Here is a 54,891-nt window from a genome sequence, read left to right on the forward strand (position 1 = left end):
CCGAGAGCACTCTGGCTTACCTAATCGCCTATCTTGCGATAGAACAAAGAACAAACGTTCGAAACGTAACCGCACACCAGATTTAAAAGATCATTAGCGATTACTCTGTCCTGTCGCCCCCTGTTTTAACCTTAGAAGCGGTTCTTGACATTTAGTGTCGCTTCGTAATCCTCTAAAAAGTTCGACATTTGTAAAGTTCCCCCTACACATCTTGAAGTCAAAACATACAAAAGCCTGCAAATTAAACGTTTGCAGGCTTTTTGTTTTTTACGGCATCCTGATTCATTCAATTATTCGCATAAAAACAGTGAGTAATTCAGTGAGTCAATCCCTGACCTACCGCTACTCACTGAAAGCACATTAAGTTGTTGAATGACAACCTGTTCAACAACTAAACATCTTGACTACCATAGGCTGCAAGGCTAATTTGCATCGGTAAAAAATTGCTTTTTAACGGCGATGCAGAGCTCGTCCCGAAAGTCGGGACTCGGTTTTGTTTCACCATAAATGATGTATTATCATGAGTACAAATTATTCCTTGCTCTTCTACTTGAAGAAACCAAAAAACTATGTGGGTGGTATGAAACCCATCTACATGCGTATCACCGTGGCCGGTGACCCCAAGGAAGTGTCCACCGGCCGTGAGTGTGACCCCGTACGGTGGAACGCCAAGGCCAACCGTGCCAAGGGCACCAAGGAGGACATCCGTGGCCTGAATGCCTACCTCGACACGCTGGAGCGAAAGGTGGCCGATGCCCACCTGCAACTCGTAAAGGACGGCACGGAAATCACCGCCGAATCGCTGAAACTGAAATACCTCGGCAAGGACGTGCAACGGCAGTATTTGATGGAAACGTTTACCGAACACAACCGGAAGATGGAAGCGTTGCTTGGGAAAGGTTTCAAACCCAACACGCTGAAAGGCTACAACACTTCTGTTGCACACCTGACCTCCTATCTGGAAAAATGCCATGGTGAAACGGACATCGAGATCCGGCACATCGACCATGCGTTCATCACAGGTTATGAGTTTTTCCTCCGCTCTGACATGGAATGCAGTGCGGTGTCGGCGGCCAAGTACATGAAACACCTGCGTAAAATCATAAACCAGTGTCTTGCACACCGATGGATTACGGAAAACCCCTTTGTGTTCTACAAAACGAAGGCCAAGCCAAGGGAAAAGGAATTTCTCACGCCCGATGAACTGGACAGGATAGCCCAAAAGGAATTTTCCATAACAAGGCTCTCTCATGTGCGCGACATCTTCGTGTTCTGCTGCTATACGGGGCTGTCATACGCCGATGTGCGGAAACTGCAAAAGACGGGCATCGCCAAGGGTATTGACGGCAGATTGTGGGTGTTGACCAGCCGGGAGAAAACGGAAACTTCCTCCAACATCCCGCTGCTTCCGCAAGCCTTGGAAATCATCGGACGCTATGCGGACTATCCCCCATGCGTAGCAAAGGGGATGGTACTTCCGGTATTGAGCAACCAAAAGATGAACAGCTACCTGAAAGAGATTGCCGACCTGTGCTGTATTACTAAAAAGCTGACATTCCACATGGCGCGGCACACATTCGCCACCACGGTGACACTGGCCAACAACGTGCCGATAGAAACGGTATCAAAAATGCTGGGGCATACCAACATCAAGACCACCCAGCACTATGCCAAGCTGCTGGACACGCGGATTAGCAGCGATATGGAAAAACTAAAAGAAAAGTTAGGATTCCGTACAAACATTTCATTATCGGCTCATTAACGGTTCTTATTAGCTCATATCGGCTCACTATTAAGTTCTTTTTTATAAATTTGTGTCATGAGCAAAGTAAGTGTACATACTGAATTTCTTGATATCAACTGGAAACTGATAGGCCTTATCAGTGAAATTGATAGGTTCGATGCCTCTTGGAAAGCCATTGAACGGAGAGAGGGGCAAAGCCTTAAAGAGCTTAAATCAATCGCTACGGTTAGAAGTGTCGGGGCTTCAACCCGTATTGAGGGCTCCAAACTAACGGATGAAGAAGTCGATATTCTTCTTAAGAACATGGACATCTCAAAACTTCAAGAGCGGGATGAGCAAGAAGTCGTCGGATATTATGAGGCCTTGGACGTCATCGATGAAAATTTTGAAGAAATTCCTGTGACTGAAAACGGTTTAAAAAACCTGCATAATTTGCTTTTGAAATATAGTGAAAAAGATAGATGGCATAGGGGAGACTATAAGCAGCACTCCAATGCTGTTGAAGCGAATATGCCTGACGGAACAACACAGATAATATTTCAAACCACCGCGCCGGGATTTCCCACAGAAGACGCGATGCGTGAACTAATAACGTGGCATGATGCCGACAAGGATACACATCCTTTGGTTAAGTGTGCGCTTTTTTGCTATGATTTCGTATCTATCCATCCCTTTCAGGATGGAAACGGGAGGTTAAGCCGCTTGCTTGCTACGCTGCTTTTACGCAAATATGGGTATAAATGGATACGATATGTAAGTTTTGAACACGAAATCGAGAGTCAAAAAAATGAGTATTACAGGGTTTTAAGGACTTGCCAATCCCAAAGGCCGGGAGAGGATATCACGCCGTGGGTTATGTTTTTTCTGACGAGTTTGAAGAATGTTCAGGAGTCGTTGATGCTGAAACTCGAAACCCATGGAGTACAACAGGCCATTTCACAAAGGGAAAGACATTTGTTGACCATAATTGAGGCAAATCCGGGTATAAAAACCAGCGACATGGCGAAAAAACTTGGTGTTTCAAGTGCAACAGTGAAAAGGATGTTGGACAGCCTTTTGTCGGCAAAACTTATAGAAAGACACGGAATCGGCCCGGGGTCTTATTATACACTGTTATAGTCATCGGCTCACTATTGGTTCTTATCGGCTCGTATCGGTTCATTTCAGTAGCCTTGTTTTTAAATCTGCACACACCAGGGCATTTTCACCGCTTAGGCCACCGAACGCAAGGCGGGGGAATCGGGTCAAGGGCGCCGGAGGGCAAAGGCCTGCGGGCAGCGGCGTTTATATACCCTTGACCTTTCCCACGCCGAGGGTAATTTTGGCCGGGCGGTGCAAAGGCCGGATGCCCTGAACCACCCGTAAAATTCACCGCCTGATACCCCGTGACTGCGCTTTCTTTTTCCGTTTGCGCCGCTTCTCCTCCTCCTCGATGGGGCTTTGCTGCTCACCCGCTCCCTCCACCGGAGCCATCAGTAATCCCAATAGGTCGGCAGCCATACTGCCCGTGGTGGTCAGCATATCGCCCACGCTTTCGAACATGCCTTGGGCAAAATCGTGTGCCAGCTCCATTGCCAACGGCTGACCCTGCGGATGCCGCTCCGTCAATTCCATGAGCGTGTGCATCTGCGCTTTCTGCTGTGCCGTGCCGTTCCTCATCGTATTGGCATATTGCAGGCTGTCTTTCAGGTTGCGCTCGAAGTCGAACAGTTCATCGAACAGCGTTTCACCCGATTGCTTGAACGCCGTGCGGTCGAACTGCCCCAGCTTCTGCGAGTGCGCCTTATTTTTGCCACGTGAGGTGTTCTGTGGGCTTAGCTTGATTTTATTGGTGATGTCCTTGCGGCTCACGATGATTTGGACGTGCATCTGCCGCCCCTCCTTGCGTTCGCCTTTCCGCTTTTGCCCGCTCTTTACCTCCCTGTCGTTGTGGCTGTAATAGCGGTAATTTTCCAGCTTGCCGAACCAAAGCAAATCCCGGTGGCTGTCTATGCCGGGGCGTTTGAAGTTACGGGCGTATTCGTCCATTACACTCATGGCAAATTCCTTTAGTTTTTCCCTTGCCCCGTCCTCGCCGTATTGCGATACGAGATGCGTCAGTTCCTTTTGGCTGGGGCTGATGTTGATGAGGAAAAACTTACTGTCTTCCCTGCCCAGCTTGGCCACGTTGCGGTCGATGCCCATCCGCACCTCGTGGGGTTTAATGTCGCTGGCCGTTCCGTTGAACCAACGCTCCGGTTTGTTTTCCATCCCTTTTTCCGGCTGCGTCCGGTTTTCCTTTTCGAGGTAATGCACCAGCGCACCGCTGCTGCCCTTGTTGTCGCCCGTTTCCGATTTGGTGATGTTGATATACATAATCCTATGTTATAGATTATCCAGTGATTGCCGTGCGTGCTTGGCCAGTTCCTCCTTTTTGGCCGCCGACACAGGCCAACCGAGGGCTTCCCTTTGGGTAATGTAGTAATCCAGCACCTGCCGGAACCTGGACTTCAATGTTTCCCTTTCCCGCATGTTGCCAAGTATCTTTTTCAGCGTGCCGTCCACCAGTTTCAGGTAGCCGATGGTTTCCCTGCCCATGATGGTTGCCTCCGACTGCCCTTTGCCGATGCTTTTCAAAAGCGGGCTTTGCGTTTTGGCAATGGCCATCAGTTCCTCCATAGCCGAATACATCGGTACCAGCAGGTCGCCCTCCTGTTTGCGGATGAACGAAAGGATGCGGCTGATGCCGTTCGACAATTCCTTTTTCAGCACCTCATCGTTCAGGTCGGCGGGGTCTTTCTTGCTTTTGTAGAAATAATCGACCATCTGCATGAACAGTTCCCGCTTGGTGCGGCCAAGCTTCCGCGCAAGCAACGTGAGCCGATCGTCCACCGCTTCGGGGAAACGGACGGATTTCTTGTTCTCGTCCTGCCTAACCATTGGTACCTCCCTTACCACCACCAATAAACCTGAACCTGCTGCCCTTGGCCGGATGCCACGAAGGGCGGTACTCCACATAACCGTAGGCCACCAATTCCGACAAGCACTTGTGGTAGGTGGCGATGGAGCGTATCCGCGAGAAGCGCATGAGCTTCCTGCGGCTGGCGTGGAAATGGTTGTTCGGGTTGCCGCAATCGTGGTGGTAGAACAATGCAGCTACCAACCCGATGTGCGTGGGCAGCAACCGACCGTCATCGCCTATCCGTTCAAAGAATTCGCTGAATGCGTGCTTGGGTATTTCCATCCGTTCACCCATTGTCATTGCCCCCTTCCATCATTTTCCTGATGTCCTCCCTGTGGTAGTACATGCTGCCGCCCACCTTGCGGTACGGCAACGTGCCGCCCGCACGGAGGTTCTGCAACGTTCCGGGCGATACGCCCAGCAGCTTGCGTACTTCAGCGCTTTTCAGCCATTCCCTGCCAAGATTGTCTTTTTCCCTGTTTCCGATGATTTGTTTGAACTCATCCAGCATTTCCCGTTTGAACTGCCGGAGGTCTTCCCTTGTGACGATGTCTATTTCCATATCCCTATCATTATATTTCCACATCCGTATATCCCGATAGCGGGATATTGGTTTACGCGCTTTACAGGGCGCCCGGTATACGGCCAAGTATACCAAAACCTTATGCTGGGGCTGTGCCAGCGTATTGGGGTATCCCCGGAGGATACCCGAAACCCCCATGGCGATAGCGTGGGGGCAAGCAAGTAGGGCTATGCCCAACTTCCGCTTGCTCCATTCCCATCGGGGAATGGCAATTTGGCGGAACGTGCGAACAGCACGGTTAGGCTCTGCTACCAAACAGGGCGGTATCCGGTGTTTCCATCGGGCGGCACCCGTTCTGTTGGGGCAAAGTTGGGGGATAAAACAGGGATATGGATGACCAACCGGAGCGGCATGGTCATGTTCGGGGATTGAACGGGTCGGGGTCAGGCTTGGTCTGCGGGAACGATGTGGAACAGCTTTCTGTCATCGGGAACCTGCGAACCCTTTATCGGGGCTTCGCCTTTGCCTACGAAATAGTTGCGCGCCGTATCCAATGGGATTTCCTTGCCACCGTGGTTGAAGTATTTCGCTATCAGCTTGTAATACGGGCTGTGGTGGTCGCTTTTGAGCAACTTCCTCCCATTGGGCAGTTCCGCTTCGCGCAGTTGCTGGATGAGGTCGATGAGCGTGGGCAGGTAACCGTCCTCCACGTACACTTTCTGTGAAACCCCGTATTTGGAAAGTTCCTGCACCCGTTCTTCCAAATCCTGTATACGGGCTTGGAGTTCAGCTATCTTTCCGTCTTTTTCTTTCACCAGCACATCGTTAGGCCGGACATTCCATTTATCTCGGGTGCCGAGGTATCGCTGGAATTCGGTAAGTTTCCCGATGTTTGACTGATGTCGGGGGTGCTCGGATGAGAACGGGTCTTTCCGCTCGAAATGTTCAATCCGTTTCTGCACGATGTACCACACATAGGAAAGGAACTCCTTTTCGGCTCCCTGCCCCTTGGACAGGAAATAATTCAGGTGGTAGGTGTAATATTCCTCAAACTCGGCTTTGTCCAACCCATATATTTTGAGCAAAAAATGGTTGTTACCATACCCTCTTTTCAAACCAAGTATGTTGCCAACATCAAACGGATGTGGGCAAAAATCGAAGCGCTTTCTGCTTTTGAAGTAATTTAGTCCCATTGTGATAATCCTTAAATCTGTAGTCACAAAATCCTGTCCAACGGACTTTTGATTGCATTCAGTTGCGCATTGCCGACTTTTGCATAAAGCATCGTGGTCTTAATGTCATTGTGACCAAGTAGCTGCTGTATGAATAACATGTCCGTGCCGTATTCCAGTAAATGTGTGGCGTAACTATGCCGCAAACCGTGTATCCCTATCGGCTTGTTTACCTTTGCGGCCTTCATCGCATTCTTGAACACCGCTTGGACACTGCGGACGGAATACCGCCCTCCGTACTGACCTTCAAAAAGGTAAGTTTTAGGGCGATACGCTTTATAATACTCCCGTAGCAAATCCAGCACTGCGGTCGGTAGCGGTACATACCGGTCTTTCTTTCCTTTGCCCGCTTCGATGAGTACCTGCATCCGTCCACTGTCGATGTCGCTCAATTTCAGATTGACAACCTCACTTACTCGCAGCCCCATTCCGTAGCACAGTTGCAGCATCAGCAAATGTTTTCGGTTTCGTACCGCGTCGAATATCCGTTTTACTTCCTTTTGGCTCAACACCTTTGGCAAAGTGGATGGCTTCTTCGGCCGTGGGATTTCGGCAAAGAAGCCCGGTTTATGGAGCACCTGTTCAAAATAGAATTTGATGGCGTTGAGCCTGCTGTGCAACTGGCTTTCCGAAATCTTCAATGTATTGATGCAATAAAGAATGTAAGCACGGAGACGGTCGTAGCCCAGCGAATCAACGGGCACATCTTTCAAAATATACAGTAGCTGTGCAAATTCGATCATGTATGTCTTTATGGTGGATGGACTATAGGCTTTCATCTGCAATACCTCTTTCATGCGTTGCAACTCCCGAGCATTCAAAGGTGATAATTTGGACAATACCCCTTTGCCAACCGGTGGTATTTCCATCCCAAACAGTGTGCGGAAATGGGTATTGTCCGGCACATACCAGCACTTCTTAGACCTGCTCCACCTGCCTTTCAGCGATTTGACCAAATCAATCTTTGCCCGGTCGTATTTGAAATCCACCCAAATGACCGCCGAATCATTATGCCTACCTTCCCGGAAAGCAAAACCGGAAAAATCAATAGCTTTCATACTGCGCATTTTGTATTACCTAATAAAGCAAATCTAAGAAAGTTATACAAAATGCGCAGTGGATAAAATCGCACAACCATAAAGTGAAGCCCCTTACAAACAAATATTTATGGCAAAACAGAGAATTATTGGTTTTTTTGTGTAAAGAAGATTATTGCGTATATTTGAGAGTTAGCTGTAAGCATAAAGAACGACAACCATGAGCATAGAAATAATCCCAATTAACGGTAAAAGTGATTTTTTTGACTATCAGATTTTTGAAGAAAGTCTAAAAAATACGATTGGTAAAAATTGCTCTGAAGCCAAAATATTTTTATTCAATAATTTTCCCGTTTCAGTTTCAGTTGAAACCAACATTGACCTAATTCTTATTATAGCAATTGCACCAAAAGACAAAAATTACTATAAGCCAAAAAGGACTAAGGACAGAGCAATCTATTTCCATAATCAGATTATACCGATAAAATTTGTAACTAAATTTCAAGACGACACTATTTCAATTGATGACAATAATCAGGTTGTAGCCAATGAAGAATATATTGATTATTCATCGGAAATAAATTCAATGAGATTTAGTCTTATTAGCTATTTATCAAACAAATGCGGCTATAAAAAGGATGACTTATATGTACAACCACTAATCTTTATTCAAGGTAAAGGTGATTTTGTTCTCAATTCGTATTTAGTTTCTGAAACATTCGACTTCAATTCAATTCACAAATACTTTTCTCAAAATAGTTCTGACATTTTCATCGCATATAAAGATTGGAAGAACGAGTTTGGCTATCAAAATCTGCCCTTTGATATTGAAAGAATAACAAATCAAGCATCAAAAGACAGTGAAATTGGTTATCTGACAAAAAAGAAAGTAGAACGAATAGGAAAACAACTATCTAGTTCAAAAGTGATTTTTGAAGAGCTAAACAAAAATCTTGTCATAATCAATGGAAAAGCAGGAACGGGAAAGTCAAGTGAATTGCTTTTGCTTACAATGAAATGTATTAGTAATGGTCAAAACACTTTGTATTTGACTTACAATAAACTTTTGATTTTTGATATTGCCAAAACTGTTAAATCATATGTAAACGCAAAACTTAACAATAATAGTGATGTCAAGCCAGGAGAAGGTTCTGTATTGACACTTCATGCTTTCTTTTACAGGCTTAGTAAATCCTTAGGTGTCCTTCATGTGCTTAACGCTGATAGAATAGAAAAGCTTTTAGAAGTTCTCAAAACAAGAATGCATGAAATTTATTATAACATTGTTAGTCCCGAATTCAGCAAACAGAAAATTGATTTAAACTCAATAAAATCAATTATTCAAAACCATAAAACATTTGACGTTGGAACAAAAGAAGTAGGAATTGACTTTATCAACTTTCTCCAAAAGCGAAACATTTCCAACTCTGCGGAGCTTAAAAAAGCTACAATAGACTTCTTTAATCATAAGAAGCAAATATTAGGAAATATAGAAGCAAATGAAGTTTTCTTAGCTGATTATTACGGTGTACTTGAAAACACTTTATTACAAATTGAAAACCCTCAACAGTTTTATGAAAAGTATAACATTGAAGACAAACATGAACTTCTTGACGTTGCAATAGGGTTAAGTAAAAAATATGAAGGTGAGAAAGATGGCAAAAAAACTATAACCGAAAAAGGTTTTATTGAATTCAAAAATAGGCGGGTTGGTGGACACAGAAGAAAGAGAACCTTATTTATTGATGAAGCACAAGATTGCCACAGGCTAGAAAAGGAAATATTAATATCCATATATGGAAGTAACAATATCGTTGTTGCCAACGGTGGCAAAGAACAACTTATTCGACATGTAGAATTATGTAATTGGGAAGTTTCGAAAGCGAAAAAACTTAGTATTAAAAAACACGCAACAAGGAATAAATCTTATCGAGTTAAGAAAACGGTAGTAGATTTTTGCAACTATGTTGCAAGTAAATTTCAAATTGACTTAAATCTTGAACCCATAGAGTCGGAAGACGAAGGAGAGCTTTTATTCGATTTTAGACAAAACCATAGTGAACAAGAAATAAATGAAATTTTTAATCATCTAAATCTTAAAGGTGAAATCAATGGTTGCACGCCATATGAAAGACTTCTAGTTTTATTAGAATCAAATTCACAAAGAGAAAATTTATCAGGTCAAAATGAACCTCAAATTGAAACGGCAATAATAAATGAATATGGAAATATAGAAGATGCTCCTCGCTTGAAGCGTGGTACATGGAAACACATAGAATCATTAGAAAAAAATGATTTTATGTTTTGGGACGGAACCGTTGAAGATAAATCTCAGCTAATAGTACCAAGTCCTAATGAATCCCGAGTTATCTATTATGAATCATGTCGTGGGTTGGAAGCATGGTCTGTTGCTTGTTTCGCTTTGGACAAATTTTTTAGTCAAAAACGAGAAGACCCTGATGCAGAAAAGTATTTGATTGAAGATTTATTTTTAAACCAAAACAATGAACAACGCAAAAGTATGTACGCAGCTACATGGGCATTAATGGCTTTGACAAGAGTAATTGACACAATGTACATTCAAATCAACGACAGAAATTCAGAATTTGGAAAAATCGTAGTGGAGTATTTAAACCAAAAAAACAAGAATGTTAGAGAGATTGGAAAAAATGCCAGCAGCTAACAGGCGTTTGGCTCAATGGCGGGTGACGTGGTTAATTGAACATTCTACCCCGCATCAACTTTTGTGGTGTATTGACAGTTTTGTGCTTCGAAATCCGCCACTGCGCCAAGCGCCAAAACGTTAGCTGATATTTTAAACCGACATACATATGACATTTGACCCTGAAAGCTCTAAAGAAATTGTGAATGAAGCGAAAGCTTTAACTCCAGAAATTTATAAAGATGTTGCAAAACCAGCACTTCAAGAAGTTGGTAGTGTTACTGGACGGACTGTAAAAGCACTTCTATCCCCTTTAAGAGGTTTGTTATGGGGTTGGGAAAGAATAGAAGAATATGTTGAAAGTGAAGTAAAGAAACGACTTGACAAAATTCCTGAGGATAAAAGAAAATCACCTGACCCTGAAATTGCTGTTCCACTATTGCAAGCGTTAACATACACCGCACAAAATGAAACATTGAGAGAAATGTATGTTAATTTACTCGCTAACTCTATGAATACAGACAAAAACAACGTTGTTCATCCATCATTTGTAGAAATTATTAAACAAATGAATTCATTAGATGCAAAAGTGTTTGATGAACTCTCAAAGACAAATGCATATCAAAAAATAATGAACCCAAAAATTATGTTGAAAGGACAAGGAAAATTCTTTTCAAATGCAACGCCAGAATGGTATGCGGGATGGACAATTGAAGGCTATTCCGAATTTGATGTTTCAGCAAGTATGGTGCGTTTAAGCAAATTTGGATTGATAGAGCTAATGTTTGACAGAACAGCAGGGAAAGATGGATATGATAATATTAAACAAACACGGTTTTTGGAGTCTATTCTAAACACATATAAATTGGCAAATCCAACTCAAGAATTAGAAATTGGAGGAACTGAAAGTATTTTATATGTGAACGAGTATGGATTACAGTTTAAAAATGCTTGTAAATAAAAAACATCAGCTAACAAGGTATTGCCAAAAGCGGGGTTTAATAGTTTCTATTGGACATTTGTGCAAGGTTCAACAGCAGTAATTATATTAAACTTTTGTGCTAAAAATCCCCGCCTTCGGCAATACCCAAAACGTTAATATTTCATTCCTACATCACAGAAATTTTGTATCTTAGCATTATAGCAATTGCAGCTAAAACGTATGTCAAACCAGTGAGTGATTCGGTGAGTTGGAAAAAGGGAAGTTTGTAAAATACTGATAAATAGATTGATAGAAAGTAGGTTCGATTCCCCAACGGGCTACAACAAAAGCCGCTTCTGATAAATAGGGGCGGTTTTCTTATTTTATGTTGTCGGTTTTGTTGTCGGTTTGATGAGGTTTGCCCTATTTTCCGGGATAATTCCGTACCTTTGGAGTATAGCCGTGAGGCTGTAATTTTTAACCGAAAAAGGAGCCCCGTCATTAGGTTGATGGGGTTTTATTATTCTTTTAGTCCTGACGGAATAAACCAAGGTACTGATCAAACACAAAAAACCTATTTCTGCTTTGGCCTGTCATCTCTCTCAATATATCTGAGCGCTCAAAATCAGCAACTAAGTTATTGGCAGCTTTGTAACTTAATCCGGTAACCCGCTTTGCATCTTCTACAAAAATTACGGGTTGTTTCAGCAAATATTGGAGCAATGTCATTGCCGAATTGCTTTTACGACCGAACCGCTCATTGATCATGTTTTCGGTTTCAGATTTAAGCTGCAGTATTTGCGATAGCGTCCTAGCGGCATTTGAAGCAGTTTCAGCGATTCCCACAAGAAAATATTTTAGCCATTGCGTCATATCATTCTTGGTTCTGACAAAAGTCAGGTTGTCGTAATACAGCCCCTTATTTCGCTCAAAATAACTTGAAAGGTAAAGCAGGGGTTTATCCAAAACCTTCCCGTCGACCAGGAACAACGGAATCAATAACCTGCCTATCCTTCCGTTTCCGTCCAGGAATGGATGGATGGTCTCAAATTGATAGTGCGCTATCCCTATGCGAATCAACTTAGGGACGATAACGTCATCGTTATGCAGGAAGTTTTCCAAATCTCCCATCAATGCTTCCACATATTGATGGTGCGGCGGTACGAATACCGCATCAGCAGGGCTTGTGCCGCCAATCCAGTTTTGGCTTGTTCGGAATTCTCCCGGTTGCTTATGTTCCCCCCTCACGCTGTCGAGTAATATAGCATGTGTTTTCCTAATGAGTCTTGACGAAATAGGAAGATTTTCCAGTTGCTCTATTGCGTAATTCAGTGCTCCGACATAATTATTTACTTCTTTCCAATCATTCCTTCTTTCGGGCAGGATTTCAGATTCGTCAAGCAATGCTTCATCCATGTTAGTTTGAGTCCCTTCTATTCTGCTTGACTTAACAGCTTCTTTTGTTACATGCAAATGGATGAATAGGTCTATATTAGGCACGAGCTTTGCAAATGAGTTCAGCTCTCCTAATTTAATAGCAGCCTCTTCCAGCAATCCATTGATGAGGGGATTATCCCACTTCCATTCGTCATTTATAATGGATGGCACGAAATAACTGTATCCCCCGACACCCTTTTCAATGTGTCCTGCTTTGTATTCCTCAAGTTTTATCATGGACTCGTTCTTATCGCCACAAAGTAAAACAAAAAAAATCTTATTTTACTTTTAGGCCCGAAAGTAAAATAACGAATTTCTTATTTTACTTAAGCGTCCATCGATCAATAGCCTTCCGTTTTTGAGAAGAAAGTATTAGGAAGTCCCGTCTTAGGTTGACGGGTTTTGTTGTCTTGCTTACCTCGGTGTGGTAAAAAGCTAACAAACCTATTTGTATTTCGCTACCATCCAAAGTACGTTTTTGCATTGTAATAGGAGATATCCTGTATAATTTTCCCGGTCCAGCCGATGTCGTTGGGCAGTAGTCCTTTTTCGATATCTTCGGCAAACAGGCTGCACAGCAGTCGCCTGAAATACTCGTGACGTGAATAGGAAAGGAAACTGCGCGAGTCGGTCAGCATACCCACAAAGCAACTGATAAGGCCGATAGTTGACAAGGTATTCATCTGCTGCGTCATGCCATCCAACTGGTCCAAAAACCACCAGCCCGAGCCGAACTGCATCTTACCTTTTATCCCCTCGTCCTGAAAATTTCCCATCATGGCCGCAAAGACGGCATTGTCTGCAGGGTTGAGATTATATACCACGGTCTTGGCAAGGCGGTTTTCCATATCCAGGGCGTTAAAAAACCGCTGCATGGCTTCGGCCTGCTGGAAGTCACCAATGGAATCGTATCCCGTATCTGGCCCCAACTGGCTCAGCTTACGGGTATTGGTGTTGCGCAGCGGGCCTAAATGGAATTGCTGTACCCAATCTTTATCGTGGTACAGTTTGCACAGTTCGGTAAGGACTACATAGGTAAATGCCTCTTCGTATTCCGTGGCAAGGCGGTCGTCGCCGCTGAGTACTTGCTTGAATACTTCATCCAATGAGACTGCTGAAGAAGTTGCCCGGGGCAAATGACTGAGCCCGTGATCGGCAATGCGGCATCCGTGGCGGTGGAAATAATAGAAGCGATTGGAGAGCGCATCCAATAGCGTATCCAGATCCACAATGGCTGTTCCGCTGCTAGCCTCCAACTGCCGGATATATTGTCGGTATGGATCACCTTTGCTTAGCTGAAAAGCTTTGTCTGGCCGGAAAGATGGAAGTACCTTCGTATCAACACCCGACTCCGCAATTGCATGGTGATGGTCAAGGCTATCGGTCGGATCATCCGTTGTACCTACCATTTCCACATTGAAATGGCGAAGCAAGCCTTGGGGAGAAAACGCCGGATCCTGTAATTGTTCCGTGGTTTGGTCAAAAAGGATATCTGCATTTTCCGGCCCCAGCAATTCTTCGATACCGAACGGGTTTTTCAACTCCATATGCGTCCAGTGATACAACGGATTACGAAGAGTATATGGCACCGCCTCTGCCCATTTCCGAAACTTTTCACGATCGTCAGCATTGCCTGTAATGTATTTTTCAGGAATACCCAGTACGCGCTGCGCACGCCATTTGTAATGATCGCCGGCTAACCAAATGTGGGTAATATTCCGGAAGTTCGCATTGCTGGCTACGGCATCGGGCGGGAGATGCGAATGGTAGTCGATAATGGGTAGGTCTTTCGCATAATCGTGGTATAGCACCTGGGCCGTGCCTGACGGCAATAGAAAGTTGTCATGAAGAAAGTAGGCCATGTCTGATTCGATTATTGTCCGAGAATTCCCAATTCCAATCCCCTTAGCTCTGCCAATCCCCGCAGGCGGCCGATGGCTGAATAGCCGGGAGCTGTCGTTTTATCAAGATCATCCAGCATCTGGTGGCCGTGGTCGGGCCGGAAGGGTATGGGGTCCGTCCGACGCTGGTTTTCGGCGATCAGTGCTTTCATGACCGCATACATATTTACGTCACCATCCAGGTGATCGGCCTCGAAAAAGTTACCCTGCTCGTCCTTCCTGACGTTGCGCAGGTGTACAAAGTAAACGCGTTCCTTCACCGCCTCGAAAATAGCCGGAATATCATTCGAAACCCCCGCACCCAATGAGCCCGTGCAAAAGCAGATGCCGTTGAAAGGCTTATCCAATTCGCGGATGATATACGATAGGTCTTCCTGGTTGCTGGCGATGCGCGGTAGTCCCAAAATTGGATAGGGAGGGTCATCCGGATGGATCGTCATCCGGATCCCGTTTTCTTCGCAGACGTCTGCAATGGATGACAGGAACCAAATCAGGTTTTGTCGCAGTCCGTCGAAGCCGATAGCGGCGTATTCGCGTATACTTTCCCGAAGCTCTTCCAGTTCGATGCTTCGCTCGCCGGGAATGCCCATCAACACGTTGGTGCTTAACAGTTCAATCTGCTCAGGCGTATACGCTTCAAATCTTTCTTTGGCTTCTGCTTGTATGGTCTCGGGGTAATCAGCCGCGGCTCCTTCCCGTTGTAGGACAAATAGATCGAAAGCAGCCAGGTCATTCCAATTAAAATACAGCGCCTTTGAACCGTCTTGCATCGTTAAATCAAGCTGCGTGCGCGTCCAGTCCAGCACAGGCATGAAATTGTAGCAAACGGTTTTAATTCCCGCTGCCGCCAGATTACGTAGGCTCTGCCGGTAATTGTCAAGATAAGGTTGTGCATCTGACCTACGGGTTTTGATGGCTTCATGCACCGGTACGCTTTCCACGACGCTCCAGGTGAGTCCCGCCGCTTCAATTAACGACTTGCGCTCCTGGATGTCTTCCAGCGGCCATACCGCTCCGTGTGGAATGTGGTGAAGAGCCGTCACGATACCCGTTGCTCCGGCTTGTTTGATGTCTTGCAGTGATACCGCATCTGCGGGACCGTACCACCGCCATGTTTGTTCAAGTTTTTTTGTCATGGTATTTTTATTGGCCTTCAGCTATCGGCTGTCAGCTTTGTTCTAACTTGTTATGCTTGTTTCCTGGCTTACCTTTTTTGTCTACCGATCACTCATCACCGATCACTCATCACCGATCACTCATCACCGATCACCGACCACTCATCACCCCTACCGATGACCGATCACTATCTCTATCACACTCCGCTCCATGCATTAAAACCGCCATCTACCAAAATAGTTTCTCCCGAAATAAAACCGGAAGCGTCACTCAATAGAAAAATCAGTGCGCCGGTCAGCTCTTCGGGGCTTCCCAGTCGACCGTATGCTGTATTGTTTACGAAACGTTGGGCGCGGTCTGTATAAGACCCATCGGCATTGGTAAGCAAGGTGCGGTTTTGCTCGGTAAGAAATACACCCGGTGCAATGGCATTAACCCGCACTTTATCGCCATACCGTTGGGCCAATTCCACAGCCATCCATTTGGTGTAACCTTCGATTGCACATTTGGCCAGGTTGTACCCCATCACACGTGTGATAGCTTGCTGTGCGGCCAATGAGGAAATATTTACAATGGATCCCTTTCCTTTTTCGGCAATGACCCGGCCAAAAATATGGGTGGGAATCACCGTGCCGAACAGGTTGAGCTCTACCGCCTTTTGTGTATCCGCGATGTTGCTATCGAATAGGTTCTGCTCGGGCCCGATGGTAGCCCCGGGGATATTGCCTCCCGCTGCATTCACCAGGCCGTCTATCGTACCCCATGCATCCAAAATTTCGTCCTTTGCTTGATGGATCGCCTGCTCATTCAGCACATCGGTAATGACGGCCATGGCTTCTCCACCCTGTGACCGGATAGCAGCTACCCGTGCGTCTGCCCGTTCTTTATTGCGCCCGAGCACCGCTACCTTGGCTCCCGCCGCTGCGGTTGCCAAAGCGAACGACTCGCCCAAAACGCCGGTAGCGCCGGTAATCACTACTACTTTCCCTGCCAAAGAAAACTGTTGTATTCCATCCATACTACTTAAATAAGGTCTATATCGTATTTAATCCTCCAATATTAGTCAAAAATGAGCTGAACCTTCTTACTTTTTTGACAAATATCTACGAAAACGTTGTAGCGCTTTTGACCCCTAAAAATGAGGAAAAGGACTCGTTTACAAAAAATTAACAATTTTATTTTAAGATATCGTTTTAAAGCAATACTTTTGCATCCCCAACATTGGAGAGGCTTATGTCTTGAAAAATAATTAATTACAAAAAATATAGATATGACTAAGGCAGAAATTATCGCAGAAATCGCTAACAAAACTGGGTTAGAGAAAGTAGATGTTCAGGAAACGGTTGAAGCTTTTTTTAAAGTAGTAAAGGGTGCAATGATTGGGGGAGAGAATGTCTACGTGAGAGGGTTTGGTAGTTTTGTAGTGAAAAAAAGAGCTGAAAAGACCGCTCGTAATATCTCAAAAAACACGGCAATTATCATTCCCGCACACTACGTGCCGACCTTCAAACCCGCCAAGACATTTGTTGAAAAAGTAAAATCTGGCAATAAATAAGCTTCTGCCTTAACGACAGCAATGTAGCGTACCGTCATGCAGCAAAAGACCAAACAAATCGTCGCCATTACCTCCATCGTCGTTGTGATGGGGCTGTTATTGGCACAGCCGATTAAAGGATTGGTCAATGATGATACAGCTGCTGCTTCTGCTTCCGGGGATGCGTCATCATCGGGAGTGACCATGGAAAGTGTTTCGCTACAGGCTAAACAAGGGCTCAATGCCAGTATCCTTCAGGAAATATCGTCGATCGAGTCACAGTTGCCAGACGCTTCGGGACCGGATAAAATCAAGCTGTTGCAGCAGCTTGCAACGGAGTGGGACGATGTAAACCGACCAGCCCCGCTGGGGTTTGTTTATGAGGAATTGGCTAAACTCGATCCGAAATTTGATTATTGGCTAAAAGCTGGGGATGCGTACCGGGCTGGATATGCCAATTTGCAGGATACAACCGTGGCGAGAGCGCTGAATGGATACGCGATCAATGCCTACCAAAAAGCACTCGAATTAGATGCAGACAATCTGGATGCCAAGACAGGGTTAGGCAGTGCCTATGTGAGTGGTACCGATAACCCAATGGCTGGAATTGCGCTGCTTCGGGAAGTGGTGGAAGCGAATCCGTCTCACATTGGTGCGAACAAATCGCTGGGCTTGTTTTCGATGCAGTCACGTCAGTTCGATCGGGCTATTGATCGGTTTAAAACCGTGGTATCGATAGAACCGGATGCTGAATCTTATTTTTACCTCGCAACAAGTTACGAAAATATTGGGTTGAAAAAAGAGGCGATTGCTGCCTTTGAAAAAAGCAGGGATCTTGCTGCTGATCCAACCCTCACTCAGTTTATCAATCGGAAAATAGATGAATTGAGCAAATAATCACATTTAATTTATTCATTAAAAAAATTAGCTATGCCAAGCGGAAAGAAAAGAAAAAGACACAAGATGGCTACCCACAAACGTAAAAAACGTTTAAGAAAGAACAGGCACAAGAAAAAATAGTTTTTTCTGTGGACTGATAGGAGCCCACTTCTGAAATGAGGTATATAAATGAGCGTGATTTTCACACAATCGAACTCTGCCTCATAACGTTAAACAGAAGAAATAAAAGGGCATTTCAAACGTATTTTTATTGTTTTATTCAAAGCAGGTGGCCGTCCCGTGGCTGTTGCCTGTTTTGCAAAAGGAAATAGCTGTTGGTAAAGGAGTTGATCATCGATGCAGCTCCCGACAAGGGAGTTACTATCGCTTTACTTCAGGACAAACAGCTTGTAGAGCTCAATAAGGAACAGGCAAACAACAATTACGCGGTAGGCGACATCTACCTGGGTAGGATCAAGAAAATCATGCCCGGCCTTAATGCCGCATTTGTGGATGTTGGATATTCAAAAGATGCGTTCCTGCATTACCTGGACTTGGGTCCCCAAGTCCAATCGCTCATCAAGCTTACCAAGCTGGTAAAGAATGGCAGTTACAAGGAAAAGCTGCTCGATAGTTTAAAATTAGAAAAGGACATCAACAAAGCAGGTAAAATTTCTGAGGTATTGACCCGGAATATGCTGTTGCCTGTCCAGATTGCCAAGGAACCCATTTCTACCAAGGGTCCGAGGTTGAGTTCGGATTTATCCATTGCCGGAAGATATGTTGTCTTAGTACCGTTTTCAAGCGCGGTATCTATCTCCAAGCGTATTAAAGGTAATGCGGAACGTACCCGGCTCAAAAAAATCGTAGAGAGTATTAAACCCGCTAATTTCGGAGTCATTATCCGTACGGTTTCGGAAGGCAAAGGAGTTGCTGAACTGCAAAAGGATCTGTTGGATGTGATTTCTAAGTGGGAGGTGCTGACCAATCGGCTTCGGTTGGCCGAACCCACACAGAAAGTGCTGGGTGAGATGGACCGAACTTCGACCATCTTGCGGGACATCCTGACGGATGAGTTTTCACACATTTATGTCAACGATCAGGCAATCTTCGAAGAGACACGGTCTTATGTGCAGGAGATCTCTCCTGATTTGGAAAAAATAGTGAAGCTTTACAAGCACCGTGAACCGATTTTTGAGCACTTCGGGGTAGAACGTCAGATTAAAGCTGCTTTTGGTAAAACGGTAAACCTGCATGGAGGTGCTTACCTGGTGATTGAGCATACGGAGGCGCTGCACGTCATTGATGTCAACAGTGGAAACCGTACGGCCAATAAAGAAAACCAGGAAGAAAATGCGTTGCAGGTGAACATGGAGGCAGCTAAAGAGATTGCCCGTCAGTTGCGGCTGCGTGATATGGGAGGGATTGTGGTCATCGACTTTATCGATATGCACAAGCCGGCCAATCGCAAGGAGCTGTATGCGTACCTCAAACAATGTATGGCTACCGACCGCGCACGCCATACGATCTTGCCGCCCAGCAAATTTGGACTGGTTCAGATTACGCGGCAGCGGGTAAGGCCCGAAATGTCGATCGTGACCAACGAAAAATGTCCGGCATGCGATGGCACAGGAGAAATACGGTCGAGTATTGTATTAATGGATGATATCGAAAATAACCTGAGCTTTATTCTACAAGAGCAGAATGAGAAGGATATCACCTTATGTGTACATCCCTATATTTACGCTTACATCACGTCTGGCTTTATTTCCCGGCGGGTGAAGTGGTTTACCAAGTTTGGCCGATGGATTAAGGTAAAGGCGATTGCTTCGTACTACCTCACCGAATTCCATTTTTTCAACGGTAAGGACGTTGAGATAAAATTATAAGCAACACAAATAGGGGGCACCGCCCTCTATTTATTGAAATTCCTGACCACCTCATCAGCCATTTCCTGTATGGTTTTTAACGGCAGCCAATGGATTTTCAGTCCGTCTTTCTCCATTTTCCGGAAATAAGTCATCTGCCGTTTTGCAAAGCGATGTATCGCTGTGTTGAGCCGGGCAAAAAAGACATCGTAATCAAATTCACCACGTAGGTATTGCGTGGCATATTTATATTCCAGTCCGTAGTACAGTAATTTTTCCGGAGGGATTCCACGATCTAACAGGGTTTGAACTTCGGTTAGCAGCCCGTTTTCAAGCCGCTGTTGTAATCGTTCGGTAATGCGCTGCCTGCGTAGTTCGAGCGGCGGGTTGACACCAAACAACTGGGCGGTTATTCGGGGATGGGACTTTGCCGGCGTGGGATGATGAAGGCACCACGTGGCGATTTCAATCGCCCGGATCAATCGTTTCCTGGTACGGGTGTCGGCATGGAACCCGGAAGGGATAGGAAACGCGTGCAACGTTTGCAGCAATGTATCCGTGGATAGTGGGTCAAGCGTATGCCGAAGGATAGGGTCTACGGGCACGAAGCTGTATTCAAAGGGTTGCAATACGGATTGGATATACAGGCCCGTACCACCGCAGAGAATCGGTTGCTTGCGCTGCTGTTGGAGTGTTTGGAGTGCCTGATGGAAGTCGTCCTGATATTGGGCCACGTGGTAGGTTTCCCCGGCATTGCGGATGTCAATGAGGAAATGGGGGATATCGCCATAGTCATCCAAATCCTTTCCCGTGCCAATATCCATATCCCGGTATACCTGTCTTGAATCCGCACTGATGATGGCGCCGTTTATGCGTTTAGCTACTTCTATAGCCAATTTCGTCTTGCCAGACGCCGTGGGACCAAGAATCACCAACAGTTTCACGGCGATACCTTGATCAATTTAATGCTACCGCTGTTTTGAATAGGAGTATATCCCTGTGTTTTCCGTGCGTGAGGGGGCACCTTTTTGATTTCTTCGGGCAGTGTATGTTCATCGTACCTTTGCTTGGTATGGGTATTTATCCAAAACCGTTGCGGTTCGGTTTCACCGGCGATGGAGAAGCCGATTTTGCGGTAACTATCACCATCGGACCAGTCTTTATCTGCATAAGTCATGATATCCCCCGGGTGGAATGCCTGTTGGAAGGCGTCAATTAGTTTGCTGAATCCGCCGACGACTTGTACGCCTTGTTTGTGACAAAAACGGAGTAGCTCAAAAGATCGGTAGTCGTCCGGTTGATTGTTCATTTTCCGGCCGCCGCTGAATACGGCAATTGCCACTAAATCACCTTTATGGAATAATCCGTAGCGGTATTTACCGGGTAGCGCCACCTGTAGGTGATGCGCTTGTTGGAAAGCCATGGCAACCCCCTTATCGATGCGGGCCGCTACGGTATCCCGGGCGTATATTCGCTTTGCTTTCCCCGCTAATGCGGCAATCCGGTTGAGCAGGAGGTCTGGTCGCGTGATCCATAGATCTTCGTCAACATGGATGCAGCGGGTGTCCGTATCCACCTGTATACGTTTGTCGGAATCAGACAGGTAGTAGACAATGCTAACCGGCGTTTCATTTGCAGATAACAAGCAGGCTGTTTCTGACAGGGCGTGCAGATTAAATTCGGTATCCAACTTATTTTGCAGCTCTGTGAGGAATTTATAGAACGAACTGTTGACGTTAAACATGGACCATAGGTAATTGATTCGCAAACTTAAGATAAAATTGCGTTCATATGCAAGTTGGCGTGTACTACTTTTCTGTTTTCTCAAAAAAAAAGCAGCGTCGCACGCCGGCTTTCTTAGCAACTTAGTGCCTTTGCGGGATACGTTTAGGACGCAAAGATTCGCTTCGCGAGCAACAGCGGATCACTTTCGATGAACACAAAATTTGCAAGAGATCCCTGTTTTTTGCGCAAATTATCGATATTCGTATAATATGAAGAAAATCCTTGTGGCGATGGGTGCCTTTTTGGTTTGTCTTTGTGGTAACCAAGCTCTTTATGCACAACGACAGGCCCCACAGCCCAACCTGACTGTCTTATTGAACAACTATACCCGGCTAATTCCATTGCGGGATTTGGGAAACCGGGATATCGCGTATATGGGTAACCTGACTGTACCTGCTTTTGTAACAGTGGCCGATATGTTGGAACGATACGCACCGGTAACCCGTTTTGCACTACCCGAAAATGCGGATATGTATCACGACCTGGATGAACAACTGAAGTTCCATAACACGCTCATTGTGGGGTTAGCGTCTGCGGATTTGGCTAACAAGCGCTTGCTGCAATTTATTTCGACACAGGCCGTGGGCAAACAACTAATTCTAACGGTTTTCGGCGCGGGGACCAGGCTGCAAGAGCTGGATTTTGTGCACTATCCGATCTTATGGAACCCTGAGTTATCGGAACTTTCTGCACGTAATGCTGCCATGTCTGTATTCGGTGGTTTAGCCTGTACTGCCCGATTGCCCCAATCCTTTTCTGCGCGGTATGCGGTCGGTGCTGGTTTTACCACAGAACAAACCCGCCTGGAGTATGCCAATGCAGGAGTTATGGGCATTGATGCCAGGCGTTTGGAAGCAAACATCGACGCAATAGCGGAGGAGGCTATCCGGGAACGTGCGACCCCGGGCGCCGTAATACTGATTGCAAGAGGAGGGAAGGTGATTTTCGAAAAAGCTTACGGACATCATACGTACTCAGGCAGCACGCCTACCCGGGTTTCCGATCTTTTCGATATGGCTTCGGTTACCAAAATTACGGCCACAACTCCTACGATCATGCGCCTGGTTGAACGAGGAATCATCAATCTCGACAGTACAATGGGCTATTACCTCCTGCAAGCGCAATCCACCAATAAAAATCGCACCAAGCTACGGGATGTTATGCTGCACGAAGCAGGCTTTATTCCCTATATCCCTTTTTACCGAGAGCTGAAACCAGCGGATCTCAGCACCGACTCCTCAGCGGCTTACTCAGTCAAGGTGGCGGACGGATGCTACATCCGGACCGGGTATTATCAGGACGTGATGTGGCCCACCATGTTGTATTCGAAGCTTAATACACCCGGGACCTATGTGTACAGCGATATCAGTATGTATGTGATGAAGGAAGTAGCTGAGCACCAAACGGGTATCCCCATCCAGGATTACGTTCAACAGGAATTTTACCGCCCCTTGGGCATGCAAACTGCAGGGTATCTTCCCAGGCAACGTTTCCCAAAGGCGCGCATCGTACCCACTGAGAATGACAAGACGTTTCGGAAGACCTTATTACAAGGATATGTGCACGATCAGGGGGCGGCCATGGCAGGAGGCATAGCCGGCCATGCGGGGCTATTTGCCACAGCAAATGACCTGGCTATCTACGGACAATTGTTACTCAATCGGGGGGAATATGGGGGAGATCGGTATTTTAAGGGAGAGACCGTTGATTTGTTCACTTCCAAGCAATCGGCCACGAGCAGGCGTGGCTTGGGATTCGACCGGTGGGATCCGGATACTACTGCACATTATCCTTCAAGGCTGGCATCTGACGCTACCTTTGGGCATACAGGATATACGGGCACATGCATTTGGATTGATCCGAAGGAACAATTAACCTATGTCTTTTTATCCAATCGTGTACACCCTGCGGTGAGCGCCAAGTTGGGCAATCTCAATATTCGGGGAAGGATACAGGACGCGGTTTATGAAGCGATTAATGCGGCGAAATAGGATGTATCATGGCTAAAGCAAAGACTACTTATTTTTGTCAAAACTGCGGATACGAATCGCCCAAATGGCTGGGTAAATGTCCCTCCTGTAACGAGTGGAATACCTTTGTGGAGGAGTTGGTAGAGAAGCAAGCTTCACGGGTGCCCGATTGGCGCGTGGTGCCGAGTGCTGTGAAACGGTCAAGCAAGGCAGCGGCTATTCACGAAATCATCCAAGCGGAAGAAGATCGCAGGGCGACACCCGATAGGGAACTGAACCGGGTATTGGGAGGGGGAATTGTGCCGGGATCGTTGGTTCTGATCGGCGGCGAACCCGGGATCGGCAAGTCGACGCTCATGCTCCAATTGGCACTCAATATGCCAAATACCAAAACGTTATACATATCGGGTGAAGAAAGCGAACAACAACTAAAGATGCGAGCCGAACGGCTCGTCCAGGCGTCTAAGGCCAATTGTTACATTTTAACGGAAACGGCCACACAAAATATCTTCAAGCAGATTGCGGCGCTGGAGCCGCATTTGGTTATCATCGACTCGATACAGACGCTGCACTCCTCACAGATTGATTCGGCTCCCGGCAGCGTTTCCCAAGTACGGGAATGTACAGCAGAACTGCTCCGCTTTGCCAAAGAAACAAACATACCGGTGTTTATCATCGGGCATATCACCAAAGATGGAGCCATTGCGGGGCCGAAAGTACTGGAACATATGGTGGATACGGTCTTGCAGTTTGAAGGCGATCGGCACCACGTATACCGCATGTTGCGTGCGGTTAAGAATCGATTCGGATCAGCCTCCGAACTGGGTATTTATGAAATGCAGGGGACCGGCCTCCGGGAGGTCTCGAACCCCTCGGAGATCTTACTCTCACAACGTGAGGAAAGCATGAGCGGCATTGCGATTGCGGTACTATTGGAAGGACTACGGCCCATGCTGATTGAAGTGCAGGCCTTGGTGAGCACTTCTGCATACGGTACTCCCCAACGTTCTTCCACGGGGTTTGATACCCGGCGGATGAATATGCTGCTGGCTGTACTCGAAAAGCGCTTCGGATTCCGGTTGAGTGCACAGGATGTTTTTCTGAACATCGCCGGTGGCATACGTGTGGAAGATCCGGCCATCGACCTGGCAGTCATCGTTGCCCTGATCTCATCGCAGCAGGATATACCGGTTCCGGCAACCGTTGCCTTTGCAGGGGAAGTGGGGTTATCTGGCGAAATACGTGCCGTTAACCGTATCGAACAGCGTATTGCGGAGGCAGAGAAACTCGGTTTTGAAACCATTTACATCTCCAAATACAACACCAAGGGGCTGGACGGCAGCAAGTATGGGATACGTATCAAAGCAGTAGCTAAGGTAGAAGCGGTTTTTCAGGCGGTTTTTGGCTAATTTAGTTGATAGCTTTGCCGAAAGGTGTGAAGGCCAAGGCCATCAGCTTGAAATGCTGCCTTCCGAAGGGAATGCCGATGATCGTAATGCAGAGCAATAAGCCAAATACAAAATGGGTGAGGGCAACCCATATTCCGCCGAAAACAATCCAAAGGATATTCATGAGTGTGTACAGACATCCTGTGCTGGAGGGGGTATGGGTAACGACGGTACCAAAGGGCACCAACGAAGCGATAGCTAGCTTGAATAATTGCACACCAAAGGGAATGCCGACAATGGTGAGGCAGAGCAATAGCCCGCCGATGAGGTATTCCAGAAAAATGAGGAAACCGCCAAAAATGATCCAAATGAGGTTGCCCAGGAGATTCATTTTTTACGACGTTAAAAAAGTAAACAGCTTCAGCTCATCCAGTTTCCGTTGTTCGCCTGACTGCATATCTTTCAATGAAAAGACACCGCTTTGTATTTCTTCCTCGCCGATGAGGACCACATAGGGTATTTTTTTTGCGTCGGCATAAGCCAATTGTTTTTTCAGCTTGGCCGAAGCTGGATATATTTCAGCGGCGACCCCCGCCCCGCGCAGTTTTTGCAACAGCGGCAAGGCATACAATTCAGTAAGTTTATCGAAATTACTGAACAATACCCTGGTAGATTGTACGGTACTGGTAGGAAATAACTCCAGTTCTTCCATCACATCATAAATGCGGTCTGCACCGAAAGAAATCCCTACGCCGGTAAGACCTTTTAGGCCAAACATACCGGTCAGGTCGTCGTAACGCCCCCCCCCCCCGATACTTCCCATCGTCACCTCGTTGGTTTTTACCTCAAAGATGCAACCCGTATAATAATTAAGACCTCTGGCGAGGGTGATGTCGAGGTCTATAAAACGGTTGAGCGGATCGGTATGTGCGGTCATTTTTTCTACATAACCCAGCACGATTTCGATTTCGTCGATGCCTCGCATTCCAATGGCGGAGGAAGCAAGCGTATCTTTTAATTGATCAATTTTTACGGCAACAGGGCCTTCCAACTGCATAATGGGCCGTAGTTTTTCGAGGTCCTCGTCTGAAAACCCCCGCTCCAGTAACTCCCTATCGACTCCCTCAACGCCGATTTTGTCCAGTTTGTCGATGGCCACCGTCATGGGAACGAGCAGTTGGGGTTTGCCCAGCACATCGGCAATACCTGATAATATTTTGCGGTTGTTGAGTTTGATGGTGAAATCCATCAATCCCAGGTTGGTCAACGCCTCGTGATAAATGAGGATAAATTCGGCTTCATTGAGCAGGCTCTCTGAGCCGACCACATCCACATCGCATTGATAAAATTCCCGATAACGCCCCCGTTGTGGCCTGTCGGCCCGCCAAACGGGTTGAATTTGGAAACGTTTGAATGGCAGGGTAATTTCATGTTGGTGCATCACCACGTAGCGCGCAAAGGGAACCGTGAGGTCATAGCGCAATGCTTTTTCACTGATATGTGGAGTTAAGGGGGTTGAGGCCCTTTCAGTCAACAGGTCGGCCGGTGCTTTGGCTAAGTAATCACCGGAATTCAGGATCTTGAAGATCAGCTTATCTCCTTCGTCTCCATATTTGCCGGTAAGCGTTTGAAGGTTTTCAAAAGAGGGGGTCTGGATTTCGCGATAGCCGTATTTGGTGAAGACTGTTTTGAGCGTATGGAAGATGTAGTCGCGTTTTTCCATCTCCGTGGGAGAAAAATCGCGTGTGCCTTTTGCCAATGAGGGTTTCACTATTGCCATGGCACAAAGGTAAGGATAGAAATCAGAAGTAGGAAGGATGAGGTATGAAATACGAGGTGGTTTGTGGTCGGTGATCGGCGGTGGGTGGTCAGTGATCGGTGGTCAGTTCGCAAAAATGCAAAAAAGTTAACCAATTAAAGCACATTCAGTACTTCACAGGCTTTTTCGGCGGCTATCTTTTCCGCACTCTTTTTGTTATAATCACGTCCGGTACCGCATACTTCACCGTCTATTACGGCATCGATGGTAAAGATTTTAATGCTATCACCTTCGGCATTTTCAGTCTGCACAAAACTTACCTCTTTGCCCACCTGTTGGCACCATTCGATCAACCGGCTTTTGAAATTGGTTTCGGTTTCTTCCAGTATTTGGATGTCGACGTGCGGCTTAATAATGCGGCTAATCAGAAAATTTTTGGTAAATAAGTAGCCCTTATCCAGGTATATGGCGCCAATGAGGGCCTCGAATGCGTCGCCTAGCAATGACCCCTGTTTATTGGGGTAGTTGATCATGCGGGCATCGTATTGAATTAGTTCATTAAGTCCCAGCTTCCTGGAAAGCTGGTTGAGGTGTGCCCGGCTCACAATTTTTGAGCGCATTTCGGTAAGAAAACCTTCGCCCTTATAAGGATATTTTTTAAAAAGCAGATCGGCAACGACGGAACCCAATACAGCATCTCCTAGAAATTCCAATCGTTCGTTGCTGTTTTTTGTACCGTCTTTTACAGGTACCGCCACCGATTTATGCCGGAATGCCAGCTGGTACAGGTGCAAATTACCCGGTACAAAACCAAGTAAGTTCTTCAGCGCCCTTACGTATCGGCGATGGGATGAAAAATGCAGTTTATAAATATTCAAAATAGGCATCTGATGCCCCAAATTTAAGCTTCGAATTTCTTAAAAATGACGGTGGCGTTGTGCCCACCAAACCCGAAGGTATTGCTCATGGCCGCGTTAACCTGCCGATTCTGCGCTTTGTTGAATGTGAAGTTTAGTTTCGGATCGAGGGTTGGATCGTCCGTGAAGTGATTGATAGTAGGAGGAACTACATCATTTTTCACCGCCAGTATAGAGGCAATAGACTCCACAACTCCAGCAGCACCCAATAGATGGCCTGTCATGGATTTTGTAGAGCTGATGTTTAGCGCATATGCATGATCGCCAAATAACTCTAAAATCGCCATGATTTCACTGGGATCTCCCACAGGGGTAGATGTTCCATGTACATTGATGTAATCAATAGCTTCCTTGGTGAGCCGTGCGTCTGTTATAGCATTTGTCATTGCCAGTCGGGCTCCAAGGCCTTCGGGATGTGATGCCGTGATGTGATAGGCGTCTGCACTCATGCCTCCCCCCACCAATTCGGCATAAATTTTTGCACCACGGGCTTGTGCGTGTTCTAAGCTTTCCAATACGATAGCCCCTGCGCCTTCACCCGCAACAAAACCGTCCCGGTCTTTATCAAAAGGCCTGGAGGCGGTTTGCGGATCGTCGTTACGCGTGGATAGTGCGTGCATGGCATTGAACCCGCCGATACCCGCTTCATTGATAATCGCTTCCGAGCCACCACTGATGATAATGTCAGCGTATCCAGTCCGGATATAATTCAAGGAATCAATCAATGCATGTGTAGACGAGGCACAAGCCGATACGGTGGAAAAATTAGGGCCATGTAGCCCATGTCGCATGGATATGTGTCCGGGGGCAATATCCAGGATCATTTTTGGAATAAAAAAGGGATTGAAACGGGGTGTTCCATCTCCGTTTGCAAAATTGGTCACTTCATCCAAAAATGTTTTCAGACCGCCGATGCCTGACCCCCATATTACACCAATCCGGTTGGTATCCAATTTATCGAATGCCAGCGATGCATCTGCTATCGCTTCATCCGTTGCTGCCAATGCATAATGTACAAATGGATCTACTTTTCGGGCTTCCTTGCGCTCCATGAAATCCTCGGCGTTGAATCCTTTCACCTCACAAGCGAAACGGGTCTTGAACTTTGACGCGTCAAACTTAGTGATAGGAGCAGCGCCGCTTACCCCTTTGATCAGATTGTCCCAAAATACCGGAACAGTATTTCCAATAGGAGTAAGCGCACCTAACCCTGTTACTACTACTCTTTTAAGCTCCATTTAGTATGATTGGCCTAATGAATTTAGTTAGTTAACGTTTTTTTCTAAGTAAGCGATGGCTTGTCCTACCGTGCTGATCGTTTCAGCTTGATCATCGGGGATAGCTACGTTGAATTCCTTTTCAAATTCCATGATCAACTCTACGGTGTCAAGTGAATCCGCGCCCAGATCATTGGTGAATGAAGCCTCCGGGGTCACTTCGTTTTCGTCTACACCTAGCTTTTCAACGATAATTGCTTTAACTCTTGATGCGATATCAGACATGATTTTATAGTTTAATTGTTTAATAAATCTGTGCAAAGAAAAATAAATTTCGGCAAATAGTAAAACGTTTTTGATTTTTAGAATATTATTCAGATTCGTCCCTTGAAACTCAATTATCGTTTTTATATCAAAGATTTAGCGCAATCTTAAAAAAGATGGGCTGACCTCTCATTTATCCTTATATAAATGCCTTACCCTTCTTTTTGTTTTTGTAATTTTTTGCTGTATTATTCTATTTTAATTGCAGCAAAGAAACCGATCAAATTGCTTTAATGCAAGCAAATTTATCTAAGTTTGCGCTGAATATAGAAAATACTTTGAATAAAGTTACATTAAAATATGAATTAGACCTCGATTTTGTCTTGATTGCCATTACCTCTTCTTTAAAAGACTATCGTCTGTGCTACTTTATCAACAAAGTTTCGGGGTTAAGGTTGAGCAAAGCCGAAGATCATGAAATATGGATGCCGCCTCCGGTAGGGAAGGCTTTTTTTAGTCGTTACGCCGATTTCTCGGAAGCATTCGATACGGAATATTACCTGTTGGCAAACAAAGCCGCTGATGGCGGATTTTTGATTCCGGAGATGCGGCACTCGGACTATTTTTTATTGATCCGGAATTTTATTGACGAAGAGGACTTAGCTGCCTTGCAAGATGCCATCGCGGAGATTCCCGAAGTAGTGGTGGCCAGCGAAATATCCCCACAAAAATTGAAATCCAAAGAAAATCTAATATTTTAGCGCCGTATTTACCAAAGTGTATCAATCACACACCATAGAATAAGAAGACAATAAACAAAACGATATTAAATGGAAAAGGTTCAAAAGCGAACTAAGATAGTGGCTACGCTAGGTCCCGCGTCGGCAAAAAAAGAAGTATTAACCAGCATGATTGCCAAAGGAGTCGACGTATGCCGGCTTAATTTCTCGCACGGTAGCCAGGAGGATCACCTTAAGATGATTTATACCATCCGCGAAATCAATCAGGAGTACAATACCAATATCAGTATTTTAGCGGATTTACAGGGTCCCAAGATCCGCATCGGGAAGATGAAGGAGGGCGGTGCGGTGCTTCTGAATGGTGCGCAAGTTGAAATTACGACGAGTGAGCTGATCGGCGACGAGTCCCGGATATACATCACCTACGAAAATTTCCCGAAAGATGTAAAGGAAGGAGAAATCATCTTATTAGATGATGGTAAAATCCAATTGCGGGTGTTGCGCTCCAACCTGAATGACACCGTTTGGTGTGAAGTTGTACATGGAGGTGTGTTAACATCGCGTAAGGGCGTAAACCTTCCCAACACCAAAGTTTCCATACCCAGTCTTACGGAGGAAGATTTGGATAACTTGAATTTTGTACTTCAATACGATGTGGAGTGGATCGGGATGTCTTTTGTGCGTACGGCTGAAGATATCACGCGCCTTAAGGAAATTATTAAGTCCAAAGGTAAATTTGCCCAGGTTATCGCAAAAATCGAAAAGCCGGAAGCCATTGATAACATCGATTCCATCATTGCCGCTACCGATGGGATCATGGTAGCCCGGGGAGACCTCGGTGTGGAAATGCCCATGGAAGACGTACCGGTACTTCAAAAGATGATTGTCAGGAAATGCCGTAACGCGTCCAAACCTGTAATCATCGCCACTCAAATGCTGGAAAGCATGATTACTACCCCCCGCCCTACACGTGCGGAAGTAAATGACGTAGCTAACTCGGTATTGGATGGTGCAGATGCGGTCATGTTGAGTGGTGAGACTTCGGTGGGAGAATTTCCCGAGATCGTGATTGAAACCATGAGCAAAATCATCGTACATGTGGAGCAGACTTCTTATCCCTATTACAGCTCCAAGAAATCTGAACACGAGGGCACCGAATCCATGATACCTGATGCGATTTGTGGTTCATCGGTATACCTGGCTGAAAAGACGGGAGCCTCTGCGATTGTTGCGATGACTTACTCGGGTTATACCGCTTTCGAAATATCCAGCTACCGGCCCAATGCAGACATTTATATCTTTACCGGTAACCGGGTATTGTTAAACACGCTCACCCTATTGTGGGGGGTTAAGACATTCTATTACGATAAATTCGAGAGTACCGATGGTAGTATCCACGATGTAAATACATTGCTGAAATCGAAAAAATTGGTGCAACCGGGGCAGATCGTTATTAATACAGCGTCCACACCGCTGCATAAAAAAGGCAAAACCAATACCATCAAAGTAACCGAAATGGAATAACACATTAGGTAAAAATAAAATATTTCCGGCTTGGGTAGCGTTGATATACTATAAACAGGTAGAGTCATGCGTTTACTCAGTGTCCCCGAGCGACTTGCAACGCCTATACAAGCGTTGTTTTATACCCTTACAAACCGAGAAAAAGCCCAGCTGATGCGCTTAAAAATGCATCAGCTGACCTACTTGGCGGCAAAAGATCTGTTCAACCTCTATTATACCGCCAAAGCGGTGGAACGTTCAGGGGTGCAAGGACTATTTATTGAGACAGGGGTTGCTTTGGGAGGTTCGGCCATCGCCATTGGGTGGGCAAAGCAAAAGCAAAGAGAGTTTAGGTTATATGATGCATTTGGATTGATTCCGCCTCCTTCCGAAAAAGACGAAGCCGATGTACACATGCGATATGAAGAAATCAAAAGTGGAAAATCGAAGGGACTGGGCAAACACCTCTATTATGGGTATGTAGAAAATCTTCAAGCGGTTGTTACCGCCAATTTAGCAAAATACGGTTTACCCATTGAAACCAATCACATTAAATTGATCAACGGATATTTTGAAGACACGCTCTACATCAGCGAACCGGTTGCTTTTGCGCACATTGATTGCGATTGGTATGCATCGGTTATGAGTTGTTTGGTACAGATTGAACCTAATCTGGTACCGGGAGGTAAGATCGTTTTCGATGATTATTACGATTGGTCGGGGTGCCGCATAGCGGTCGACGAATATTTTAGTGATAAAAGTGGCTACGATTTCGCGACCAAAGGCCGGAAACTCCACGTTACGAGGAGCGCTTAATAACTAGTTCGGCATTAGCTGTTTTGCCCGATCTTTCTCTTCCCATTTACGTCCATATTTTTTAGGCAGCTGCGCGGTGCTGTCTGTGGGGTGACGTAGAATAAAAGGGCCAGTGTATGCATTCGGTATGGGCACACAATTATCACCCCTATACGCATTGGGCATGGAAACACAGTTGTCACCGCGATAGCCATTTGGCATGGGATGAGTGGAAAATACCGAATCAGTAAGTGGCACGCGGGTGCGTAGCTGTTTCACTTTCGTGCTGTCTTCCTGGCCGAATGCCATTGCAGCAGGACCCAGCATGGTAACCAGGATGATAAAAAGCCGTTTCATTGGAAAACTATTTATTTTTTTGCTTTATCGAATCTGCACGTTGTTGCACTGTACCCTAAGCGCCGGCGTGGCAGGTTTCATGTAGATTACGAAATTGGTATATCAAAAGTAGCGAAAAAAAACAGCATTGCGCCGTAACTCGCCTTGTTAAAATATGTTAAATGCTGCTTTTTGCTTCCAAGCTTATGTATTTTTGTATGGGATGAAGCATAAAAGTATTGGATTTATTATTGGGTTGATGACGGTGGCGCTCCTGGGAGTGGTAGCCATGCAGTATTTTTTTATCAGGCAATCGTATATCCTAAAAGCGCAATTGTTTGATGAATCGGTGAAAGCAGCTCTCAATGCGGTTGCTGCAAAGGCCGAAAAAAGAGAGATCATGCAATTGGCGGATGCTCAGCGGAAAAACAAGGAAAAGTTAGAAAGGGAGCAACGCAAACTGGAAGAGCAACTCCGTCTAAAAACGGAAATCGAAAAACTTCGTGAAAAGCAGGCTGAATTGCGTTTGGCATTCCTCAAACAGGAAGAAGCACTGAATGAACAGTTTCCCATCGTTATTCCCATTGAAAATAACGAATTTTATGAAACATACCTTAACAATCCGCGGCACCGGCACCTCGTATCAATCGACTATTTGTCAAACATAGTGATTGACAACGGGTTCCAACGGAATGACAACTCCATAGGACTTTCTGCGATGCGTAAAGTTCCCGTAACGAAAGCGAAGGATGACAGTGTACGATACTTCATCCCCATGGGCCCCAGTGCCACGAATGCATCTGGGTTAAATTTCGCGGTAAAAGCCTTTCCTCCCCGGCAGGATCTTAAAATGAATCCGGAAATTGCCCGTAAGGAACAACAGCTTAAATTGCTTCAGGCTAATACCCTGATGGATACCATTGCCATATTAAGTGGCAAAAACCCACAGGTTGTTGAAGATTTTGCTGCGGAAATCGAACTATACAAACGCCCATTGAGTCAACGCATCGATATTGTTTATATCAAAAGCGAATTGGAGAAGGAATTGTCAACTCGGGACATTAACTCCCCCTTTAATTTAGAAATCAAAGATAAAAACACGACTTTATACGCTTTTGCCAACTTTTCCCACGAAAAGCCTTCTCCGCAAAATCTGTATGTTACCGAGTTATTCCGTTCGGACAACGAACGTTCTTCCGGTCGGCTTGCCGTATACTTCCCTAACAAAAGCAACATCCTAATGGGGAACATGACGGTCATGCTGTTTTCTTCCATTGCGCTGTTGTTGGTATTGCTCGGTTGTTTTGCCTATACCATCTTCACGATGCTCCGTCAAAAGAAGATTTCGGAGATGAAAACGGATTTCATCAACAACATGACCCATGAGTTCAAGACCCCGGTGGCTACCATCATGATTGCCAGTGAGTCGTTGCGAGACCCGGAGATCGCCTCTGACCAAATGCGTGCGACCCGTTTGGCCAATATCATATACGACGAAAATATCCGTTTGGGTAATCATATTGAACGCGTGCTCAACATTGCCCGTCTTGAAAAGGACAATCTGAAGTTGGAACATCGTGACATAGATATAAACGATCTTGCACAGGCGGTCGTTGACAGCATGGAGCTGCAGTTGCATAAAAATGGCGCACAGGTGCACATGCACCTGGATGCCGCAGATGCCATCGTCGTGGGAGATGAATTGCACCTATCCAACGTGTTGTTTAATCTGATCGATAACGCGATTAAGTACAGCAGCGAAAGCCCGGACATTACCATCCGGACAAAAAATATCCATAAACACATCCAAATTACGGTAGCTGACCAAGGAATCGGTATGAGCCGCGATCAACTATCCAAAATTTTTGACCAATTTTATCGTATTCCGACCGGAAACCGACACGATGTGAAGGGCTTCGGTTTGGGATTGAGTTATGTGAGCGACATCGTTAAGCGTTGCGGGGGTAAAGTACAGGTGAAAAGTGAAAAGGATAAGGGAACGACGTTTGAAATCATGTTGCCACTTAAAGGATAGGGAAGACCAATATGCAAAAGATACTACTCGCGGAAGACGACCCCAACTTGGGCGACATACTGAAAGATTACCTGGAGCTGAAAGGCAAATTTGATGTTACACTCTGCAAAGATGGAGATGAGGCATTGCGCCAATTCAATAAGGAAAAGTATGATCTCTGCATACTTGATGTGATGATGCCTCGTAAGGACGGCTTCACATTGGGCAAAGATATACGACGGGTTGATGCAGATGTTCCCATAATCTTTGCTACTGCCAAAGGAATGATGGAAGATAAAACCGAGGCATTTGGATTGGGCGGAGACGATTATATTACCAAGCCTTTCCGTGTGGAAGAACTCTTGCTCCGTATTCACGCCCTTCTTAAACGTGCTTCCAAGGATAAGCAAACGGAAGAGGAACTCCCCGATAAATTTCAGATCGGCAATTACCACTTTGATTATGTGGCTCAACAGATCAGTTACAACGGGCACCAGCAAAAGCTATCTACCAAAGAAGCTGAGTTGCTGAGGTTGCTTTGCATTAAGAAAAACGATGTGCTTACCCGTGAGGAGGCTTTACTTAAAATCTGGCACGATGACAACTATTTCAACGGCCGGAGTATGGACGTTTTCCTGAGTAAGCTCCGGAAATATTTGCGCGATGATCCAAAAGTGGAAATTGTCAATGTACACGGCAAGGGATACAAATTGCTGGTAAGCTGATTGAACACGGATAACGGATCTTACTGATCTTCGCAGATGTTTTGTCCAATTTTTCTCTCGGCTTTTGCCGACTGCCGACTGTCAACTGTAAATTACCCATTGATCAAATCCAAGGTGTAATGAAAATACGTGTCATCCGCGTTCCATACACAATTATTTTTGTGAATATCAATATTTATCCCGATATTAGCGCCCGCTTATGGAGAAAGGCAGAGGGAATGGACCCTGTGAAGCCTTAGCAACCTGTCTCCGGACAAGGTGCTAAATTCTACCCGGATAAGGATCAGGGAAAGATAAGCAAACACAACTTACCCTTGTGACCTCTCCCAAAAGCAATCGTTACCCAAAAGAATTGTCTGTTAAATAGACAGGCAAGTTGAGGTGGATTGTATATTAAAAATTACTATTTATACGTTATGTTGAAAACTAACAATCTGGGTTACCCGCGCATCGGTGCCCTTCGGGAGCTAAAAAAGGCTAATGAGGCCTATTGGGCAAAAAAAATCGATCAGCAGGAGCTGCTGCAAGCCGCACGGACCATCCGTGAAGGCAATTGGAAAACCCAACAGGAGGCAGGAATCGATCTGATTCCGTCCAACGATTTTTCATTTTACGATCAGGTATTGGACCTTACGCTTACCGTGGGAGCTATCCCTACACGGTACCAGGGATTTGCACTGGAAGGCCCTTCTTCCTACAATTTGGATTTATACTTTGCGATGGCCCGCGGTTTTCAACAGGGTGGTCTTGATGTGACGGCCATGGAGATGACCAAGTGGTTTGATACCAATTACCATTATATTGTTCCGGAGTTTGTAAAAGATCAACAGTTCCGTCTTACTTCGGAGAAAGTGATCAACGAATTTAACGAGGCAAAAGCCTTGGGTATCGTGACCAAGCCCGTTTTGTTAGGCCCCATCACGTATCTGCTGTTGGGCAAGGAAAAGGAAGCGGGCTTTAACCGGCTTGATCTGATTGACCGTCTGTTACCTGTATACGAGGAAATATTGGCGAAGTTGAGCGAAGCAGGAGCTGAATGGGTGCAATTTGACGAGCCTTTCCTTGCGTTGGATATTGACGATAGAACCCGGGCACGCTATCAGACGGTGTACAGCCGCCTGTCTGCCGCTGCCAAAGGAATTAAACTGGCTGTTGCGACTTACTTTGAATCGTTGCGTGAAAATGCGCAAACGGCACTTGGCTTGCCCGTGCAAGCGTTGCACGTAGACTTGGTGCGCGGTGAAAACCAACTGGATGAGTTGCTGCCCAACGTACCGGCTGGCCTCATCCTTTCCGTAGGCGTGGTAGACGGACGAAACATCTGGAAAAACGACTACGAGGCTTCGCTTAAAAAAATCAAGCAAGCAGTAGATACGTTGGGTGCAGACCGTGTGTGGGTAGCGCCTTCGTGCTCGCTGCTTCACGTACCTTTCGATCTGGATTTGGAAAACAACGAAGAGTCGCTACCGGCTGAGGTGAAAAATTGGTTGGCATTTGCAAAACAAAAGCTTGCGGAAGTAAAGGATTTGTCGGTATTGGCTTCGGGCGATGTGGATGAAAACACCGCTGTACATTTTGAGGCCAACAAAGCGGCACAACAGAGCCGCCGCACTTCTTCATTGATCCATCGCGAGGATGTAAAGACGCGTGTGAAGAACATCACGGATGCAGATGCGCAGCGGACCAGTGCGTTTCCCGTCCGGAAAGCGAAGCAGCAGGCAAAATTCAATCTTCCCGCTTTTGCTACAACGACTATCGGTTCTTTTCCGCAGACCCGCGACGTGCGCAAATGGCGTGCCGACCTGAAAAAGGGAGCCATTACCCAAGAGGAATACGATAAGTTCATTGCTGAGGAAACGGAACGGACCATCCGTTTGCAGGAAGAATTGGATATCGATGTGTTGGTACACGGCGAGTTTGAACGCAATGACATGGTCGAATATTTTGGCGAGCAACTTTCGGGATATGCCTTTACCAAAAACGGATGGGTACAATCTTACGGATCACGTTGTGTGAAGCCGCCGATTATTTATGGCGACGTAAGTCGGCCGGCTGATATGACCGTACGTTGGTCGTCCTATGCACAAACACTTACCAGTCGTCCGGTGAAAGGTATGCTTACCGGGCCGGTAACCATTTTGCAATGGTCTTTTGTACGCAACGACCAGCCCCGGTCAGAAACCACCTATCAGATCGCACTTGCAATCCTGGACGAGGTACAAGCATTGGAAAAAGCCGGTATTAAGATTATCCAGATTGATGAACCGGCCATCCGCGAAGGCCTTCCTTTGCGCAAAGCCGATCATAAGGCCTATCTCGATTGGGCCGTGCGGGCATTCCGCGTATCTTCTTCGAATGTGGAAGATGACACCCAGATCCATACCCACATGTGTTACTCTGAATTCAACGACATCATCGAGCACATCGCGGCGATGGATGCAGATGTAATTACCATCGAGACGTCCCGTTCGCAGATGGAACTGTTGGATGCTTTCGCAGATTTCAACTATCCGAATGATATCGGTCCGGGTGTATACGATATTCATTCACCCCGTGTGCCCAGCAAAGAGGAGATTGTTACGTTGCTGGAGAAAGCTAAGGCAGTTATTCCTGCCGAGCAACTATGGGTCAACCCTGATTGTGGCTTGAAAACCCGTGCATGGCCCGAAACCAAGGCGGCACTCGAAGCCATGGTGGAAGCGGCTAAGACCCTGCGTGGAGTTGCCGAAGAAGTGTAAAGTATATATCCCAAAAGGCCCCGTTGGACCAATCGGCCAACGGGGCCTTTTTATTTGGACCAACTCTCCCGGTCGAGGCTTCGGAGTTGAATGGCTTCAGCGAGATGTGCCGTTTGGATTTCGGCGCTTCCTTCCATGTCTGCGATGGTACGGGATACCCGGAGGATGCGATCATAGGCGCGGGCCGATAGACCGAGGCGTTCCATGGCGGTTTTGAGTAGTGCACGCCCCGACTCCTGGATTTGGCATATTTGCCGTAGGTGTTGGGGGGTCATCTGTGCATTGCAATGGATATGGGGATGTGATGAAAAGCGATTTGCCTGTATTTCGCGGGCGGCGGTGACCCGGTTTCGGATCTGGGCGCTTTTCTCGTTCGGGGTATAAGAAACCAATTCGCTGAAATCAACCGGTGTAACTTCCACATGCAGATCGATGCGATCTAACAGTGGACCTGATATTTTACTTAAGTACTTTTGAATCACTCCTGGATTGCACAGACACGGTTTCTGCGGATGATTGTGGAATCCACACGGACAGGGATTCATCGCGGCAACCAAAATGAAACTTGCCGGATATTCTACGGTAAGGCGGGCACGGGATATTGTCATGTACCTGGACTCCAAGGGCTGCCTGAGTACTTCCAGTACCGAGCGTTTAAATTCTGGCAGTTCGTCGAGAAACAATACGCCGTTATGCGCGAGCGAAATTTCACCGGGTTGCGGGTTGGTTCCGCCTCCTACCAACGCCACATCACTGATGGTATGATGCGGTGCGCGGAAAGGACGCACGGTCATTAAAGAAGATGCAGCACCTAATTTGCCTGCCACAGAATGTATCTTGGTGGTTTCTAACGACTCCTCCATGGTGAGTGGAGGAAGGATAGTGGGAAGCCGTTTGGCCAGCATGGTTTTTCCAGAACCTGGAGGGCCGATCAGGATGGCGTTGTGCCCTCCGGCGGCTGCGATTTCTAAGGCGCGTTTGATGTGCTCCTGGCCGTGCACATCGGCAAAGTCAGTATCATAACTATTGATGTTTTTCTGAAATTCCTCCCGGATATTTACATCGGTTGGTGCGGGAAGGGGAGTACCATTTACCCAATCAATTATCTCTTTGAGATGCCGTGCTCCGTAGACCGCTAGGCCAGGTACCACCGCAGCCTCTTGTGCATTGGCACTTGGGAGCATAATGCCCCGGAAGCCATCACGTGCCGCCTGGACCGCAATGGGCAACGCGCCTTTTACGGGTTGTATGCTCCCATCCAGCGATAGTTCACCAAGCATTAGAAATTCAGTTAATAAGGGAACATTGGCAATCTGCTTGGACGAAGCTAAGATACCGATTGCTATCGGTAGGTCGTAAGAAGAGCCTTCTTTACGGATATCGGCGGGAGCTAAATTGACGACTATTTTTTGCCGGGGCATGCGAAATCCCGAGGCAGACAAGGCGCTTTCAATGCGCCTTAAACTTTCCTTCACCGCATTATCAGGGAGGCCTACGATGTAATATTTAGTGCCCCCAGAAATATTGACTTCAATGGTAACAGTGGTTGCTTCAATGCCGTGAACGGCACTTCCATAGGTTTTGATGAGCATAGGCAGAACATTGATTCTGCCCTAAAGTTACAAAGAAAATAGTTAGTTCTGGTGTTGTTTCTCTTCGTATTGCTGCAAAGCTTCTTCTGCTACTTCACGGGCATGGTCGCGGAGCGGATAGATTTTCTCGCTATCCTCGTTTACAAGTAATGGCTGAGCCTGCCCAATTGCCTGGCGTACATCGTACAGCCATAGCATGGTGTTCATAAGCAATGCCGTGATGGCAATTAATAAAAGCAATTCAATTGTACCGATCTGTTGAAAGGTAAGCGCTGTACCGATCATAAGAACGTTAAAGCTGGAAAGCACGATTGTAGCCTGGGTATGGCTCATACCGGTATCCAGCAATCGATGGTGAAGGTGATTGCGATCGGCCATGAAAGGTGATTTACCCTGAACTAGCCGGATAACAATTACCCGTAAGGTATCAAATATTGGCACGATGAGAATGGCAATCGTAACAGCTGGAACAGACTGGATAACGGAATCGGTGACGGGAACAAGTTGCTGGGGTTTATTCAATTCGATGAATTGGATGGCCAGTACCGAGACAATGAAACCAATGGTGTAGGCGCCTGCATCACCCATGAAAATCCGTGCTTTGCCCGCATTATAACGAAGGAACCCCAATACTGCGCCAGCCATGCTTACAGCCAATAAAGCCAGTCCATATTCCTGCATCCGGAAGAAAAGATATCCAAACGTTAAACTGACAATCAGGCTTATGGTGCCCAGTAAGCCATTGATGCCATCAATCAGATTAAAGGCGTTGATGACGAATACAATAAGAAGGCTGGAAAATGGGTAGCTGATCACCGGATGGATTTCTTGGATTCCAAATATACCGTAGAGGCTGGTGAGGCGGATATCTGCAAAATAAACGACAATTAAAGCAGTAACAGTTTGAGCAAGAAATTTTTTATAAGGATTTAATGCTGCTAAATCATCTTTCAGGCCTACCAGAAAAATTAATAATCCGGAAGCAAACACATAATTGGCATAGGGCAACAGATTGCCGGATATACACAGGCAAGCCGTAAATGCAAAAGATGTAAGTACCGCTATTCCACCGAGATTTGGTGTGCGATATTTATGGATTTTCCGTTCTTCGAGCGCAGGATCGTCAAACAATCGTTTCTGATACGCCAATTTTATCAACGAGGGGATTGCGTATAACGTGATGACACATGAAAACAGGAACGAAAAAAGTACCAAGTAAATGTCTATCATATATAGAATAGCGTAATAGTACAATTAAGTAACGCAGCAAAGATAAGTAAATAACTAAGCTAGCATGCTTATCTGCGCAAATAATTTGTCACTGTGTTCAGCGATAAGTCGCAATATTTGTGCCACACTTTTTCTGCCTCTTTTTTTGTTTTTGGCAAACGATTTGCTGATTTATTTGTATATTTAACAGGATTGTGTGTGGAAAGAAGGTCATTTTTTTTTCAATTTTATATAGATAGATATGAATGATAACGCAAAAGTAGTAGCCGCATTGTTGGCGGGATTGGCAGCAGGCGCCGCACTCGGTATTTTATTTGCGCCGGACAAGGGTACGGAAACGCGCGAGAAGTTGAACGATTCGTTAAAGGATTTGGGAGATGCGATTAAAGAGCGTACGGCCGAACAATTGGAGCACCTGAATGACTTTAAGGAAAAGGTGGTCGCTGCCGTGAAATCTAAATTGAATAAGAGCGACGACGCTTTGGAGGAGGCGTTGGAAGAACACGCCTGAATATAGAAAAGGGCCCGACCCTAAGCCATAACATGGCATAGCAATTGGTGTCATTACGTCATCCGCAGATGAGTAACGGGTGCGTTTTGCGGTGCGATGATTGGATAGAGCGCTAACTAAAGTCCTTGGCCAAACCATATGGAGGAGAAAAAATTTTCAATCAACGGTGTATTCCAGAAAAGCAAGGAGTATATCGACACACGCTTTAAGTTATTTAAGCTCAAGTTGGTCGAACGTTCGTCACGGTTAATTGCAAGTTTGATCGTAGACGTTATTAAAATCGTGTTTGCCCTATTTGTCGTATTTTTCCTCAGTTTGGCCTTGGGCTTTTATTTAAGTGAATTACTCGGCAGCTCCGCACTTGGATTTCTTGCCACGGGTGGGATATTCATCGTGATGATTGCGTTGGTTTCGGTTTTTGAGGTCCGACTGGAGCGTCTCTTCATGAACCTTTCAATTAAGCGGTTTTTACAAAAATGGAACGACGAAATAGATGGAGACGATGAGGAAGGAAAGCAAGATTAGGAATTTAGACGATCTGCGATTGGAAATCGCTCGTCTTAAGACACTTGCCAAGGAGCAGGAAGATTATCTTAGCGACCAGTATCGTCTTTTTAACGATAAGGTGTCGGCTCCTGTGCGCTTTATCAAGTCTTTAATTTCGTGGGTTCCGGGTGCGGACATCGCGAAAAATTTATTTGCCAAAGGGAAAAAAGACGAAGACTGGTTGAGCAAAGCCCTCCGGATCGGTCTGCCTATTGTTCTCAATCGCTTTTTCCTGCGTAGAGCCGGATTTTTAAAAAGAGCACTCGTGACCCTTCTCTCCCAACAAGCGGCCGGTGCGTTGAACAAAGACCGCATAAGCAGTCTGATCAGTAAGGTTGCCGAGTTTGTCAGGCCAGCCAAGCGTGGGAGGCGTGTGGTAAGAAAAGCGGTGGATTACGGCATTCCACCAGATAGCGAGACCTATTGACTAGAAGAGACCGGACTCCAGTTTCGATAAGAAATCCCCATAAGCCAATCGGATACCCGACTTAAGCGAAGTTGTATGATGCCATCCCAGCGCATGCAGCTTGCTGACGTCCATCAACTTCCTCGGTGTACCATCTGGTTTTGATGCATCGAATACCAATTCTCCTGGGTACCCGACTACTTCTTTAGTTAATTGCGCTAGGTCGTGTATGCTTAAATCTTCACCCGTACCAATATTAATTAACTGGGGATCATTATAAGATTCCATGAGGAATACACAGGCATCGGCCAGATCATCTGCAAATAAAAATTCGCGTTTTGGGGTGCCACTACCCCAGACGGTGACCGTTGGTTCGCCTGCTATTTTTGCCTCGTGGAAGCGTCGTATGAGCGCTGGCAAGACATGCGAATGTTCGGGATGGTAATTATCATTGTAGCCATACAGATTGGTAGGCATAACCGAGATAAAATTGCATCCGTATTGATCATGATACGCCTCGCAGAGCTTAATACCTGCGATCTTTGCAATCGCATAAGGTTCGTTGGTAGGTTCAAGCAATCCGGTGAGTAAATATTCTTCTTTGAGAGGTTGTGGTGCCAGTTTCGGATAAATACAGCTAGACCCGAGAAAAAGTAACTTTTTTACACCCTGCACATACGATTGATGAATCACATTATTTTGAATGGCCAGGTTTTCATATAAAAAATCGGCGCGGAACGTGTTGTTGGCTAGAATACCTCCCACTTTAGCGGCTGCCAAAAACACATATTCAGGTTTCTGATCGGCAAAAAAATGGGCTACGGTTTGTTGGTCGCGAAGATCCAGTTCATCTGATGTGTACAACAGCAAATTGTAAAAGCCTAATGCACTTAGTTTTCGAAGGATGGCTGAGCCCACCATGCCACGGTATCCTGCGATGAATATTTTTGCGTCTTTTTCCACGAATAGTATGTGATATCGTGCAAAGATAAGATTATTTTTGCATGCCGCTTTGAAGGCGCTGCGTGAAAGCTTCGCACCTTTACGTAAAAAAAGAATGCTTCAGAAATATGGGAAAAGATAAACTTCGGAAGTTCGCCGAGATTGGCACCTTCGCCAACGTTTTGCAGTTGGGTGCAGGTAAGGCGATGAGAGGACAATGGGCGTCCGGGCATTTTGGCAATAAACAACCCATTGTGTTGGAATTGGCCTGCGGCAAAGGCGAATATGCCGTCAACCTGGCTAAGCTATTTCCCGAGCGTAATTTTATTGGTATCGACTATAAAGGCAATCGTATTTGGCGAGGAGCTAAAACGGCACTCGAAGAGCATATCAGTAATGTGGCCTTTCTCCGGATACAGATCGAAACCATCCTGGATTATTTTGCCGAAGAAGAAGTGTCGGAAATCTGGATTACCTTTCCCGACCCGCAACCCCAGAAAAGCCGGGAAAAGAAGCGGCTAACGAACCCAACTTTTCTGGCCAAATACCGGCAAATCCTAATTCCGGCAGGTATCATGCACCTTAAGACGGATAACGATGGATTGTTTGCCTATACGCAGGAAAAACTGGCTGAACTAGGGCTGAATATTCAGGTGCAAACCGCAGACTTATACCGTTCAGAATTCGTGGATGAAGTACTATCCATTAAGACCTATTACGAAAAAAAATACCTCGAAACGGCAAAAAACATTAACTATATAAAGTGGAGTTGGTCGTAAGTTTTTTGTGTTTCCGTTTGCTGATCTTTTCGATGTTTACGGGTTGGGGAATCTTGACGTAATAACCGGTACCGTCGTAGGGGCGTTTGCGTGGGTGGCTCATGCAGGTATCCGAGCAGCAACCTTCCATCTTCCATCCACATGCCTCGCATTGGGTGAAATGTTCATTGCATTCCGGATTGGCACAATTTACCATCCGGGTGGTGGTGGTACCGCAATTTAAGCACGTAGAAACCACGGTGGGGTTCACCTGATTTACGTCCACGGTGACACGGTTGTCAAACACATAGCATCTGCCTTCAAAATCTTTTCCTCCCACTTCCTTGCCATATTTGATGATTCCACCGTGCAGTTGGTATACATCCTTGAATCCCTCTTTGAGTAACAAGGCAGATGCTTTCTCGCACTTGATACCGCCTGTACAATAGGTGAGTATTTTTTTATCTTTATACTGGGCCAATTCATTGATCTTTTCTGGAAACTCCCGGAAGTTCTCGATGTCTAACGTTACGGCATTTTTGAAGCGACCCACATTGTGTTCGTAGTTGGATCGCACATCGAGGATGACTACGTCATCACGGTCTTTCATCTCAAGGAATTCTTTGGGCTCAAGGTGTTTGCCGGTTTCTTTGGTTGGATCGATCACTTTGGGATCACGCAACCCGGAATGTACAATCTCCGGCTTATATCGGCAATGCATTTTGATGAATGAAGGTTCATCTACCTCGTCGATCTTGAAGTCGGTATGGGCAAACCTCGGGTCGGCATGTATGGCAGCCATGTAGGCTTTGCATGCTTCCGATGTGCCTGACACCGTGCCATTAAGGCCCTCATCGGCAACAATGATGCGGCCCACTAAACCAAGCGATTTGCAAAATTGAAGATGATCTGCGGCAAATTGTTCCGCATTGTCAATAGGGCTGTAGCAATAGTACAGCAGGGTCTGGTACTTTTTCATGATGCATTGATACCGCTGCAAACGGCGTTTAATGTATTTTCGGGCGCAAACTTAGCTAAATTTGCTTTCATATGCAATATAATCGCGTTGAATATAAAAGCAAATTATTCATGATGGGGTTGTTTTCAATTGCATTCTTACGCACTTAAGCGATTTGTCAGTCTACTCGGCTGCCAATGGGAGACAAACATATTATAGCGGAAATATATAAAAACGGCTGTAGCATGTTTACCCCGGATCGGGCGTTGACGTAGGGTGTAGAGGTAAATAAGTGGGAATGGTTGCACCGGTCTCGTGGATGATGATGGCCACACAGCGGTAGGCTGCATCTACCTCAAAGGCAGCCCCTTCATTGGCATTGTATACGGTGTATGTCTGTCCATCGCGATCGTAGGTTTCGACGATTTGAAGTGGATAGATGTCGGATATCTCCCGTAACGATGAACCCACTCCGATCGACTGGACCGTTTGGAAATCGGGTGAGGTTACACGGATCTGTTTGATCCGGGCCGTTTCATCGTTACCCATGTCGCGCGAGGTGAATATCGACAGCGGCTGGTTGCGTTTGCCATTGGGATACCAGATGGACACCGCTTTGCCCATGGCGGCATCGCCAAAGTCGGGTTTTCCAAGTTCGGCAAATATAGTACTGTCGGCATCGCCGATCAGGAAGCGACCCACGGATTTTCCGGGAATCAGTAAGTGATCATTTGGAAGTAACGACTGAGAAACGCTCGCTGTCGAGTCTTGCAGAGGGTGGTTGTTATTTCGGTTGCCCCCACCGCATGCGACCAGGACCATGGCCACCGCGAACGTGCCTATACAGTTCTGAAATTGGTTCATTGGAATAAACATTTGTTATCTCTATGAACGCTTATCGGGCTGTTTTGTTTCGTAGGGGCTGTAGCAGGTATTCCAAACCATTGAGTTTGATTTCATACATGGTACCCAATAACATGCCTAACTTGCTTTTGGGGAAGCCCTGTTGGTGAAACCATATCAGATAGGCCTCGGGTAGGTTGCAGATTAGCGTGTCTTTATACTTGCCAAAGGGCATTTTGGTAGTTACCAGCGCCTGTAATATTTCTTCTTGTGTCACGGTCTGTCTGGATTAATCGTTTGTTTTACCATAGCGGATGTAATATGCCGCTAGATTGAAGGCAATGACCACGTGGTTTACCAAATTAGGCAGCAAGCCGTAGTACTTACTGAATATTTGGAAGCGCTCCTTGAGGCTTTGCCAGTGGCGCTTTTTTGATAGACCGCCCACGAGGTATTTAGCCACGATATGCCGGGTATTGACAATCTTGTCAGCCTGTTTGGCTGCACGGATAATCCAGTCAATATCACTGCTTAGCCGATAGCGCAAGTCATACGAGCCGGCGATCGCCAGGCGGATATAAATGGCCTGGTGGCTGATTGTCATGCCATAGCGGAAGCTTCGCCAGTTAAACTGTTCCGGAATGGCATGGCGGCGCAGGCCAAGCGATTGTCCGTCTTCATTGTACAGCTCCGTTTCCCCGTAATAGATGTCCGCGTCCGGTGCTGAGGCGAAGACTTCGGTCACCGTGTCGGGTGCATAGATTTCATCTCCGGAATTCATAAACAATACATAATCTCCGGTGGCGCGGGCGAGTCCTTTGTTCATAGCATCGTAGATACCTTTATCCGGCTCGCTTATCCAGTGGGCAATGCGATCGGCGTACCGTTTAATGACATCGACAGTGCCATCTGTAGAACCTCCGTCTATGATAAGGTATTCGATATACGGATAAGTTTGATGAATGACGGATCCGATGGTACGCTCGATGTCACGTACATTATTATACACTACGGTAATAACGGTGAGTGTTGGCGAAAACGTATTCATCGAATCAATTTCCTTGGTTTTAGCGGCTAAAACTGGGTCTTCCAACGTTGTATTGCACCGGTATTCAGGTACAATTTGACGCTCATCTCTTCGTGTATTTTTTCTTCGAGCAGGTCGATGCGTTGGCGCTCAAGCACGTTGAGGCCGATATCATTACGCATTTCGATGGCGCGGTTATCAATGCCAATGATAAGTGCTTTACGACGTTTTTGAAGTGCCCGGATGCCTGCATGCAACCGGGTACCCACGTATTCACAAGATTCTTTTTCAAGAAATGTGTCGAATGCTGACAGTTTGGGAGCAATATACTGCACGTCGGATGTCAGGCTTTCGATATAGGCCCGGTCCTTCGATCCCTGTATCCACACGTACACGTCTCTGTAGTTTCTCTTTAGAGTTTCTAACAGCAGCCGGTCCCGTTCGGGATCCCGCAGGTAATCCGTAACGGTGGTAACGACGGTATCTCGTTTTCGGGGATTGATCTGCGAGAGGTGCGGTTCATCAAGGCCCCATACCGTGGGACACCCTGTATTAATCACGTTTTTGATACCAATTTCAGCTAGCTTCTGTAGCGTATAGTTATCACGTACCGCGTGAAGATACCGTTTGGAAAACAACGCTTTATACATCCATTTGGAGTAAAGTGATATGGGCTTGTCTTGGTATTGCCACCAGCCTACCCCCAGCAGTACGACTTTATGCCGTAATGCCAGCAGGTCCTTCATGGCTACCTTCCACTGAGGTTTACCAAACGTATTGTTCTTTAACAAATTTGTTCCGCCTACTAAGGCGGTGTCATACTTACGGAGTGCAGGAAGATCCAGTGGATGGATGGAAAAATGTGTAGGTATATTGATGACGAAATCGTCGGTAAAGAGTTCGTTGACAATCCGGTTCACGGCATCCATGATAATATGGTCGCCGAGGTTAGTGGTTGCAATGGACGTATCAAATATAATTTTGGGCATAAGATCTTTGCGCTAAACAACCTCTACCACTTTGTTGAATCCACTCAGACTGATGTGTTTTGGGTCCAGATCCGTTACCAGGTATGAAATGGCATTAAGACTGCAAACCTTCATCTTTTGTACCGAGTTGAGTTTTTCTGCAATGCTTAGAATAGCGGTCTTCGTTGAACAGCGGATCATTGCTTTTTTAATCTGCACGACTTCCCAATCTGAATCGGTAACCCCATCCTCCACAGATAGGCTGTTGGTACCCAATAGGCACAGGTCTACCCGTATCTCAGAAAGCTGATTGATGACCTGCGAGCCGATGCTGGTGTTGGTATTTCTCGACAATTTGCCACCAATGAGAATGACATCCGCGTGCGTTCGTTCAGCCAGTTCGAGTGCTACCAGTGGGCTGATGGTAAAAAAGGTGCATTGAAGGCTTTCAGGGATGATCCGAGCCAGTTCCAGCAGGGTTGTCCCTCCGCCAGCCAGCACAGTCATTCCATTTTGGATGAGGTTAACAGCTTTGGTTGCAATTTGTTTTTTTGCGTCGCGGGCATATATGTTGTTCTCCTGAAAAGGATACTGGAATGATTTGGAGAGAGCTCCCCCGTACACTTTGAGCACTTGTCCGTTTTCGGCCAACTCATTCAAATCACGTCTGATCGTATCTTCCGAAACATTGAGTTGTATACTTAAGTCGGAAGATAAAACTTTGTTGTGTAAATTTAATTGATGGACGATAAACGCTTGCCGTTCTTCTTTCAACATTTGTGTAACGGTTATTTATTGGCGTAAAGATAGGATAAATCGGAGAAATAGCAATTATCAGGAATCTGAGCCATGGGCAATAAGTTATCAATTTGATGCGAAAAACACCAAATAAACCGAGGAAATTTGTATAATTACTGCCCATAATAAGTTGGTAACCGATGGCGGAATCAATCGTTGCATTCATTAACGGGACTATATTCACGGAAGATAAATTAATCAACGGAAAAGCTCTTTTGATAAAGGAGAGCAGGGTGGTGGGCACCATCGGGCTTAACGAAATTCCCGGCGAGGCACAACTGGTGGATGTTGGGGGTAACTATGTGGCACCCGGATTTATTGACCTGCAGATTTACGGAGGTGGTGGAAAGTTATTTTCGGCTGACCCTTCAGCTGATGCAATGGATGAGATCGCGCGGGTATTGGTAAAATCGGGCACAACGAGTTTTTTAATTACGATCGCTACTAACCCGTTGGAAGTAATTGATGATGCTTTTGGAACATTAGCCATGTACCGTCATCCAGCGCTTCTGGGCCTGCACCTGGAAGGACCTTATTTGAATAAAGCGCGGAAGGGTGCACATCCGGCCGAGTGCATCCGCAAGCCCGATGTTGAGGAGCTTGCTGCCCTGGTGGAACGTGCCAATGGCTGCATGCGGATGATGACTATTGCCCCAGAACGGTTTACCCCGGAAGCGATCCGGCTGCTATTGGACAATGGAATACTGCTGTCCGCAGGTCATAGCGACGCTTCTTTCAGTGAAGCCATGATAGCGTTCCGTAGTGGCGTACGTGCCGTTACGCATCTATTCAATGCAATGTCGCCAATGCACCACCGCAATCCCGGACTACCAGGCGCAGCATTCCAATCGGACACCGTCTTTGCTAGCATCGTGGCCGATGGCATACATGTAGACTACGAAATGCTTTCCATCGCCAAAAAAGCAATGGGCGACCGTCTCTTCCTCATCACCGATGCGGTGACTGAAACCCACGAAGGTACATATACCCACATATTTCAGGGGGATCGATATACACTTCCTGACGGAACGCTATCGGGCTCAGCCCTGACAATGATGCAGGCCGTAGCCAATTGCGTACGTCATGCAGGGATTCCATTGGAGGAGGCACTTCGGATGGCTTCGCAGTACCCGGCCTCGTTGATCGGTGCGGATACGCTTGGCCGCATTGCACCGGGAGCGACTGCCAACTTGGTGGTTTTTGATCATCAATATATCGTGAAGCAGGTTTTCTTGGAAGGAAAGCAGGTATGAGAAGAAATTTAAAAAAGTTATTTAACCTGCTATACTTTCAAGTACTCCTTGCGATTGGTGTAGGTATTCTTGTTGGCCATTTCTTTCCCACCGTGGGGGTACAGTTGAAACCATTGGGCGATGGGTTCATCAAACTTATCAAAATGGTTATAGCCCCCCTTATTTTTTGCAGCATTGTGTTGGGCATAGCGGGAATGGAAGATGTAAAGAAAATCGGCAAGGTGGGAATCAAATCAATGGTATATTTCCAGGTAACCACAGTGGTAGCGATGATGTTAGGTGTGTTGGTCATCAACGGATTGCGTCCGGGAGAAGGGATGCATGCAGATCCCAATACATTGGATACGACAGAGGTGGCTTCGTATATCGAAGCGGGTAAGCACCAAGGGGGATTTGTGGATTTCCTACTAGATATTATTCCGGAGAACATTTTCGGCGCCTTGTCTTCCGGCAATTTGTTGCAGGTATTGTTTTTTGCTGTGTTATTTGGGTTCGGACTTTCCAAAATCGGCCTGCGTGCAGAACCGGCGATACGGGTGATGCAATCGTTTCTCGACGGGTTGTTTGTTGTGATCGGGATGGTTATGAAGGTTGCGCCGATCGGAGCGATGGGAGCCATGGGGTTTACCATTGGCAAGTACGGAATTGGCGCATTGTCTTCGTTGGGGATGCTCATGCTGGCGTTTTATGTGACTTGCCTGCTATATATCTTTCTGTTTGCCGGAGGGATGCTAAAGTATTATGGAATCAGTATCTTCAAAGTGCTGCGTTTCATCAAGGAGGAGCTACTGGTGGTACTGGGTACTTCCTCATCGGAATCGGTACTGCCCAACATCATGCAGAAGTTGGAACGGATGGGCTGTTCGAGGTCATTGGTACGTTTGGTCGTTCCTTCAGGGTATTCTTTTAACCTGGATGGAACGGCTATTTATTTGACAATGGCCGCAATTTTTCTTTCACAGGCTGTAGATATGCCGATGGGTTTGGAAGAGCAACTGTTTCTGCTGATTGTATTGACAGTAACGTCAAACGGAGCGGCGGGAGTAACCGGAAGCGGTTTTGTTATTTTGGTGGCAACCTTGCCTGTGGTGGGCCATATTCCGGTTGAATCGGTAGCGCTGATATTCGGCATTGACCGGTTCATGAGTGAAGCCCGCGCGTTGACCAATCTGATTGGTAATACGGCTGCTACTATTTTGGTTGCCAGGTGGGAAAACGAGCTTGACATGGAACAGCTGAAGGCCGAACTGGGTTAATCCGTGTCTTCATCCGGTTGTTGGGCTTCTTTTTCCAGATTGGCCAGTATGTTGTTTACTTCTTCTTCGGTTGCGGTCAACTTAGCTTTGCATACGCTAATCAGTAGGGTTGCCCGCTTTACTTTGGTTGAGAGTTCATCAATCGAAATTTCTCCGTGTTCGATTTCAGATACGATGGTTTGCAGTTCTTCAAATGCGTCTGTATAGGTGTATTGTTTATTCATCGTTTGTAGTTTTTGAATGGATAACGGTGCTGTAAACCTGCCCGGAAGCCAAAAGAGTTTCCAGTGTATCTCCTTTTTTTATATATTCAGTGCTTTTTAGCGCGTGCCCGTTAATTCGGGTGATGCTGTATCCACGGTTGAGTACCTGCTGCGGATCCAGTAGTTTCACAGATCTTTCCATCGCGGTTAGCTGAGTCTGCTGATCTTTGAGCGCTCCAGTAGTAGCAGTTTGCAGCATTTTTTGGGAATGTAGCAATATTTGGGTGCCTTGCCGTAAACGGTTGATGCTCGCCATATTTAGTCGGATAAACTGATGTTCAAGTGCTTTTTGCTGTTGGCTGAGCAGGTGGATGCTGTGTAGGCGAAAATACCGGACACAGTCGTTCAGTGTGTTGCGATGGGCTAGTAATAACTGGCGGGTCTTGTGTACAATAACTTCCTGAGCCTGGGCGACGGGTACGGCGAATTGGTGGAATCGTTGGATAAGGAAATCAGCGAGTTCGCTGGGGGTGATTGCATTTTGATGGGCCACCATCTCGGCGACAGTCTCATTGGTAGAATGGCCGATGCCGGTCAGTACAGGAATGGGAAACTGTGCGATGGCCGATGCCAGTAGGTAATTGTTGTAGCTTGATAAACCCACGTCTCCACCACCACCACGGATAATGGTCACAACATCATAGTCTTCTATGTGTTCCGCAATGTTTACCAACTGATTGAGGATGGAGGGAATAGATTTATCACCTTGTAACAACGCTGGAAAAAGATTCCGCTCGAACCGGTAACCCCACGGATTTCCATCGAGTATTTTCAGGAAATCGGAGTACCCTTTGCTGGTTTCTACGGATAGGATGGCTAACCGTTTCGGCACGGTAGGAAAGGGTAAACGTTTATTCGCGTAGAAAAGGCCCTCTCTTTTGAGTCGGCTGAGGCTTTCCTGTTTCTCACGTTCAAGTTCGCCGAGTGAGTAGGCAGGGTCTATATCTAGGATACGGAGGCTCAGGCCGTATAGCGGGTCATAGGATATCGTGGCCTGAAATAGGATGGTGATGCCGTTTTTCAAGGGTTCCCGGATGATTTCAATAAAACGTTGGTTGATCCGTTGGTAATCGCCGTTCCAGAGTACAGAGCGCATTTCTGCGATAATTTTACCCTCTTTTTTCTCGACAAGCTCGGGGTAACAATGGCCCGAATGGGTATAATGGTTGAGCTTGTTCATCTCGGCTTTGATCCAATAGACCTGCCGATACCGTTCGGCGATCGTTCGCTGGATGCTCTTGGCTACTTCTCCCAGGGAAAAAATGATCTTATCCGGTAATTTCTCAGGCATACTCAAAGGTAAGCTTTTTCCGTAAAATCGTTACCTTTGTACCCGGAAATCTGTTATGTGGGCAGTTTGTTCACAAAAAAGCAATGAAATCTGCAAGACAGTAGGTGCGTATGAGCTTCAATCGGCTTAAGGCAAATTAGGCAATGAAACGATAAATGGGGGTCTTTAACAAGCGAGCTTGGCAAAACCATCTCATAATTGCCGTTGAAGCACAAAATAATGAATCAACAAAATGTTTTCGAAATGAAATTACCCATTATCGCTTATGGCGATCCTATTCTAAAGCGAAAAGGGATAGAAATTGACAAGGATTATCCGGATTTACAGGAGTTAATAGCCAACATGTTTGAGACCATGTATGCGGCGCACGGCGTAGGCTTGGCGGCTCCCCAGATCGGATTGGGTATCCGCTTGTTTGTGATAGACGCCAGTCCTTTTGCGGACGATGATCCGGCGTTGAAAGATTTTAAGAAAGTTTTTATCAATGCTGAAATACTGGAAGAAGAGGGTGAAAAGTGGTCATTTAATGAGGGATGTTTAAGTATTCCGGAAATCCGTGAGGACATCAGCCGGTATCCGAACATCCGAATTAAGTATGTGGATGAAAACTGGGTGGTACACGAAGAAGATTTTACCGGACTGGCAGCACGTATCATTCAGCATGAATATGACCACATCGAAGGGAAATTGTTTACAGAAAAGTTAAGCCCGCTTCGGAAAGCGATGATCAAAAGTAAACTGGAAGCCATTTCAAGGGGGCAAGTAGACGTGGATTATAAGATGAAATTTCCGTTATTGAAAAGAAAGGGGCGGTAAAATTACCCCCCTACGATAGGCAGTGTAAGTTTATACTTCACCGCTAGGATTCGCACAACGGAAATAACGGCCGCACTTATAAAAGCATTCAGGTTATAGTCGACCCCTATACGGTTAAGTAGTACAAATAGCGCAGCTCCGGAAAGGCAGGCAGTTGCGTAAATTTCTTTCCGGAAAATAAGTGGTGTTTCGTTCAGCAGCGTATCGCGCGTGACGCCGCCCATCACAGCGGAAAATAAGCCCAAAACCACCGCTGCAATACCACTGCTTTCGAATGCCAGGGATTTTTGTACGCCTACTACAGTAAAGAAGCCAATGCCTAAAGCGTCAAACAGAGAAAGTGTCCTTGCCAGTTTGCCGAGTACCTTTTTAAACAGGATAGCAATGATTACACCAGTTAGGATGGCCAATAGATAATTACCGTCATCTACCCACACCGGCCGTAAATTGAGAAAGATATCACGGAGGCTTCCGCCCCCGATTGCAGTAACAAAGCCGGTAAAAGCAGCGCCGAAGATATCAATATTATGGCGCATGGCTGCCATTGCTCCCGATATGGCAAATACCATGGTTCCTAACAGGTCAATGTAGTAGATGAGTTCCATACCGAAATAAACTGGATTTGTAAAAATAAGATAAATTTCTGCTAACTACCCTTGTTAGGATACTTTTCTACCCATTAACTTCCTACTTTTTCCCGCCATTACCCGCGCACGATCCGTAGACGACCCGTGTCGTATGTGGGAGAAGGTTGGGTACGTCTTACGTAAGACTTAGATAAGGCACACATTACGGCAGAACAACGGTAGAATAGTGGCGGAAAAAGAGAAAAAGAAAAGCAGAAGAATAACTTAAATAAACTAAATGTATTGATTTATAACTCCTAATAGGATTTTAGGGAAATATTTTACGATGATATTTGCAAATATTCAACAAAGGTTATACTTTTGCATCCCGCTTCGAGGAGGTGGTTGTTCATTGAGTTTTAACAGCGTTTTTAAGTGCAACAGACGGTCGCTTTGGATCCAAAAAGCACGCAAGAAAAAAAGTTAAATAAATTTTGCAAAGAAAAGAAAGATTCTTACCTTTGCAGTCCCAAACGGAACAGGGGTGTTCGAGAGAGCAGGGGTTCCGGTCCGGAAGCGCGATGCGACCGGGGTTTGAAATCGAGAAAATCGACTGGTTCTGAACCGGTTTGAAATAAAAGAGCCGAAGCGTGAGCGGAGGCGATCAAGTTCTTTAAAGTAAAGATATTCATGTAGCGCAGCGAGTAGTTTGATTTTATCAAGCGAAAGCTGAAAATAAGTCTAAACGAAGTCATTCCAGGCAATTGAGACATTAACAATTAGAATGTGATTCCAATTGCTTAATTAATTTGAGTTTTTGGGGTCAGTGATTCTTACACTTCATTTTACAATGGAGAGTTTGATCCTGGCTCAGGATGAACGCTAGCGGCAGGCCTAATACATGCAAGTCGAACGGGATC

General features: G+C 46.0%; 52 protein-coding genes, 1 rRNA gene and 1 riboswitch. Of the genes, 23 read left to right on the plus strand and 30 right to left on the minus strand.

From position 1 onward, the window contains the following. Positions 1 to 520: 520 nt before the first annotated feature. Together IEX60_RS22085 and IEX60_RS22090 are read left to right on the plus strand one after the other, a co-directional pair. On the plus strand, positions 521 to 1,762 hold the full coding sequence (locus tag IEX60_RS22085) for a site-specific integrase (protein ID WP_188753576.1): 1,242 nt from the start codon (positions 521 to 523) through the stop codon (positions 1,760 to 1,762). Positions 1,763 to 1,819: 57 nt separating this feature from the next. Continuing rightward, positions 1,820 to 2,863 (plus strand): Fic family protein, encoded by a 1,044-nt coding sequence (locus tag IEX60_RS22090; RefSeq protein WP_013663624.1) that lies wholly within the window; start codon positions 1,820 to 1,822, stop codon positions 2,861 to 2,863. Between the two features lie 249 nt (positions 2,864 to 3,112). Here IEX60_RS22090 and IEX60_RS22095 read toward each other — a convergent pair whose 3' ends face one another. From IEX60_RS22095 to IEX60_RS22120, 6 genes are all read right to left on the minus strand, one after another. Next, the gene (locus tag IEX60_RS22095; RefSeq protein WP_188753577.1) at positions 3,113 to 4,099 is read right to left on the minus strand and encodes a DUF5712 family protein; all 987 of its coding nucleotides are present in this window, start codon (positions 4,097 to 4,099) and stop codon (positions 3,113 to 3,115) included. 9 nt (positions 4,100 to 4,108) lie between these two features. After that, positions 4,109 to 4,663, minus strand: a complete 555-nt coding sequence (locus IEX60_RS22100; RefSeq protein ID WP_188753578.1) for a BfmA/BtgA family mobilization protein — start codon at positions 4,661 to 4,663, stop codon at positions 4,109 to 4,111. After that, a complete protein-coding gene (locus IEX60_RS22105) occupies positions 4,656 to 4,967 on the minus strand; it encodes a hypothetical protein (RefSeq protein WP_229717714.1) in 312 nt (103 codons plus the stop codon). The genes IEX60_RS22100 and IEX60_RS22105 overlap by 8 nt, the downstream gene beginning before the upstream one ends. 4 nt (positions 4,968 to 4,971) lie before the next feature. Then, a complete protein-coding gene (locus IEX60_RS22110) occupies positions 4,972 to 5,247 on the minus strand; it encodes a helix-turn-helix domain-containing protein (RefSeq protein ID WP_188753620.1) in 276 nt (91 codons plus the stop codon). A 404-nt stretch (positions 5,248 to 5,651) separates the two neighbouring features. Next, positions 5,652 to 6,401, minus strand: coding sequence for a hypothetical protein (locus tag IEX60_RS22115; protein ID WP_188753579.1), 750 nt, complete (start codon positions 6,399 to 6,401; stop codon positions 5,652 to 5,654). Between the two features lie 23 nt (positions 6,402 to 6,424). Then, a complete protein-coding gene (locus IEX60_RS22120) occupies positions 6,425 to 7,498 on the minus strand; it encodes a tyrosine-type recombinase/integrase (RefSeq protein WP_188753580.1) in 1,074 nt (357 codons plus the stop codon). Positions 7,499 to 7,697: 199 nt separating this feature from the next. Between IEX60_RS22120 and IEX60_RS24915 the strand changes: the two genes are divergently transcribed. Continuing rightward, positions 7,698 to 10,160 (plus strand): AAA family ATPase, encoded by a 2,463-nt coding sequence (locus tag IEX60_RS24915; protein ID WP_229717715.1) that lies wholly within the window; start codon positions 7,698 to 7,700, stop codon positions 10,158 to 10,160. A gap of 148 nt (positions 10,161 to 10,308) precedes the next feature. After that, positions 10,309 to 11,100 (plus strand): DUF4393 domain-containing protein, encoded by a 792-nt coding sequence (locus IEX60_RS22130; protein WP_188753581.1) that lies wholly within the window; start codon positions 10,309 to 10,311, stop codon positions 11,098 to 11,100. Positions 11,101 to 11,589: 489 nt separating this feature from the next. Here the strand turns inward: IEX60_RS22130 and IEX60_RS22135 are convergent, their stop codons facing one another. From IEX60_RS22135 to IEX60_RS22150, 4 genes are all read right to left on the minus strand, one after another. Then, positions 11,590 to 12,735: a Fic family protein gene (locus IEX60_RS22135; protein WP_229717716.1), complete on the minus strand. Its 1,146-nt coding sequence runs from the start codon at positions 12,733 to 12,735 to the stop codon at positions 11,590 to 11,592. 221 nt (positions 12,736 to 12,956) lie between these two features. Next, the gene (uxaC, locus tag IEX60_RS22140; RefSeq protein WP_188753582.1) at positions 12,957 to 14,360 is read right to left on the minus strand and encodes a glucuronate isomerase; all 1,404 of its coding nucleotides are present in this window, start codon (positions 14,358 to 14,360) and stop codon (positions 12,957 to 12,959) included. A gap of 11 nt (positions 14,361 to 14,371) precedes the next feature. Continuing rightward, positions 14,372 to 15,535, minus strand: a complete 1,164-nt coding sequence (gene uxuA, locus IEX60_RS22145) for a mannonate dehydratase (protein ID WP_188753583.1) — start codon at positions 15,533 to 15,535, stop codon at positions 14,372 to 14,374. Between the two features lie 176 nt (positions 15,536 to 15,711). Then, positions 15,712 to 16,533 carry an SDR family oxidoreductase gene (locus IEX60_RS22150; protein WP_188753584.1) on the minus strand — a complete coding sequence of 274 codons (822 nt, stop codon included), beginning with the start codon at positions 16,531 to 16,533 and terminating at the stop codon, positions 15,712 to 15,714. A 252-nt stretch (positions 16,534 to 16,785) separates the two neighbouring features. Here IEX60_RS22150 and IEX60_RS22155 point away from each other — a divergent pair, with 252 nt between their 5' ends. The 3 genes from IEX60_RS22155 to IEX60_RS22165 all read left to right on the plus strand — a co-directional run bounded on the left by IEX60_RS22155 (position 16,786) and on the right by IEX60_RS22165 (position 19,817). Beyond that, positions 16,786 to 17,070, plus strand: a complete 285-nt coding sequence (locus IEX60_RS22155; RefSeq protein WP_188753585.1) for an HU family DNA-binding protein — start codon at positions 16,786 to 16,788, stop codon at positions 17,068 to 17,070. 36 nt (positions 17,071 to 17,106) lie between these two features. Continuing rightward, entirely contained in the window at positions 17,107 to 17,946 is an 840-nt protein-coding gene (locus IEX60_RS22160) for a tetratricopeptide repeat protein (RefSeq protein ID WP_188753586.1), read from the plus strand. Positions 17,947 to 18,263: 317 nt separating this feature from the next. Further along, entirely contained in the window at positions 18,264 to 19,817 is a 1,554-nt protein-coding gene (locus IEX60_RS22165) for an Rne/Rng family ribonuclease (protein ID WP_188753587.1), read from the plus strand. Between the two features lie 26 nt (positions 19,818 to 19,843). On the opposite strand, the gene miaA is transcribed toward IEX60_RS22165, so the two are convergent. After that, positions 19,844 to 20,740: a tRNA (adenosine(37)-N6)-dimethylallyltransferase MiaA gene (gene miaA, locus IEX60_RS22170; RefSeq protein ID WP_229717717.1), complete on the minus strand. Its 897-nt coding sequence runs from the start codon at positions 20,738 to 20,740 to the stop codon at positions 19,844 to 19,846. Then, positions 20,737 to 21,540 carry a hypothetical protein gene (locus tag IEX60_RS22175; RefSeq protein ID WP_188753588.1) on the minus strand — a complete coding sequence of 268 codons (804 nt, stop codon included), beginning with the start codon at positions 21,538 to 21,540 and terminating at the stop codon, positions 20,737 to 20,739. The genes miaA and IEX60_RS22175 overlap by 4 nt, the downstream gene beginning before the upstream one ends. 250 nt (positions 21,541 to 21,790) lie before the next feature. Between IEX60_RS22175 and IEX60_RS22180 the strand changes: the two genes are divergently transcribed. Beyond that, the gene (locus IEX60_RS22180) at positions 21,791 to 23,572 is read left to right on the plus strand and encodes a serine hydrolase domain-containing protein (RefSeq protein WP_188753589.1); all 1,782 of its coding nucleotides are present in this window, start codon (positions 21,791 to 21,793) and stop codon (positions 23,570 to 23,572) included. Positions 23,573 to 23,580: 8 nt separating this feature from the next. Then, the gene (radA, locus tag IEX60_RS22185) at positions 23,581 to 24,960 is read left to right on the plus strand and encodes a DNA repair protein RadA (RefSeq protein ID WP_188753590.1); all 1,380 of its coding nucleotides are present in this window, start codon (positions 23,581 to 23,583) and stop codon (positions 24,958 to 24,960) included. Between the two features lies 1 nt (position 24,961). On the opposite strand, the gene IEX60_RS22190 is transcribed toward radA, so the two are convergent. From IEX60_RS22190 to IEX60_RS22210, 5 genes are all read right to left on the minus strand, one after another. Next, positions 24,962 to 25,330 carry a YccF domain-containing protein gene (locus IEX60_RS22190; RefSeq protein ID WP_188753591.1) on the minus strand — a complete coding sequence of 123 codons (369 nt, stop codon included), beginning with the start codon at positions 25,328 to 25,330 and terminating at the stop codon, positions 24,962 to 24,964. 3 nt (positions 25,331 to 25,333) lie between these two features. Beyond that, the gene (gene hisS, locus IEX60_RS22195; RefSeq protein WP_188753592.1) at positions 25,334 to 26,719 is read right to left on the minus strand and encodes a histidine--tRNA ligase; all 1,386 of its coding nucleotides are present in this window, start codon (positions 26,717 to 26,719) and stop codon (positions 25,334 to 25,336) included. Positions 26,720 to 26,853: 134 nt separating this feature from the next. Next, positions 26,854 to 27,585, minus strand: coding sequence for a ribonuclease III (gene rnc / locus IEX60_RS22200; protein WP_188753593.1), 732 nt, complete (start codon positions 27,583 to 27,585; stop codon positions 26,854 to 26,856). Between the two features lie 14 nt (positions 27,586 to 27,599). Next, positions 27,600 to 28,853 carry a beta-ketoacyl-ACP synthase II gene (gene fabF, locus IEX60_RS22205; RefSeq protein ID WP_188753594.1) on the minus strand — a complete coding sequence of 418 codons (1,254 nt, stop codon included), beginning with the start codon at positions 28,851 to 28,853 and terminating at the stop codon, positions 27,600 to 27,602. A 27-nt stretch (positions 28,854 to 28,880) separates the two neighbouring features. After that, positions 28,881 to 29,117: an acyl carrier protein gene (locus IEX60_RS22210; protein ID WP_079717265.1), complete on the minus strand. Its 237-nt coding sequence runs from the start codon at positions 29,115 to 29,117 to the stop codon at positions 28,881 to 28,883. A 317-nt stretch (positions 29,118 to 29,434) separates the two neighbouring features. Between IEX60_RS22210 and IEX60_RS22215 the strand changes: the two genes are divergently transcribed. The 3 genes from IEX60_RS22215 (at position 29,435) to IEX60_RS22225 (ending at position 32,155) form a co-directional block, all read left to right on the plus strand. Then, the gene (locus tag IEX60_RS22215; protein WP_188753595.1) at positions 29,435 to 29,857 is read left to right on the plus strand and encodes an IPExxxVDY family protein; all 423 of its coding nucleotides are present in this window, start codon (positions 29,435 to 29,437) and stop codon (positions 29,855 to 29,857) included. A 69-nt stretch (positions 29,858 to 29,926) separates the two neighbouring features. Beyond that, the gene (gene pyk, locus IEX60_RS22220) at positions 29,927 to 31,360 is read left to right on the plus strand and encodes a pyruvate kinase (protein WP_188753596.1); all 1,434 of its coding nucleotides are present in this window, start codon (positions 29,927 to 29,929) and stop codon (positions 31,358 to 31,360) included. 66 nt (positions 31,361 to 31,426) lie between these two features. After that, complete coding sequence (locus IEX60_RS22225; RefSeq protein WP_188753597.1) at positions 31,427 to 32,155, plus strand: TylF/MycF/NovP-related O-methyltransferase; 729 nt, start codon at positions 31,427 to 31,429, stop codon at positions 32,153 to 32,155. Positions 32,156 to 32,158: 3 nt separating this feature from the next. On the opposite strand, the gene IEX60_RS22230 is transcribed toward IEX60_RS22225, so the two are convergent. Beyond that, a complete protein-coding gene (locus tag IEX60_RS22230; protein ID WP_188753598.1) occupies positions 32,159 to 32,491 on the minus strand; it encodes a hypothetical protein in 333 nt (110 codons plus the stop codon). 202 nt (positions 32,492 to 32,693) lie between these two features. Here IEX60_RS22230 and IEX60_RS22235 point away from each other — a divergent pair, with 202 nt between their 5' ends. The 3 genes from IEX60_RS22235 (at position 32,694) to metE (ending at position 37,947) form a co-directional block, all read left to right on the plus strand. Then, positions 32,694 to 34,505 (plus strand): sensor histidine kinase, encoded by a 1,812-nt coding sequence (locus IEX60_RS22235; RefSeq protein WP_188753599.1) that lies wholly within the window; start codon positions 32,694 to 32,696, stop codon positions 34,503 to 34,505. Between the two features lie 11 nt (positions 34,506 to 34,516). Then, a complete protein-coding gene (locus tag IEX60_RS22240; RefSeq protein WP_188753600.1) occupies positions 34,517 to 35,209 on the plus strand; it encodes a response regulator transcription factor in 693 nt (230 codons plus the stop codon). 194 nt (positions 35,210 to 35,403) lie between these two features. After that, a riboswitch (SAM riboswitch) is annotated at positions 35,404 to 35,509 on the plus strand. Positions 35,510 to 35,625: 116 nt separating this feature from the next. Next, positions 35,626 to 37,947, plus strand: a complete 2,322-nt coding sequence (gene metE / locus IEX60_RS22245; protein ID WP_188753601.1) for a 5-methyltetrahydropteroyltriglutamate--homocysteine S-methyltransferase — start codon at positions 35,626 to 35,628, stop codon at positions 37,945 to 37,947. A 50-nt stretch (positions 37,948 to 37,997) separates the two neighbouring features. On the opposite strand, the gene IEX60_RS22250 is transcribed toward metE, so the two are convergent. After that, the gene (locus IEX60_RS22250; protein WP_188753602.1) at positions 37,998 to 39,539 is read right to left on the minus strand and encodes a YifB family Mg chelatase-like AAA ATPase; all 1,542 of its coding nucleotides are present in this window, start codon (positions 39,537 to 39,539) and stop codon (positions 37,998 to 38,000) included. Positions 39,540 to 39,581: 42 nt separating this feature from the next. After that, positions 39,582 to 40,769: a glycosyltransferase family 4 protein gene (locus tag IEX60_RS22255; RefSeq protein ID WP_188753603.1), complete on the minus strand. Its 1,188-nt coding sequence runs from the start codon at positions 40,767 to 40,769 to the stop codon at positions 39,582 to 39,584. A 241-nt stretch (positions 40,770 to 41,010) separates the two neighbouring features. Here IEX60_RS22255 and IEX60_RS22260 point away from each other — a divergent pair, with 241 nt between their 5' ends. From IEX60_RS22260 to IEX60_RS22270, 3 genes are all read left to right on the plus strand, one after another. Next, positions 41,011 to 41,280 carry a YtxH domain-containing protein gene (locus tag IEX60_RS22260; RefSeq protein WP_188753604.1) on the plus strand — a complete coding sequence of 90 codons (270 nt, stop codon included), beginning with the start codon at positions 41,011 to 41,013 and terminating at the stop codon, positions 41,278 to 41,280. 138 nt (positions 41,281 to 41,418) lie between these two features. Then, positions 41,419 to 41,805, plus strand: a complete 387-nt coding sequence (locus IEX60_RS22265; RefSeq protein WP_188753605.1) for a phage holin family protein — start codon at positions 41,419 to 41,421, stop codon at positions 41,803 to 41,805. Continuing rightward, positions 41,774 to 42,253, plus strand: coding sequence for a hypothetical protein (locus IEX60_RS22270; RefSeq protein ID WP_229717718.1), 480 nt, complete (start codon positions 41,774 to 41,776; stop codon positions 42,251 to 42,253). The genes IEX60_RS22265 and IEX60_RS22270 overlap by 32 nt, the downstream gene beginning before the upstream one ends. Here IEX60_RS22270 and IEX60_RS22275 read toward each other — a convergent pair whose 3' ends face one another. Continuing rightward, positions 42,254 to 43,195, minus strand: coding sequence for a GDP-L-fucose synthase family protein (locus IEX60_RS22275; protein WP_188753606.1), 942 nt, complete (start codon positions 43,193 to 43,195; stop codon positions 42,254 to 42,256). It lies immediately after the preceding gene. A 107-nt stretch (positions 43,196 to 43,302) separates the two neighbouring features. Between IEX60_RS22275 and trmB the strand changes: the two genes are divergently transcribed. Further along, positions 43,303 to 43,953 (plus strand): tRNA (guanosine(46)-N7)-methyltransferase TrmB, encoded by a 651-nt coding sequence (gene trmB / locus IEX60_RS22280; RefSeq protein ID WP_188753607.1) that lies wholly within the window; start codon positions 43,303 to 43,305, stop codon positions 43,951 to 43,953. On the opposite strand, the gene trhO is transcribed toward trmB, so the two are convergent. The 6 genes from trhO to IEX60_RS22310 form a co-directional block, all read right to left on the minus strand. After that, positions 43,925 to 44,911 (minus strand): oxygen-dependent tRNA uridine(34) hydroxylase TrhO, encoded by a 987-nt coding sequence (gene trhO / locus IEX60_RS22285; protein WP_188753608.1) that lies wholly within the window; start codon positions 44,909 to 44,911, stop codon positions 43,925 to 43,927. The two genes, trmB and trhO, sit on opposite strands and share 29 nt — an antisense overlap. Positions 44,912 to 45,139: 228 nt before the next feature. Continuing rightward, complete coding sequence (locus tag IEX60_RS22290; RefSeq protein WP_188753609.1) at positions 45,140 to 45,754, minus strand: hypothetical protein; 615 nt, start codon at positions 45,752 to 45,754, stop codon at positions 45,140 to 45,142. Between the two features lie 31 nt (positions 45,755 to 45,785). Further along, entirely contained in the window at positions 45,786 to 46,010 is a 225-nt protein-coding gene (locus IEX60_RS22295) for a DUF3820 family protein (protein WP_229717719.1), read from the minus strand. Positions 46,011 to 46,022: 12 nt separating this feature from the next. Further along, complete coding sequence (locus tag IEX60_RS22300; protein WP_188753610.1) at positions 46,023 to 46,781, minus strand: glycosyltransferase family 2 protein; 759 nt, start codon at positions 46,779 to 46,781, stop codon at positions 46,023 to 46,025. A 26-nt stretch (positions 46,782 to 46,807) separates the two neighbouring features. Continuing rightward, the gene (locus IEX60_RS22305; RefSeq protein WP_188753611.1) at positions 46,808 to 47,749 is read right to left on the minus strand and encodes a polysaccharide pyruvyl transferase family protein; all 942 of its coding nucleotides are present in this window, start codon (positions 47,747 to 47,749) and stop codon (positions 46,808 to 46,810) included. A 12-nt stretch (positions 47,750 to 47,761) separates the two neighbouring features. Further along, complete coding sequence (locus IEX60_RS22310) at positions 47,762 to 48,505, minus strand: DeoR/GlpR family DNA-binding transcription regulator (protein WP_188753612.1); 744 nt, start codon at positions 48,503 to 48,505, stop codon at positions 47,762 to 47,764. 161 nt (positions 48,506 to 48,666) lie between these two features. Between IEX60_RS22310 and nagA the strand changes: the two genes are divergently transcribed. Together nagA and dctA are read left to right on the plus strand one after the other, a co-directional pair. Next, a complete protein-coding gene (gene nagA, locus IEX60_RS22315) occupies positions 48,667 to 49,779 on the plus strand; it encodes an N-acetylglucosamine-6-phosphate deacetylase (protein ID WP_188753613.1) in 1,113 nt (370 codons plus the stop codon). Continuing rightward, the gene (dctA, locus tag IEX60_RS22320) at positions 49,776 to 51,035 is read left to right on the plus strand and encodes a C4-dicarboxylate transporter DctA (RefSeq protein WP_188753614.1); all 1,260 of its coding nucleotides are present in this window, start codon (positions 49,776 to 49,778) and stop codon (positions 51,033 to 51,035) included. Before nagA ends, dctA begins: the two co-directional genes overlap by 4 nt. On the opposite strand, the gene xseB is transcribed toward dctA, so the two are convergent. Further along, positions 51,032 to 51,259 carry an exodeoxyribonuclease VII small subunit gene (gene xseB / locus IEX60_RS22325; RefSeq protein ID WP_188753615.1) on the minus strand — a complete coding sequence of 76 codons (228 nt, stop codon included), beginning with the start codon at positions 51,257 to 51,259 and terminating at the stop codon, positions 51,032 to 51,034. The two genes, dctA and xseB, sit on opposite strands and share 4 nt — an antisense overlap. Beyond that, positions 51,252 to 52,589 carry an exodeoxyribonuclease VII large subunit gene (gene xseA / locus IEX60_RS22330; RefSeq protein ID WP_188753616.1) on the minus strand — a complete coding sequence of 446 codons (1,338 nt, stop codon included), beginning with the start codon at positions 52,587 to 52,589 and terminating at the stop codon, positions 51,252 to 51,254. Before xseA ends, xseB begins: the two co-directional genes overlap by 8 nt. A 243-nt stretch (positions 52,590 to 52,832) precedes the next feature. Between xseA and def the strand changes: the two genes are divergently transcribed. Next, positions 52,833 to 53,405 carry a peptide deformylase gene (def, locus tag IEX60_RS22335; protein WP_188753617.1) on the plus strand — a complete coding sequence of 191 codons (573 nt, stop codon included), beginning with the start codon at positions 52,833 to 52,835 and terminating at the stop codon, positions 53,403 to 53,405. Positions 53,406 to 53,407: 2 nt separating this feature from the next. Here def and IEX60_RS22340 read toward each other — a convergent pair whose 3' ends face one another. Continuing rightward, positions 53,408 to 54,010: a trimeric intracellular cation channel family protein gene (locus IEX60_RS22340; protein WP_188753618.1), complete on the minus strand. Its 603-nt coding sequence runs from the start codon at positions 54,008 to 54,010 to the stop codon at positions 53,408 to 53,410. 808 nt (positions 54,011 to 54,818) lie between these two features. On the opposite strand from IEX60_RS22340, the gene IEX60_RS22345 reads away from it, so the two are divergent. Next, positions 54,819 to 54,891, plus strand: a 16S ribosomal RNA gene (locus tag IEX60_RS22345); the annotation flags it as partial.

Source organism: Parapedobacter defluvii (assembly GCF_014642075.1).
Taxonomy (GTDB): domain Bacteria; phylum Bacteroidota; class Bacteroidia; order Sphingobacteriales; family Sphingobacteriaceae; genus Parapedobacter; species Parapedobacter defluvii.

Bases quoted from the DNA above. Each gene is read 5' to 3' on its own strand.
- IEX60_RS22240 (WP_188753600.1), top strand. From the start codon at position 34,517: ATGCAAAAGATACTACTCGCGGAAGACGACCCCAACTTGGGCGACATA.
- IEX60_RS22300 (WP_188753610.1), bottom strand. From the start codon at position 46,781: ATGAATACGTTTTCGCCAACACTCACCGTTATTACCGTAGTGTATAAT.
- IEX60_RS22155 (WP_188753585.1), top strand. From the start codon at position 16,786: ATGACTAAGGCAGAAATTATCGCAGAAATCGCTAACAAAACTGGGTTA.
- IEX60_RS22095 (WP_188753577.1), bottom strand. From the start codon at position 4,099: ATGTATATCAACATCACCAAATCGGAAACGGGCGACAACAAGGGCAGC.
- IEX60_RS22290 (WP_188753609.1), bottom strand. From the start codon at position 45,754: ATGAACCAATTTCAGAACTGTATAGGCACGTTCGCGGTGGCCATGGTC.
- metE (WP_188753601.1), top strand. From the start codon at position 35,626: ATGTTGAAAACTAACAATCTGGGTTACCCGCGCATCGGTGCCCTTCGG.
- IEX60_RS22110 (WP_188753620.1), bottom strand. From the start codon at position 5,247: ATGGAAATAGACATCGTCACAAGGGAAGACCTCCGGCAGTTCAAACGG.
- IEX60_RS22160 (WP_188753586.1), top strand. From the start codon at position 17,107: ATGCAGCAAAAGACCAAACAAATCGTCGCCATTACCTCCATCGTCGTT.
- IEX60_RS22100 (WP_188753578.1), bottom strand. From the start codon at position 4,663: ATGGTTAGGCAGGACGAGAACAAGAAATCCGTCCGTTTCCCCGAAGCG.
- IEX60_RS22210 (WP_079717265.1), bottom strand. From the start codon at position 29,117: ATGTCTGATATCGCATCAAGAGTTAAAGCAATTATCGTTGAAAAGCTA.
- IEX60_RS22085 (WP_188753576.1), top strand. From the start codon at position 521: ATGAGTACAAATTATTCCTTGCTCTTCTACTTGAAGAAACCAAAAAAC.
- IEX60_RS22175 (WP_188753588.1), bottom strand. From the start codon at position 21,540: ATGTTTAACGTCAACAGTTCGTTCTATAAATTCCTCACAGAGCTGCAA.
- pyk (WP_188753596.1), top strand. From the start codon at position 29,927: ATGGAAAAGGTTCAAAAGCGAACTAAGATAGTGGCTACGCTAGGTCCC.
- IEX60_RS22130 (WP_188753581.1), top strand. From the start codon at position 10,309: ATGACATTTGACCCTGAAAGCTCTAAAGAAATTGTGAATGAAGCGAAA.
- IEX60_RS22230 (WP_188753598.1), bottom strand. From the start codon at position 32,491: ATGAAACGGCTTTTTATCATCCTGGTTACCATGCTGGGTCCTGCTGCA.
- IEX60_RS24915 (WP_229717715.1), top strand. From the start codon at position 7,698: ATGAGCATAGAAATAATCCCAATTAACGGTAAAAGTGATTTTTTTGAC.
- IEX60_RS22180 (WP_188753589.1), top strand. From the start codon at position 21,791: ATGAAGAAAATCCTTGTGGCGATGGGTGCCTTTTTGGTTTGTCTTTGT.
- IEX60_RS22265 (WP_188753605.1), top strand. From the start codon at position 41,419: ATGGAGGAGAAAAAATTTTCAATCAACGGTGTATTCCAGAAAAGCAAG.
- IEX60_RS22150 (WP_188753584.1), bottom strand. From the start codon at position 16,533: ATGGATGGAATACAACAGTTTTCTTTGGCAGGGAAAGTAGTAGTGATT.
- dctA (WP_188753614.1), top strand. From the start codon at position 49,776: ATGAGAAGAAATTTAAAAAAGTTATTTAACCTGCTATACTTTCAAGTA.
- IEX60_RS22120 (WP_188753580.1), bottom strand. From the start codon at position 7,498: ATGAAAGCTATTGATTTTTCCGGTTTTGCTTTCCGGGAAGGTAGGCAT.
- def (WP_188753617.1), top strand. From the start codon at position 52,833: ATGAAATTACCCATTATCGCTTATGGCGATCCTATTCTAAAGCGAAAA.
- IEX60_RS22340 (WP_188753618.1), bottom strand. From the start codon at position 54,010: ATGGAACTCATCTACTACATTGACCTGTTAGGAACCATGGTATTTGCC.
- IEX60_RS22105 (WP_229717714.1), bottom strand. From the start codon at position 4,967: ATGGAAATACCCAAGCACGCATTCAGCGAATTCTTTGAACGGATAGGC.
- xseB (WP_188753615.1), bottom strand. From the start codon at position 51,259: ATGAATAAACAATACACCTATACAGACGCATTTGAAGAACTGCAAACC.
- xseA (WP_188753616.1), bottom strand. From the start codon at position 52,589: ATGCCTGAGAAATTACCGGATAAGATCATTTTTTCCCTGGGAGAAGTA.
- IEX60_RS22235 (WP_188753599.1), top strand. From the start codon at position 32,694: ATGAAGCATAAAAGTATTGGATTTATTATTGGGTTGATGACGGTGGCG.
- IEX60_RS22115 (WP_188753579.1), bottom strand. From the start codon at position 6,401: ATGGGACTAAATTACTTCAAAAGCAGAAAGCGCTTCGATTTTTGCCCA.
- IEX60_RS22225 (WP_188753597.1), top strand. From the start codon at position 31,427: ATGCGTTTACTCAGTGTCCCCGAGCGACTTGCAACGCCTATACAAGCG.
- IEX60_RS22250 (WP_188753602.1), bottom strand. From the start codon at position 39,539: ATGCTCATCAAAACCTATGGAAGTGCCGTTCACGGCATTGAAGCAACC.
- uxuA (WP_188753583.1), bottom strand. From the start codon at position 15,535: ATGACAAAAAAACTTGAACAAACATGGCGGTGGTACGGTCCCGCAGAT.
- IEX60_RS22305 (WP_188753611.1), bottom strand. From the start codon at position 47,749: ATGCCCAAAATTATATTTGATACGTCCATTGCAACCACTAACCTCGGC.
- hisS (WP_188753592.1), bottom strand. From the start codon at position 26,719: ATGGCAATAGTGAAACCCTCATTGGCAAAAGGCACACGCGATTTTTCT.
- trmB (WP_188753607.1), top strand. From the start codon at position 43,303: ATGGGAAAAGATAAACTTCGGAAGTTCGCCGAGATTGGCACCTTCGCC.
- IEX60_RS22135 (WP_229717716.1), bottom strand. From the start codon at position 12,735: ATGATAAAACTTGAGGAATACAAAGCAGGACACATTGAAAAGGGTGTC.
- uxaC (WP_188753582.1), bottom strand. From the start codon at position 14,360: ATGGCCTACTTTCTTCATGACAACTTTCTATTGCCGTCAGGCACGGCC.
- IEX60_RS22190 (WP_188753591.1), bottom strand. From the start codon at position 25,330: ATGAATCTCCTGGGCAACCTCATTTGGATCATTTTTGGCGGTTTCCTC.
- IEX60_RS22090 (WP_013663624.1), top strand. From the start codon at position 1,820: ATGAGCAAAGTAAGTGTACATACTGAATTTCTTGATATCAACTGGAAA.
- IEX60_RS22270 (WP_229717718.1), top strand. From the start codon at position 41,774: ATGGAGACGATGAGGAAGGAAAGCAAGATTAGGAATTTAGACGATCTG.
- nagA (WP_188753613.1), top strand. From the start codon at position 48,667: ATGGCGGAATCAATCGTTGCATTCATTAACGGGACTATATTCACGGAA.
- radA (WP_188753590.1), top strand. From the start codon at position 23,581: ATGGCTAAAGCAAAGACTACTTATTTTTGTCAAAACTGCGGATACGAA.
- IEX60_RS22310 (WP_188753612.1), bottom strand. From the start codon at position 48,505: ATGTTGAAAGAAGAACGGCAAGCGTTTATCGTCCATCAATTAAATTTA.
- rnc (WP_188753593.1), bottom strand. From the start codon at position 27,585: ATGCCTATTTTGAATATTTATAAACTGCATTTTTCATCCCATCGCCGA.
- fabF (WP_188753594.1), bottom strand. From the start codon at position 28,853: ATGGAGCTTAAAAGAGTAGTAGTAACAGGGTTAGGTGCGCTTACTCCT.
- IEX60_RS22260 (WP_188753604.1), top strand. From the start codon at position 41,011: ATGAATGATAACGCAAAAGTAGTAGCCGCATTGTTGGCGGGATTGGCA.
- trhO (WP_188753608.1), bottom strand. From the start codon at position 44,911: ATGAAAAAGTACCAGACCCTGCTGTACTATTGCTACAGCCCTATTGAC.
- IEX60_RS22255 (WP_188753603.1), bottom strand. From the start codon at position 40,769: ATGATAGACATTTACTTGGTACTTTTTTCGTTCCTGTTTTCATGTGTC.